General features: G+C 52.0%; 44 protein-coding genes (1 of these 44 running past the window's edge). 24 read left to right on the plus strand and 20 right to left on the minus strand.

The genetic code is table 11. From position 1 onward, the window contains the following. The 4 genes from P8N76_02025 to P8N76_02040 form a co-directional block, all read right to left on the minus strand. The coding region (locus tag P8N76_02025) for a class I SAM-dependent methyltransferase (GenBank protein ID MDG2380426.1) at window positions 1-732 on the minus strand (732 nt) is incomplete at its 3' end. A gap of 92 nt (window positions 733-824) precedes the next feature. Further along, on the minus strand, window positions 825-2,510 hold the full coding sequence (locus P8N76_02030; GenBank protein MDG2380427.1) for a PAS domain S-box protein: 1,686 nt from the start codon (window positions 2,508-2,510) through the stop codon (window positions 825-827). Window positions 2,511-2,798: 288 nt separating this feature from the next. After that, window positions 2,799-3,863, minus strand: coding sequence for an ABC transporter permease (locus tag P8N76_02035; GenBank protein MDG2380428.1), 1,065 nt, complete (start codon window positions 3,861-3,863; stop codon window positions 2,799-2,801). Continuing rightward, window positions 3,860-4,819, minus strand: coding sequence for an ABC transporter ATP-binding protein (locus P8N76_02040; protein ID MDG2380429.1), 960 nt, complete (start codon window positions 4,817-4,819; stop codon window positions 3,860-3,862). Before P8N76_02040 ends, P8N76_02035 begins: the two co-directional genes overlap by 4 nt. 254 nt (window positions 4,820-5,073) lie before the next feature. Between P8N76_02040 and P8N76_02045 the strand changes: the two genes are divergently transcribed. The 5 genes from P8N76_02045 (at window position 5,074) to P8N76_02065 (ending at window position 11,845) form a co-directional block, all read left to right on the plus strand. Next, window positions 5,074-5,601, plus strand: coding sequence for an SET domain-containing protein-lysine N-methyltransferase (locus tag P8N76_02045; protein ID MDG2380430.1), 528 nt, complete (start codon window positions 5,074-5,076; stop codon window positions 5,599-5,601). A 396-nt stretch (window positions 5,602-5,997) separates the two neighbouring features. After that, window positions 5,998-6,744 (plus strand): metallopeptidase, encoded by a 747-nt coding sequence (locus tag P8N76_02050; GenBank protein ID MDG2380431.1) that lies wholly within the window; start codon window positions 5,998-6,000, stop codon window positions 6,742-6,744. A 140-nt stretch (window positions 6,745-6,884) separates the two neighbouring features. Then, window positions 6,885-8,453, plus strand: a complete 1,569-nt coding sequence (locus P8N76_02055) for a hypothetical protein (GenBank protein MDG2380432.1) — start codon at window positions 6,885-6,887, stop codon at window positions 8,451-8,453. A 261-nt stretch (window positions 8,454-8,714) separates the two neighbouring features. Further along, window positions 8,715-10,037 carry an O-acetylhomoserine aminocarboxypropyltransferase/cysteine synthase gene (locus P8N76_02060; GenBank protein MDG2380433.1) on the plus strand — a complete coding sequence of 441 codons (1,323 nt, stop codon included), beginning with the start codon at window positions 8,715-8,717 and terminating at the stop codon, window positions 10,035-10,037. A gap of 44 nt (window positions 10,038-10,081) precedes the next feature. Continuing rightward, entirely contained in the window at window positions 10,082-11,845 is a 1,764-nt protein-coding gene (locus P8N76_02065; GenBank protein ID MDG2380434.1) for a homoserine O-acetyltransferase, read from the plus strand. Window positions 11,846-11,860: 15 nt separating this feature from the next. Here the strand turns inward: P8N76_02065 and P8N76_02070 are convergent, their stop codons facing one another. The 6 genes from P8N76_02070 to P8N76_02095 form a co-directional block, all read right to left on the minus strand. Further along, window positions 11,861-12,811 carry a sialate O-acetylesterase gene (locus tag P8N76_02070; GenBank protein MDG2380435.1) on the minus strand — a complete coding sequence of 317 codons (951 nt, stop codon included), beginning with the start codon at window positions 12,809-12,811 and terminating at the stop codon, window positions 11,861-11,863. 26 nt (window positions 12,812-12,837) lie between these two features. Next, on the minus strand, window positions 12,838-13,179 hold the full coding sequence (locus P8N76_02075) for a translation initiation factor (GenBank protein ID MDG2380436.1): 342 nt from the start codon (window positions 13,177-13,179) through the stop codon (window positions 12,838-12,840). Between the two features lie 16 nt (window positions 13,180-13,195). Further along, the gene (locus P8N76_02080; protein MDG2380437.1) at window positions 13,196-14,551 is read right to left on the minus strand and encodes a PQQ-binding-like beta-propeller repeat protein; all 1,356 of its coding nucleotides are present in this window, start codon (window positions 14,549-14,551) and stop codon (window positions 13,196-13,198) included. Between the two features lie 78 nt (window positions 14,552-14,629). Beyond that, a complete protein-coding gene (locus P8N76_02085; protein MDG2380438.1) occupies window positions 14,630-15,700 on the minus strand; it encodes a deoxyhypusine synthase family protein in 1,071 nt (356 codons plus the stop codon). A 42-nt stretch (window positions 15,701-15,742) separates the two neighbouring features. Then, complete coding sequence (locus P8N76_02090; protein ID MDG2380439.1) at window positions 15,743-16,303, minus strand: DJ-1/PfpI family protein; 561 nt, start codon at window positions 16,301-16,303, stop codon at window positions 15,743-15,745. Between the two features lie 452 nt (window positions 16,304-16,755). Continuing rightward, window positions 16,756-17,325: a DUF308 domain-containing protein gene (locus P8N76_02095; GenBank protein ID MDG2380440.1), complete on the minus strand. Its 570-nt coding sequence runs from the start codon at window positions 17,323-17,325 to the stop codon at window positions 16,756-16,758. Between the two features lie 199 nt (window positions 17,326-17,524). Between P8N76_02095 and P8N76_02100 the strand changes: the two genes are divergently transcribed. The 7 genes from P8N76_02100 to P8N76_02130 all read left to right on the plus strand — a co-directional run bounded on the left by P8N76_02100 (window position 17,525) and on the right by P8N76_02130 (window position 24,313). Then, complete coding sequence (locus tag P8N76_02100) at window positions 17,525-18,196, plus strand: methyltransferase domain-containing protein (GenBank protein MDG2380441.1); 672 nt, start codon at window positions 17,525-17,527, stop codon at window positions 18,194-18,196. Between the two features lie 61 nt (window positions 18,197-18,257). Then, window positions 18,258-18,638 carry an STAS domain-containing protein gene (locus P8N76_02105; GenBank protein ID MDG2380442.1) on the plus strand — a complete coding sequence of 127 codons (381 nt, stop codon included), beginning with the start codon at window positions 18,258-18,260 and terminating at the stop codon, window positions 18,636-18,638. Window positions 18,639-18,688: 50 nt separating this feature from the next. Continuing rightward, window positions 18,689-20,236, plus strand: a complete 1,548-nt coding sequence (locus P8N76_02110; protein ID MDG2380443.1) for a sugar ABC transporter ATP-binding protein — start codon at window positions 18,689-18,691, stop codon at window positions 20,234-20,236. Between the two features lie 12 nt (window positions 20,237-20,248). Continuing rightward, on the plus strand, window positions 20,249-21,238 hold the full coding sequence (locus P8N76_02115) for an ABC transporter permease (GenBank protein MDG2380444.1): 990 nt from the start codon (window positions 20,249-20,251) through the stop codon (window positions 21,236-21,238). Then, window positions 21,235-22,194: an ABC transporter permease gene (locus P8N76_02120; protein MDG2380445.1), complete on the plus strand. Its 960-nt coding sequence runs from the start codon at window positions 21,235-21,237 to the stop codon at window positions 22,192-22,194. The genes P8N76_02115 and P8N76_02120 overlap by 4 nt, the downstream gene beginning before the upstream one ends. Before the next feature lie 53 nt (window positions 22,195-22,247). Next, on the plus strand, window positions 22,248-23,252 hold the full coding sequence (locus tag P8N76_02125) for a substrate-binding domain-containing protein (GenBank protein ID MDG2380446.1): 1,005 nt from the start codon (window positions 22,248-22,250) through the stop codon (window positions 23,250-23,252). Window positions 23,253-23,482: 230 nt separating this feature from the next. Then, complete coding sequence (locus tag P8N76_02130) at window positions 23,483-24,313, plus strand: alpha/beta hydrolase-fold protein (GenBank protein ID MDG2380447.1); 831 nt, start codon at window positions 23,483-23,485, stop codon at window positions 24,311-24,313. Window positions 24,314-24,480: 167 nt separating this feature from the next. Here P8N76_02130 and P8N76_02135 read toward each other — a convergent pair whose 3' ends face one another. From P8N76_02135 to P8N76_02150, 4 genes are all read right to left on the minus strand, one after another. Further along, the gene (locus P8N76_02135; GenBank protein ID MDG2380448.1) at window positions 24,481-25,269 is read right to left on the minus strand and encodes a hypothetical protein; all 789 of its coding nucleotides are present in this window, start codon (window positions 25,267-25,269) and stop codon (window positions 24,481-24,483) included. Between the two features lie 90 nt (window positions 25,270-25,359). Further along, a complete protein-coding gene (locus P8N76_02140) occupies window positions 25,360-26,664 on the minus strand; it encodes a hypothetical protein (protein ID MDG2380449.1) in 1,305 nt (434 codons plus the stop codon). 77 nt (window positions 26,665-26,741) lie between these two features. Next, on the minus strand, window positions 26,742-29,795 hold the full coding sequence (locus tag P8N76_02145; GenBank protein MDG2380450.1) for a secretin N-terminal domain-containing protein: 3,054 nt from the start codon (window positions 29,793-29,795) through the stop codon (window positions 26,742-26,744). Between the two features lie 10 nt (window positions 29,796-29,805). Continuing rightward, on the minus strand, window positions 29,806-30,036 hold the full coding sequence (locus tag P8N76_02150; protein MDG2380451.1) for a hypothetical protein: 231 nt from the start codon (window positions 30,034-30,036) through the stop codon (window positions 29,806-29,808). Window positions 30,037-30,588: 552 nt separating this feature from the next. Between P8N76_02150 and P8N76_02155 the strand changes: the two genes are divergently transcribed. From P8N76_02155 to P8N76_02180, 6 genes are all read left to right on the plus strand, one after another. Then, entirely contained in the window at window positions 30,589-31,353 is a 765-nt protein-coding gene (locus P8N76_02155) for a sigma-70 family RNA polymerase sigma factor (GenBank protein ID MDG2380452.1), read from the plus strand. Window positions 31,354-31,381: 28 nt separating this feature from the next. Then, window positions 31,382-34,246: a protein kinase gene (locus P8N76_02160; protein ID MDG2380453.1), complete on the plus strand. Its 2,865-nt coding sequence runs from the start codon at window positions 31,382-31,384 to the stop codon at window positions 34,244-34,246. Between the two features lie 150 nt (window positions 34,247-34,396). After that, the gene (locus P8N76_02165) at window positions 34,397-35,956 is read left to right on the plus strand and encodes a sulfatase (GenBank protein MDG2380454.1); all 1,560 of its coding nucleotides are present in this window, start codon (window positions 34,397-34,399) and stop codon (window positions 35,954-35,956) included. Between the two features lie 116 nt (window positions 35,957-36,072). Then, on the plus strand, window positions 36,073-36,618 hold the full coding sequence (locus tag P8N76_02170) for a hypothetical protein (protein ID MDG2380455.1): 546 nt from the start codon (window positions 36,073-36,075) through the stop codon (window positions 36,616-36,618). 336 nt (window positions 36,619-36,954) lie between these two features. Then, a complete protein-coding gene (locus tag P8N76_02175) occupies window positions 36,955-37,314 on the plus strand; it encodes a hypothetical protein (protein ID MDG2380456.1) in 360 nt (119 codons plus the stop codon). A 213-nt stretch (window positions 37,315-37,527) separates the two neighbouring features. After that, entirely contained in the window at window positions 37,528-38,466 is a 939-nt protein-coding gene (locus tag P8N76_02180) for a hypothetical protein (protein ID MDG2380457.1), read from the plus strand. 64 nt (window positions 38,467-38,530) lie between these two features. Here the strand turns inward: P8N76_02180 and P8N76_02185 are convergent, their stop codons facing one another. Further along, complete coding sequence (locus P8N76_02185; protein ID MDG2380458.1) at window positions 38,531-40,837, minus strand: serine/threonine-protein kinase; 2,307 nt, start codon at window positions 40,835-40,837, stop codon at window positions 38,531-38,533. Here P8N76_02185 and P8N76_02190 point away from each other — a divergent pair. Next, window positions 40,836-41,513, plus strand: coding sequence for a sigma-70 family RNA polymerase sigma factor (locus tag P8N76_02190; GenBank protein ID MDG2380459.1), 678 nt, complete (start codon window positions 40,836-40,838; stop codon window positions 41,511-41,513). The two genes, P8N76_02185 and P8N76_02190, sit on opposite strands and share 2 nt — an antisense overlap. Before the next feature lie 15 nt (window positions 41,514-41,528). Here the strand turns inward: P8N76_02190 and P8N76_02195 are convergent, their stop codons facing one another. Both P8N76_02195 and P8N76_02200 read right to left on the minus strand, forming a co-directional pair. Beyond that, complete coding sequence (locus P8N76_02195) at window positions 41,529-42,557, minus strand: ThuA domain-containing protein (protein ID MDG2380460.1); 1,029 nt, start codon at window positions 42,555-42,557, stop codon at window positions 41,529-41,531. 137 nt (window positions 42,558-42,694) lie between these two features. Further along, window positions 42,695-43,954, minus strand: a complete 1,260-nt coding sequence (locus P8N76_02200) for an L-rhamnose isomerase (protein ID MDG2380461.1) — start codon at window positions 43,952-43,954, stop codon at window positions 42,695-42,697. A 233-nt stretch (window positions 43,955-44,187) separates the two neighbouring features. On the opposite strand from P8N76_02200, the gene P8N76_02205 reads away from it, so the two are divergent. Both P8N76_02205 and P8N76_02210 read left to right on the plus strand, forming a co-directional pair. After that, window positions 44,188-44,748: a hypothetical protein gene (locus P8N76_02205; protein ID MDG2380462.1), complete on the plus strand. Its 561-nt coding sequence runs from the start codon at window positions 44,188-44,190 to the stop codon at window positions 44,746-44,748. A gap of 182 nt (window positions 44,749-44,930) precedes the next feature. After that, the gene (locus P8N76_02210; protein MDG2380463.1) at window positions 44,931-46,652 is read left to right on the plus strand and encodes a serine protease; all 1,722 of its coding nucleotides are present in this window, start codon (window positions 44,931-44,933) and stop codon (window positions 46,650-46,652) included. Between the two features lie 100 nt (window positions 46,653-46,752). Here P8N76_02210 and P8N76_02215 read toward each other — a convergent pair whose 3' ends face one another. Next, window positions 46,753-47,694, minus strand: coding sequence for a PmoA family protein (locus P8N76_02215; GenBank protein ID MDG2380464.1), 942 nt, complete (start codon window positions 47,692-47,694; stop codon window positions 46,753-46,755). 381 nt (window positions 47,695-48,075) lie between these two features. Here P8N76_02215 and P8N76_02220 point away from each other — a divergent pair, with 381 nt between their 5' ends. Together P8N76_02220 and P8N76_02225 are read left to right on the plus strand one after the other, a co-directional pair. Next, window positions 48,076-49,308, plus strand: a complete 1,233-nt coding sequence (locus P8N76_02220; protein MDG2380465.1) for an efflux RND transporter periplasmic adaptor subunit — start codon at window positions 48,076-48,078, stop codon at window positions 49,306-49,308. Window positions 49,309-49,379: 71 nt separating this feature from the next. Continuing rightward, complete coding sequence (locus tag P8N76_02225; GenBank protein MDG2380466.1) at window positions 49,380-52,550, plus strand: efflux RND transporter permease subunit; 3,171 nt, start codon at window positions 49,380-49,382, stop codon at window positions 52,548-52,550. A gap of 51 nt (window positions 52,551-52,601) precedes the next feature. On the opposite strand, the gene P8N76_02230 is transcribed toward P8N76_02225, so the two are convergent. Then, on the minus strand, window positions 52,602-54,113 hold the full coding sequence (locus P8N76_02230) for a DUF1501 domain-containing protein (GenBank protein ID MDG2380467.1): 1,512 nt from the start codon (window positions 54,111-54,113) through the stop codon (window positions 52,602-52,604). 46 nt (window positions 54,114-54,159) lie between these two features. After that, window positions 54,160-57,210, minus strand: a complete 3,051-nt coding sequence (locus P8N76_02235) for a DUF1553 domain-containing protein (GenBank protein MDG2380468.1) — start codon at window positions 57,208-57,210, stop codon at window positions 54,160-54,162. Window positions 57,211-57,337: 127 nt separating this feature from the next. On the opposite strand from P8N76_02235, the gene P8N76_02240 reads away from it, so the two are divergent. Next, a protein-coding gene (locus P8N76_02240) for an SGNH/GDSL hydrolase family protein (GenBank protein MDG2380469.1) crosses the window boundary here: on the plus strand, window positions 57,338-57,671 show its 5' portion. It continues 377 nt past the right edge of the window; only the first 334 of its 711 coding nucleotides appear in the window; it begins with the start codon at window positions 57,338-57,340; its stop codon lies beyond the right edge, outside the window.

Consider the following 57,671-nt stretch of genomic DNA (forward strand, 5'->3'; position numbering starts at 1 on the left):
GAACTTCGCGAGGTAATCTTCTATCGTGTCAGGGTCGAATCCAAGAACAAGCAAACCATGCTTTTCCATACTTCGAGACAGCCTGCTGAGGCCCCTGTTGTCAAGATTCTCGCCTGTTATCAGATCTTCCGAAACATACGAAAATATAATCTTGCTTGCTGATCCAGCCTTCGGAACAAAACTCAAGATAGCGTCGTTGGCTTTGCCAGTGAGATAGGCCGAAACGCTTTCCCACACAAACAACGTGGTTGAAGACAGATCGCATCCTGCTTTCTGCAGTTCGGTTCTAATGTCTCGTATGTGAAAACCCACTGCGATATAGCTCACATGGTCGGGCAAACGCCCCAGAACCCGCTTGATCGTCTCCTTTTTTCTTTTGATCCCACCAGGATGGTCAACCTCGAAGTAGCGGATCTTCTCGATCCCTGGAAGGAAATAAGCCTTGGGATCCATTCCTGACCCAAGGTTGACAATGGCGTCGATCTCATCCGTTGCAAGGCACTCCTCAATGACCTCATCGTAGTATCGAAAACGGCAAAGCAAGTAGCCCAACATTCCCGAGTACAGAATTTCGCAAAAAGCGGTAACCGATATCTGCACGGGCGAAACGTGCCTGAGCTTGACGAAATACTTACTCCCGCCAGACAGAAACTTCTCAGAAATGGGATCGTTGTACAGACGCTGCTGCGGAGGATAGAGCAGCCCATTGCTCGCAATGCAGGCAGTCCACATCCCGTGCTTGTCGGATCCACGGCATCTCCATCAGGAGGGAAAGCTGCGTACCTGGCAGTCACCGGTGCAGACAACAAAAGGTCGCCCGAATGTCAATCGTTGAATTCGGCCTGCATATCTCGGCTCTTGATCTGCAACGAGAATCGCAAGCTGGCCCCGGAATCAACGCAGTCTGCGACAAGGTGGCCACCATGAGATTCGACAATTGACCGACTGATTGCAAGCCCCATCCCCATGCCGTTTTCTTTGCCCGAATTGAAAGCTCCAAAAATGAATCCCTCTTTGCCGACCGTTACGCCTGGGCCGTTGTCTCTGACCACGACTTCAATGCTGTGATCGTCAATTCGCCGTGTGCTCAAGGTGATCACTTTTTCATCAGAATAGAGTTCCTGCAATGCTTCCATCGCATTTCGGATCAAATTAACGGCTACCTGTTCGACCTGCAATGGGTCAATTTGGATTAATGGCAAGCCCCTGTCGAATTGTTCTACAAGCTCAATCTGAGATTGAAGTAAATCCGGTTCCAGTAGACTAACCGCTTTCTTAATCACATCATGAATGTCGCTTTCTTCCCGCTTCAGAAGCGTTTTTGTGATCAAAGATCTTACTCCGGCAACAATCTGCGCCGCACGGACAACCTGTTCACGAAGACTCGCTGCCATCTCTCGGATACGATCCATCATTGGTTCATCAGCCGAAGTCAGTTTTTCAATCACGAACGCATAGTTGGAAGCGGCTGACAATGGCTGATTCACCTCGTGCGCAATACTCGACGCCATCTGCCCCATTAAATTGGACTGCGCGGCTTGAGCAAACCCCTCACGACGTCGACGGAATTCCTCTTCCGCAGCCCGTCGGATGGTGATGTCTTGCACATAAACAACAAAGTATTGCTTACCTTCGAACTCAAACTGATTCATCGTCACTTCGACGGGCAATACAGAACCGTCTTTCCGACGATGAAAAGCCTCAATAATTTTGGGCTCACCACTCCGCATTGCCTCCACGCCAGTCGTCCAATAGTCCGAGTCAACCTTGAACAGAATGTCTTGCATCTCCAAGGTTAGCAATTCATCGTGCGAATACCCGGTCAAATCGCAAATCGCCTGATTTACGTAAGCAATTCTTCCGTTTGTTTCGGCCTTCAAGATCGGGGTGCTACTTTTGTCGACAGAAAATTGAGTAAACCGCAACTGTTGTTCGTCGCTTCGGCGTCGAATCGCAATGCTGGCCAGGTAGGCTGCACTTTGCAGCACACGAAGATGCTGCTCAGTCGGAACGCTAACACAAGTGTGGCTGATTGAAAACGTTCCCAAGACTTTATCATCTTCAGCCATGATAGGAATGGACCAACACGCTAACAGACTGTACTTCTCAATTACCTCGTGCAAGGACTGCCAATACTCACTCTTGCGCGTGTCGGCGACGATGACCGGTTTTTTTTCCAAAACGGCCGCTCCGCAGGAGCCGACGCGATCTCCAGGAACAATCGTCGCAAACATGGAGCGAATTTCGTCGCTTACACTCGGAGCCACCTTCAAATTCAAGACATCTGCCTTGGGGTCATAAAGCATCAGGCTGGTAAATGATTGGGGCACTAATTTCTCGACCAGGCAGCAAAGCTCCGTCAAAATCTCATTGATTTCGACCCCCAGTGCGACCTGGGCGAGAATATCATGCTGCAAAAGAAGAATGCGATGCACCACTTGCAGATCCGATTGGTCATCAAACGGTGCCTCTTGCATGTTAATCTGATCCTCTTCCATCAGTCTCGGCACAACAAAGGGGCTTCGATCGCCGCTCCGATTTCACTTTTTGGTGGCAAGCCAACTCGAAACAATGTGTTACAAATGGTTACAAAGGTCAAGGGTGAGCATTATGACATCGTCGATCCGTTCAAATCTATTGAAAAACTAGCGGCGATGGTCATTTTGCACGACTGTGAGCCCGAGCAGAAATAGGCACATTGCTCTCGGATTTCACTTCGCGCTAACAACCCAGGGTGAACCTGGAGCTCCCCACCGACTCGTGCAGATACAAACCACGGTGTCCTCTCGCTAATCGGGCTAATTCCAGCGAAAAAATCGCAGGGCAACGACAAAAGAGAGGATCGCCCAGCACCCGATCAAAGTCAGTTCCGTCGACAAATCGACCAACGACCTGCCCTCTAACATGGTGCCTCGAATCGCGTCAATCAGCGGCGTTAAAGGTAGCAGCTGAATCAGCGGTTGAGTCGCTTCTGGGAATCGTTCACGAGAGAAAAAAATACCAGAAACCATCCACATTGGTAGCGTTGCAAGATTCATCAAACCTGACATCGTTTCCATGGTTTTTGCACGAATTGCAATCAGTAATCCAATGCCAGAAAATTGGACACACCCCAACAGAATTAACAGCAACAGAGCGAGATAGCTACCCTGATTGACCACTCCAAAAATCAAATTCGAGCAGACCAGCAGCAAAAGGATTTGGGGGATGGTGAAGATCTGGCGACTAATCATGATCGCCGTGAGAAATTGTCCCCGTTTCATGGGTGTCGCCAGTAGCCGCTTGAGCAATTTCCGGATTCGCATATCGACAATGGCGAATCCAATTCCCCACACCCCCCCACTCATGATCCCCATACCAATTAAACCTGGAATTAAGAAATCAATGTAACGAGAGCCTGGCGCAGTGATCTCTTGATTGCTTGAGAGAACCACATCGTCCCGCCCAGCAGCTCGTTGCAAGACATCGTTAACAGAATTTCGAGCCAGCAGGCTTCCTGGCCGCGTTGGATCATACGCATAGCGATAGCGTGGTTCGCCCGTAGCTTCAACGGCGACAATCACGTCAGCCCGCCCAAACCGCAAACTATCATTTGCATCGTTAGCGTTTTCAATACGAATGCGAAAGCGATCATCCTGCTGAAGCGTTTCTAGAATCGCAGCCGCCTGATCGGTCTGTTGAATGACAACCGTGATTTGCTCGACGGGTTGAGTACGGAAGGCAACCCCCAACGCGAGCATTGTCAAAAGGGGAAATACATAGACCCAAAAAATAGCCGCCGGTTCTCGCAAAAACGTGCGAAGCCTAGCCAGAATCATTTGACAAATTGCCGAATGGCGGACTTCGCTATCTGGTTGCCTCATGAGAATTCGTCCTCAGCTGCCTTCAAGCTCCGACCAGCAACCTTCATAAATACATCTTCCAGACTGGCTTGACGAGTGGTCAAACTTGCAATTCCCAACCCATTTTCTTCCAATGTTTTCAATAAATTTGGAATCACCAAGTGTGGCTGTGCAACAGACAACTGATACCGTCCATCTTCATGCTTTGCCTCACTCACATCAGGCAGATTACGCCACAGATGATCTGGCAAGTCAGCCTGAACATCGGGTCGCAGCGTAAAATTGACGACATGCTCACCGCCGATACTGGCAATGAGTTCCTGCGGCGACCCCACTGTAATTACTTTTCCTCGATCGATGATCGCAATCCGATCGCAAAGGCGTTCTGCTTCGTCCATGTAGTGCGTTGTCAACAAGACCGTACGACCTTGTCGACGTGAGTCGGCAATTAGTCGCCAAACTTCACGGCGTGATTGAGGGTCGAGCCCTGCGGTTGGCTCGTCTAAGAACAACAACTGCGGTTCGCCGATTAAGGCAATAGCAAACGCTAGTCGTTGTTTTTGTCCCCCAGAAAGATTCTTGACCCAAGTCTTTGATTTGTCATCAAGCGACACCCAAGCAATGGCATCCTGAGGATGCATTCCAGCCCGATAAAAACTACGAAAGAGTGTCAACGTCTCCAGCACCGTTAGCTTCTCCGACAACTGGGTCTCTTGCAAAGAAACCCCAATTTTCTGTCGAATCTCACTCCCCTGATCCTGCCAACGCATTCCCAAAATCTGAACGTCACCACTGGTTGCTGGCAACAGGCCTTCCAAGATCTCGATCGTCGTCGTTTTCCCGGCACCATTTGGTCCCAGAACGCCGAAACATTCTCCCTGCTCTACCCGCAGATCCACACCCCTAACGGCCTCAACCGGGGGCTTCCCGGGGTAGGTCTTCTTTAAATTCGAACAGGTAATGGCCGCAGTCGTCATCGAGCACTCTTTCTGGACATTTTTTTACGGTCGGTTATGCCTCATCAGTCATTCGTTGTCTACCGGGTGATGGGCAGCTAACTGCAATCGATTCTGGCCATCTTCCATCGCACGTTGAAAGAATCCTACCTAGATGGTTCTTGACAAGACTCGCTTTGCCCGTTGAATTATTGGCATTCATGAACCTACCGCGATGTTCAGATCCTCGGTCATATTACCTGCATTGAACCTGCCTCTTGGAGACTCCACTCACGATGCCTTCGCTAGATAAGCAACGCCGCAAAAAACTTCAAAAGAAAATCGACCGAGAATACGATTATCGCACCTTCTGTGACCGGGATGTCTATGTCAACGCAACGGGACCAAGCGGCCGTGGATTATTTGCAAATCGCCAGTTTTTCCCTGGTGAACTGGTTGTCGAAGTCAAAGGCAAGCTGTTATTGCAAAAAGATTACGGAGCTTCGACTTATGTGATGGAGTTGAACCGAAAATGGTATCTTGAACCGGACATACCAGGTGCCTTCGCAAACCATTCTTGCAACCCGAATTGTGAGCTCATCGAATTGACAGATCATTCGATGGGCATTGTCTCGATTTGCAATATCGAGCCAAGAACCGAGATTTCCTATGACTATCAGTGGCCGGCACTGTCGTGGATTCCACGCTGCAATTGCGGAGCGCCAACCTGTCGCGGTTGGGTCGTTGCAGAAGACCAGGTCGCTAAAATGCGCCGGCTCTCCAAAAAGCGAAACGGAAGTAAAAACGGAAGTAAAAAGAAGTAGGCTCGCTGACAGCACCCGAGGTCAGTTCCCAGTAAGCGCCTCCCAAAAAACATCGATCGTTGTCAACCACAGCCAGGGGTGAAATGGCTCCTCTGCTCCACCCCCAATCTGTTCTCCGGCAAACCGAGCAGAAATCAGAAACAGCAGGAACGTGCATGCGTTGCGGCACATACTTGCCATCATTTCAGCTGCCTCTGCTGGGGCCAGCGTTCGAGAGCCATTCTATCCAGGGGGTGCCCGCAGCTTGTTCCATTATGTGACATCCGTGCGGTCGGATCCGGTTAACGTTAGAATTCAAAAAGGTAGCCCTGGAAAAAGCACAGTAAAATTACGTGCGTTTCTTCAGCTCCGTTGCCAACGACTCCCGGACCACCTAACCAACCGTAGGAACTGATCATGCGTCTGCTCTGGATTATCCCATTCACCATCGTCTACCTAACCACCTTCGCGGTATCAACCTTTGCTGAGGACGAGCAATCGCAGAGCGACGACCAGACCGTCTTTTATGATCCTGTTGAAAAGGACATCGAGGGTTGGACGATTGCGGTCGATCCGCGACTCCTTGAACCCGAGCACCAAAAAACTGCCAGCGAAGCATTTGCCGCTTTGGCGAATCACCTGCAGCGAGTGAAGTACATCATGCCAGCTGAACGCGTCAAACAGCTACAAAAGCTGCGCATTTGGCTAGAACTTGACAATTCAAAACTGACGAACATGCAATATCATCCCGATCGCGGCTGGCTGCTTGCCAACGGGCACGATCCTCGCCTCGTCAAGCACGTGCACATCCCTCAGGCAAAAGATCTTCTCAAACGAGGAACATGGGCCAAACATCCGTATGTCGTGCTTCACGAACTTGCCCATGCTTATCATGATCAAGTGTTAGGATTCGACGAACCGAAAATCGTTACCACCTTCGAAGATGCCAAGCAGGCGGGCATTTACGAGAAAGTCCTCCTCTACACCGGACGCAAGGTTCGTCACTACGGACTCAGTAATCACAAAGAGTATTTTGCGGAATCTACCGAAGCCTATCTCGGCGTCAACGATTTCTATCCTTTTGTGCGTGCAGAATTAAAAGAACATGACCCCCCGATGTATGAAGTCATGAAAGCAGTCTGGGGCCCAATCGACCGAGAGTGACGCGTATCGGTTGAAAATTGGCCATTTGACAAATCAGGCTTCAGACTTTCCGCAGCGTGACCGATGGAACGAAGCGACGAGGACTATTTAATCGATCAAAAACGCGTGACGGATAATCGCATTCTGGCAAGGATTCCAGCATGTCGACGACAAAAGTGCTACCGCCCACGGCTCGAGTGATTTTGGTACACGGCACCTTCGCTGCTCGCGATGGAAATGTTGGTGATAGCTGGTGGCAACATGGAAGTGCAACTTGGAATGGGCTGCAAAAACGTTTGCCGGCTGGTACGGATCTTGTCGAGCAGAGTCAAGTGTTCCACTGGTCGGGCGAGAACAGTGAACGTGCTCGGATCAAGGCCGGCCAAGATCTCCTCAAGCTATTTCGACAATTTGAAGAGGAAGGCATTGGCTACCACGTGATCGGTCACAGCCACGGCGGTTCCGTGATCTGGCACGCTTTACGTTCAGCTGAATTGCAAAACTACTGGTTGCCTCGGCTGCATAGTTGGGCAACTGTCGGTACGCCTTTCTTGCAACACCAGACTCGCAGCAGCTGGAGTTTGATCAATGCCATCAACATTGTCCTCGCTCTCGTGTTACTGAAGCCCGCCTATACAACCTTCAGACGACTCGTCCAATACTCCATTGCCGCAATCACTGGCGGCGACATCGAGATGCTGACCGACGCGAGTAACGATTCCGCCATCGTACAAATTATTCGAGCCCCTAGCCTGAAGATCTTGGAGCTACTCGGAGTACCCGTCAACTTGACGGGAGACAAAATGCAAGTTGGCAGCTTCGATCCATCCAGCGGCGATTCGTTCGTAAATCACTTGTTCATGACAACCGAAGGCATCACAATTCTGATCGTCGCGGTGATCTACATCTACGTATTGGTAAACCTTGCTTTCATGTTTCTCAATCCGGTGCTTGAATCACTGCGAATGCGATCTGAAAAACGACTCGAGCAAAGGTGTTCCCAGCGATTCGGCAAACGTTGGCTTGGCATTTGGTCTCCGGATGATGAAGCAATTAATGGACTGACCGCCACCCTTCGACTCTCCATGTCTTTTGTCTCCAGGATGGGGCCGCGAGAACGGGTTCTGTTCTCGGACGTCTTATTACTCATCTCGCAACCGTATTACTGGCTGATTTCGCCTATCTTCAATCGCTTCATTCGCCCCCTGTTGGATGATTTCATTAGGTCTTACATTGCGAAAACCGCGCAAGGAAACAATCGACCGGCGGCAGAAGTTGTCGGTGTTTCGCAGGTTCCTCTCTACAGATCTGCAGAGTCCACATTCCCCTCGATGCCCGCCTGGATGAACGCTCGAATCGTGGACTCTTCCAACCGTTACACGGTGCATTTGGCACCCAAGCTGAGACGACTCCTGTCTTCCACCTGCATTCTGACAGGCCTGGACGCCTTTGGACACGAATTATCAGGGCGGGAACTGGTTCACACCTCCTATTTCGAGCATTCCGAGGTCCAAGATTTACTCGCCATGCACATTGCTTGGTCCATCGACAATTTTTCACACGCGGTCAAAATCAACACAACAGACGAGCGGCTGATCGCTTGGTACCAGACATTTCGCATCGCATCGGGCGGCCAGATACCTTCGGATTGGTTGGTCTCAACAGAACAAAACAAATGTTCTGTCCCGATTCGACCTCGTCGTAGTATTCCACAACGCAGGGCTGCTTAGCAGCAAATCTGGAAATATTGATAACCTTTTTCTTGAGGCAGTACTCCCTTGAAATTGGCTTTCTAATTGAATCGAATTTTGGCGGGCGATTTGCCAAAGGAGAGCCACGCGTCCTATGTAGCGAAGCTGCCTGATACAGAACAGAGTCTTTTAAAGAGTACGTTGTCAGCAATCAGTGTATTACTAACTAGCAACAGCCTCAGTTATCATTGCGCGCAAACCATCATGGTGATGCGTTAGTAACCTCGCCGGAGTGAATTGATGACAGACCAAAACGAATCACAGGGCCTCGGAACACGATGCTTACATGCTGGACAACAACCCGACCCAACGACAAATGCCCGGGCCGTACCTATTTACGCGTCCACATCCTACGTTTTTGACAATACGGATCATGCGGCAGATCTATTTGCACTCAAAGAATTTGGCAATATCTACTCACGGATCATGAATCCCACAAACGACGTGCTCGAACAACGTTTGGTCGCACTCGACGGAGGCGCAGGGGCCTTAGGACTTGCTTCCGGACAGGCGGCAACCCACGCTGCGATTAATACCATTTGCCACGCGGGTCAAAACTTCATTTCCTCGAACAGTCTCTACGGCGGAACCTGGACACTGTTTACACAAACGTTTCCTAAACAGGGTATCGAAGTCCGCTTCTTCGACCCCAGTCACCCGGAACAGATCGAAAATCTTGTCGACGAAAACACTCGCTTGGTTTACATGGACAGCGTGGGTAATCCCAAAAATGACGTTCCGGATTACCGAAAAATCACGGAGCTTGCCCATCGGCATCGATTGCCCGTTTTTTGCGACAACACGACGATGACCCCTCTGCTGCTCCGCCCAATCGAACATGGTGTTGATGTGGTGATCTACTCAACCACCAAGTTTATTGGAGGTCATGGCACTCACATCGGAGGCGCTATTGTCGATAGCGGCAATTTCCCTTGGGCCGACAATCCCGACAAGTGGCCTGAATTTTGTGCACCGTCAGAATCCTATCACGGCGTGGTATTTGTCGAAGCTCTGAAACCGATGGGAAACATCTCTTTCATCATTCACGCGCGCACACATTGGTTACGAGATACGGGGGCGTGCATGAGCCCCTTCGGTGCCTTCTTGTTTCTACAAGGTCTAGAAACACTCCATTTGCGTATGCCCAGGCATTGCGAGAATGCGCTGAACGTCGCTCAATTCCTGGAACAACATGAGGCCGTTTCCTGGGTCAACTATCCCGGATTAGAAAGCCACAAGGATCATGTCAACGCCATGAATTATCTACCAGACGGTCAAGGCGCGATTCTCGGTTTCGGCGTCAAGGCAAACAACGCCAACGAGGCGAAAGAAATTGGCCGGCGCTTCATCGACCATTGCAAACTGTGCTCGCATCTTGCCAATATTGGTGATGCGAAAACGCTGGTCATCCATCCAGCTTCGACAACCCACCAGCAATTGACCGCCGAGGAACAAGTAGAAACAGGCGTCACACCCGACTACATTCGTGTCTCAGTGGGACTGGAGGATAGCGAAGACATCATCGCTGACCTGAATCAAGCGTTGCGCGCAGCCACGGCCTAATCAATTCCTGAAGTAAGGGAAATGCAACTGCATTTCAGCCCGCTATGCCGGCAGAATTCAGCAGCTCAGATGACCAGCGAACCAACCAAGCTTTGACTCAGCTGCAATCGATTTGTTTTGACAAACCGATGCGGCTGAAGTTAGGGGGCCAGTTGCCTTCGGTTACCTGTGCCTATGAGACCTTTGGCCAGCTTAACTCCGATCGATCCAACGCGGTTCTCGTCTGCCATGCGATTTCCGGAGACTCACATGTCACGCGTCATCACCCGGACGACCAGCCTGGCTGGTGGGAACAACTGGTTGGCCCCGGACGAGCGATCGATACGAATCGCTACTTCGTCATCTGCCCCAACGTGTTGGGAGGCTGTCGCGGCTCCACCGGTCCGGAATCAATCAACCCAGCAACTAACCGACCGTTTGGTCAGCAGTTTCCAATCATCACAATGGACGACATTGTCAATGTACAGACTCGATTAGTGAACCAGCTGGGAATCGATCGACTCGTAGGTGTCGTGGGCGGATCCTTGGGAGGGCATCAGGCAATCACCTGGGCGACGCGTTATCCGGAACGCATCGCAGCCTGCTGTGCTATCGCGACTTCCTCTCGACTATCTTCGCAGGCCTTAGCATTCGACGTGATCGGGCGAAATGCGATCAAGACGGACCCGATGTTTCAGGACGGTCAATACTATGGCAATGCCAAACAGCCTGACATCGGACTGGCAATCGCCCGCATGCTGGGCCATATCACCTATCTATCGGCAGATGGAATGGACGAGAAATTCGACGTCGATCGACACAACCCCCGCGAACTTGACACGCTGTTTGAAAATCGTTTTTCAGTCGGCTCCTACCTTGCCTACCAGGGTCACAAATTTGTAGAACGCTTTGATGCCAACAGCTACATCACACTGTCCATGGCCATGGATCTTGTCGATTTCGGCGACACGCTTGAACAACGGTGTGCCTCGTTGGCTTCATCAACTTGCCGTTGGTTGGTGGTTGGTTTTTCCAGTGACTGGCTCTTCCCACCCCAACAGTCCCGCCAAATCCTGCAAGCACTCAATACACTCCAAAAATCGGCCACCTATGCCATTGTGCCTTCGGATGCGGGACACGATGGTTTCTTGGTCGAATCCGACATCGATCGCTACTGCGATCTAGTTGCTGCAACGCTTGCCCCACCAACAAGGCTCACCAGCGATACGCCTCCCCAACGAGTAGATGACCAGCGGATTTTGGAACTCATTGAAGATGGGGAATCCGTCCTAGACCTCGGCTGTGGCAGCGGAGATTTACTCTGCGCACTTCGAGCTCGAGGGCACCATCGCCTGACTGGGGTAGAAGTCGATTTGGATTCAGTCACCAAGGCGGCGCGTCAAGGTTTAATCGTTCAACACGCGGACCTTGATGAAGGCGTGCTCGATTTTCCTAACGACAGTTTTGATACGGTTATTTTATCAGCCACGTTGCAAGCCGTTGCCAACATCGAAGAGCTATTGGACGAGATGTTGCGGGTAGGCTCACGCTGTATTCTAAGCTTCGCAAATTTCGCCTTTCGAGAATTGCGAGACATGTACACACGAGAAGGCAAGTCTCCCAAAGCAGATGGTCAGTACCGATACGATTGGTACGACACACCAAACCGCCGGTTTCCTTCCATCACCGACGTCCATGAGCTGCTACGAGCAAAGCGGGCAAAAGTCTTACGAGCGATCTATATGGACACCAAATCAGACGTACAGATATCGGACGACGACGACTTTAATTACAAGGCAGACACAGCCATTCTGGTCATTCATCGCTAACACCCAAGTCTCGCGCTACTTGGTCGCTTTGAGCAAATCGATCATCGCCAAACCCATGGCATCACCGATCAGGAAATAACTTTCTGCATTTCCAAACCAATGATGACCGTGTCCAACATTGGGTGATTCATTTGCAGGACGTGCGAAATCGGTCGTTTGCACAAACGCGACCGAACCCTTGAACTCGGGTCGCATGGCAGCTCGACGTTGGGCGTTTCGAATCGCAAGCATCTTCTCGCCGGCCTTCGGTCCACCGTTGCCAAGCTCACCAATCACAATCGGCAATTGTGGCACTTTGAGTTCTCGCCGCACGTCATGAATCAGGTGGACCAGATTCTGTTCATAGTCTTGGCGACCTTGATCATCGGACATATCGTTCCATCCTTGAAACCAAACAAATCCCGCAAGCTGCGATTGGCGAGGCAACTGCGGAAAGTCGATTTCTAAATCGCCTACCGCCTGTCGAATCTCCGACACCATTTGTTCAAAATAAGGACCCGTCTCACCAATCGCACTCGGCGGGCGAAAATCTTGATGCAAACTCTTACCACCCCAGGCGGTTTTGATGATCAAAACCGGATCCTTTCGGTACTCACCAATCACATGACCAAACTGGAACTCAGGTCCGATGTGGTGGTTCCCCGGATAGCCGGTAAAACCAATTGACAGGGGTCCGCGTTTAATACCATCCCGCACTTGGAAGGATACAAACACGTCATCCCGCACGACCCATTCGTTGTTTTCGTCTTTGACATGGGCATACCGATCTGGATCATCCGCTGCACGGATCACCTGATTTAACGTACCACGACCACCGTTGTAATACTTTGGATGATCTAAATCGACGACACCCTGCCCTTCCATATTGGATTGACCGGCCATCACGAAGATCTGTAGTGTTTCCGCAGTAGACCACGAGCCTATCAGGATACTGAAAAGCAGAGTCAGCGGTAAAAAACGCAACATAACGATCGTTTTCCTTTCCGAAACTATCACTTTACTCGGTAACCCAATTCCAGGAGTGATTTGCGAATACGATCCACATGATCTCCCTGAATTTCAAGCACGTCGTCTTTGACAGCGCCTCCCGCACCGCAAGTTTCTTTGAGTTTCGACAGCAGGGCCTTGAGATCAGTTCCATGGGATGACAAACCGTTGACCGTTGTCACCAGCTTACCGCGTTTTCTTTTTTCCATAAGTACGCGAGCGGTTTGTTCGGAGGGGTCGCGGTAAGTTTTAGGAGGCGGTGGACACTGACAGTCTGTTTCCAATTCGCCGCACCGCTCGCACTGAGGGGGCTGGTCGAATTGAGTGCCCTCAAATAGTCGCATCACTTTATTTACTCCAAACTTACTGGGATGACCTCGACAAACAATAAAGGTGTTTGCTGCCTCGCAAAAACAACTGTTCACCGACCAAAGCAGGCGAAGCATCACAACCTTCGTTGAGTCGATTTGTCGCCAGCACTTTGAGCTCGTTAGCGGGCTCGATCACCACCGCAGCACCGTCTCTTCCCACCACATAGAGGCGACCCGCTGCGGCCACCGGTGAGGCATACAATCGTCGCACTGCTGGCAACCGTGTCCGGCTCATCACTACCCGACCGGTGGAGGCGTCCACACAACTGAGAATCGGGTTATTTGACTGATTGAAATAGAGCATCTCTCCCAGTAACAAGGGAGAAGGCACATAGGGCGTTCCTCGGTCTCGCGACCAAGCCACCTGATCGGAATCAGAAATATCACCTCGCGAAGCCAAAGGCAAGGCAAACAATGATGATCCTCCATAGCCGCTCATGCAGAATACGGTTTCTTGCGTAGCTACGGGCGAGGGAGTCACATTTCCGACTTGGCCTCCACACTCCCAAAGAATCGAACCGTCTGCTAGATCGTAGCTTCGAACACGATTGCTGGCATTGGTAATAACTTGTGTTTTATTCTGATGTTGCAGGATGAGCGGCGTCGCCCATGCACTTGGTTCATCCCGATCCGCTCGCCAAACGGTGGCACCATTACGGGCATCCAACGCCATTAGGTACGATTGGTCCTCCTGATCGCGAACGATCACAACCCGATCACCATGCACAACCGGCGAGGCCCCTTCACCGAAACTCTTTCGCATCTTGACTGGTCCCAAGTCACGTTGCCACAGTAATCGACCGTCGAGGTCATAACAGTAGAAGCCGGCGGATCCGAACCAGATATAGAGGCGTTGACCGTCGGTGACCGGCGAAGCAGAGGCAAAATTATTGTCACCGTGATGACCTTCGTGCGGCACCATTTCCTTCGCGATACGCCGCCACAGTTCCTTTCCACTCGTCCGATCGAGACAAATTACAGCGAATTGGAAACGTGTGTTCGGATAGGTGATGCCGAACGGACGAGCGGGCTGATCAGCAGGCTTTGGCAGATCCGGAATGACTTTTCCGGTATCGATCGAAGTCAATAAGAAAATCTTGTCCTGCCAAATGATCGGCGTGGAACTTCCTCGGCCATCCAGAGGAACCTTCCATTGAACATTCTGATCCTCGCTCCATCGGATCGGCGGATTCGCCAGTCTGCTGACACCATTCGCCTCAGGGCCACGCCACTGAGGCCAGAAGGCTGCTTTTTCTTTAACCCAATCAACCGCAAAAACCGACTGGGTCACGGCCAATATTGCGACAACGATCAGAATTTGACGATCGAATTTGAACAACTGTGCCATCGATCTGCTTACTCCTCTGAAAAATCCGCTACCACCATCAAACCCGAGATTCAGGATGGCCAAACAAAGCTTAACGAGTCAGTCTCCCAATTCCTCGAAGATGGCCTTCATCAATAAAGGCCAGACGACTGTCGCATCGGCGTAGACTTCCGCATAGCGACCGCCCTGTTCGGTCGGAACGAACTTCCCCCAACTGACTCCTTCCGAATAAGTACAGCCCGAGAGGCCACCCCAGTGGACAGGTTCAGGGCAAATACGAACGCCATATTTAAAACGTCTGGCTGGTAAACAAGTTCCAAGTCGAGCGTTGGCCACATCGTAATAAGGCGACACTTGTTGTGCCCAATTCCGAGGAACGCCACCGCCAATGGTCAAAATCCCCAACTCTTCGCTTTGGGAAACAAAACGGGCATATTCCTGCAGATCCAAGAACGGGTTAAAACGAGGCACAGCAAGGAACACATCATTCGCCGTGGTGGGAGTCTCACCCTGCAGCGCGCCCCGCATGGCCCATGTCGCAACATCCAATCCAATTTCACTGTCCGTGAAGGCTGGAATAAAAACGGGAACATCCTTTTCCGAAGCGCTTCGCAGGATACCGCGTCCTTCCTTTAATTTGGCAAGTCGCTCTCCGATCGCTCGACAAAGTCGTGCGGATGACCAGACGCCATCCGTCGGATTCGACTCACTCATTACGGACCGAACTAGCGTTTCAATATTGTTCAAATTGGCTTCCATCTCTAGCGTATCGTAGATACGGTTGTAGCCCTGTTCAAACAACTTTTCGTCAGAATCACTCCTGTCATACCGATAATGCGTCAAGCCGATCGACTCTGTCAAACCGTGAGCAATCAGGGCACCTGTTGCAACAATCGCCTGGACCAAACCGCGGTCGATCAAATCACAAATGAGTTGCCCCTGCTTCGCCACAGTCATCGCACCCGAGAGTGTCAGGACAACCTGGCATTGCGATCGTTCGATCATCTCCAGCAAGATATCAAAGGCTTCACCAAGCTGTCGTCCGCCGAAAGCGGTCTTCCCCATGGCTCGCAATAGGTCGGTGAAATTGTGGACTTTCGACAGGTCAAGGCTCTCGAGAGGAACCAAGCCATCGTGACGGCCATCATGCAGTCGTCGCTCGGAGGACATCGGGTAGCTCAATCAAAATAAAGGATTTCGAGAATCTCGGCCCTAAGCTTCGCGTGCTTGCTCCAACAGCGCGATCCACGGCCCAACATAATGGCCGTTATCGTGAAACGTTCGGCCGCTAACAAGGTTACCATCGATGACACAAGCTTCGTCGACAAACTTTCCTCCGCACACTTCCAGATCGAAGCGACACTTGGGAACGGTAGCCATCCGCCGACCTTTCACACAATCTGCGTAGGCCGGTATTTCGACGCCGTGACAAACACTGGCGATCGGTTTGTTTGCGGCAAAGAAATGGCGCGTGATCTGTACGAGATCCTCATCATAGCGAATGTATTCCGGAGCTCGCCCTCCGGAGAAAAGGATTCCAGCATAATCCTCTGGCTGGACATCCTTGAAAGCAATGTCAGCATCGATCGTGTAGCCTTCCCATTCCTTGGTGATGGTCCAGCCCGATTTGACCTCGTGCAACACCATTTGATAGGTCCGTTGCTCCGGTGCGGCAACTACAGGCTGAAAGCCCGCCTCGATCAAACGGTAATAGGGATACATGGTATCAAGCGTTTCGGTCGCATCACCAACGACAATAAGAACTTGTTGCATTGCTGAATTTCCACTCAAAAAGGGAACGCATGATTCGCCGTGAACCTGATACGGAAAGCGAACACCTAAGTTTTACTAGCCCGCACCGCCCTAATCAAACTCGCCTTGGACGACGCGTTTCAAGTCGCGAACAGGACGCACGTCGCAAAACGTACAGTCCACGATTAGCGAACAATGAATTCTTCCCAAAAAGCATGCTGGCATTCAGATTAGGCAACAGCCAACGCCTGCCAATCAGACCATCCACGGGTAGCCAGAACAGCGAAGCCCGCATCGCGAGCGGCGCGGCAGATCGCCCGCTGTGACGGACAATTCATCAATACAAGAGCATCGCTGCCGACCCAGATTCTTCGGCAAGCGATCCATTCGGTCTAGCAGCGAGCGTGGCTCGAGGTGCACCCAGAACGAAACCCAGAACGAAACCCAGAACGAAACCTAGTGCGACAAAGTTTTCAGTGAGCGGCTTGATCGACTGAATTTGCAATGGATCGACCCGCGAAGCCAATCATCATCATCCAAGTCCCAAGGAACAAAAGTTTGATCCCCAGCAGAATGCCGATCGCAAACAGCCCTGTCCACGGCCAGTCTTGCCAGAGAAAGATTCCCAAGATCATCGAAACAATACCGCTCAGCACCATCCATCCCCAACTGGCCATGGGTCGGAGCTGGAAGCCCACGAAAACCTCTACGACACCCTCGACAATCAAATAAGCGATCAGAACAATCGTCAAGACTTCGAGACCAAAGATCGGCCGACCGATCATCATACCACCGCACACGACGGTCAACGTCCCCAGCACAAAAGCCAACAAACCCGATCCAAACGATCCCGCTTGAAAAGCGAATATGCACTGCCCCAGGCCACTGATCAGCAGCAGCGAGCCAACAACGATCACCACAGAGACACCGGCGACAAAGGGTGATCCAATCGCCAAAGCCCCCAAAATGATCGTGACGATCCCCAGACCGATCATCCAACCGGATCGTGCCTTGATCGCGTTGGCCAAAGGATGTTCTGACATTCGTATCCTCCTTGTCGAAAAAATGACTCTCTCAAAATGCTGACAACCCGCATCGTAGCCCCTCTGGAGTTCCTGGACAACATTAACAACTTTCCCGGATCGTGGTCGTCTACCAGCCAGCGGAGCTGACAAAGTGTAGAATCAGGCAGATGATTCCAGGCTGCGGCCGTAAATCTTTCGTTGTTTGGAAAGGGATCCAATGAATAACGAGACCAATGAGCATCACGAATCGAACGAAGCGTTTTACGATCGCATCAGCAACGCCTACGATCTCATCGCGGACTCCAGCGAACGAGAAGCCCGAATCACCGGCGAAAAGGCACTGGAACTGAAGGCGGGAGAACGCGTGCTGGAAATCGGATTCGGTACCGGAAACACGCTGATCGATTTGCTGGAGACGGTTGGAGATTCGGGACAAGTTACGGGCATCGACGTCTCGACCGGTATGCGAGATGTGGCGGAACGAAAGCTGAAACAACACCCGCTGGGAGATCACGTCCAGTTGACCGTTGGCGATGCCCGACAAATGCCTTTCGAGGATGAATCTTTTGATGCTGTCTTTACCAGCTTCACACTTGAATTGTTTCCCGAGGGCGACATTGAGGCCGTACTGTCGGAGGTGAAGCGAATCCTGGTCAAGGACGGCAGGCTGGGGGTTGTCTCGATGGCAGAGGTGAAAGAAGGTGACCATCCGAGCTTATTGGAAAAAGGTTACATCTGGATGCACCGCCATTTCCCTCATTTGGTCGATTGTCGACCGATTGATCCAGCCGCCTATGTGACACAAGCTGGTTTAAAACTACAACAACAGATCGACCTGAAGGTCTGGACGATGCCTGTGGCTGTTGTCGTCGCCAGCAAAGACTTTTAGGTCAGTCCACTAATCCATTTCATGCAGCTTACGAAGAAGACAGAAAGGGGATCTCTCCTCGATGGGCGAATTAGGTACGAGGTACATTGAGTCGTCGACTCAAGACGGCGTGTTGGTGATCAAAATATTGGCGACCGCGATGCGGGACACACAGGTCTGCTACGGAATCCGCGACCAAATGATCGAGGCCATTGATCCGGACCAAACACAGAATGTGATCATCGATCTCGAAAACTTGACATTTATTGGCAGTATTGGATTCCTAGGCTTCTTGGCAGTCCGTCGCAAGATCCCCAAATCGCGGATTATTGTTTGCAATCTCACCGACACGATTCGTGAAATGTTCTTGCTTTGCCGCTTGATCTCGGAAGATAATTCTGCCGATTCCCCGTTTGAAGTCAGGGCAACGCTCCAGGAATCCCTCGCCTGCTTCGGCGAATAAACAAAGATGCAAAAGCTTCGAAGACTACTCCAGCTGCCCGATTCGACACGATGATTCAACAACCCGCAACAATCGATGATTCACCCTTGTTGCACATCCATCAAATCAGCAAGTCCTATGCGGGCGTCAAAGCGTTGCAAAATGTGTCGTTGACCCTTCAACGCGGGGAAGTACACGCACTCTGCGGCGAAAATGGAGCTGGCAAGTCAACGCTGATCAAGATCTTGACCGGTGTGGTGACCGCGGATTCAGGTAGCATCCAAATCAACGACCGGATTCTCCCTCTCGGCGACGTCCGTGTTAGCGAATCAGAAGGCATTGCCGTGATGCACCAGGAGTCGACCGCATTCCCCGATTTGAATGCGATCGACAACATCTTTGTGGGTCGCGAACTTCGCAAATGCGGTGGAATGCTGCTCAATCGTCGAGAGATGCGGCTAGAAGCCAACCAGCTGTTGCAACAACTTGGCGAGACAATTGATTTAGCTGTGCCAGTCGGCAAGCTACGATTAGCCCAACGTCAAATGGTGGCCATGGCGCGCGCCATGTCGTGCCAATGCCAACTGTTCATCATGGACGAGCCCACTGCCTCCCTGTCTGCCCAAGAAACAGAAGTGATGTTGAACTTGATCGCTCAATTGCGCGACCAAGGTGTCACCATTATGTATGTGAGTCATCGTCTTGAGGAAGTTTATCAGATTGCCAACCGTGTCACCGTGTTACGAGACGGAGAAACAGTCACGACCCAGCCGATTGAGGACATCGATGAACAACAATTGATTCGCTTCATGGTCGGACGAGAAGCAGAGGATTTGACACAGTACCACTCGCAAGCGGCTGATCACCGACATGCGGGCGACGAGGCCTTACGAGTTGTTAACTTGTCGCGCGGCAGTGCCTTTCAGTCCATCTCCTTGACGGTGGCAAGCGGTGAAATCGTTGGCCTAGCTGGATTGGTGGGCTCGGGAAGAACGGAACTTGCTCGAGCAATCTTTGGCATCGATGTACCGGATTCAGGCTACGCGCTTGTCGGTGGAAAACGCTTAAAACCGGCTTCGGTGCGTGATTCCATGCGAATGGGCATCGCCATGGTGCCGGAAGATCGGCAACACGAGGGTCTCATCCTGCCGATGTCAATTGCCGACAATCTGTCTTTGGCCAACCTGAATGAACTGCGACGATTTGGTTTCATCCAGCGATCCGAAGAGCGACAACTCGTGGAACAACAAATCACCGACCTGGGGATCAAAGTCGCCACACCAGGATCCGCTGCCGAATCGTTGTCGGGTGGCAACCAGCAAAAGGTCGTCTTAGGCAAATGGCTTGCCACCAATCCTCAGGTTTTGATTTTGGATGAACCGACTCGAGGCATCGACGTGGCTGCCAAAGCACAAGTGCACCGCCTGATTCGGTCGTTGTCTGCGGCAGGAATGGCGACCTTACTTATCTCCTCAGAACTTACAGAACTGTTAAACGTCAGCGATCGAATTCTTGTGATGCATGAAGGTGCCCTGGCCGCAGAATTTGACGGACCGACGGCAACCCAAGAACAATTGCTTCAAAGTGCCTTACTCGGCACGAAAAACCAACCCGGCTAGCAAAGTTTTCCCATGCGACGAATTACGGCGTCTACGCGAACTTTACTTCAGCATCGCGAAATCGGATTGTTGCTGATGGTGGTCGCTGTCGCGAGCTTCGTAGGCGCCTTCGACTCGAATTTCTGGGCGGTTGGAAATCTCCGGGACCTGCTGGTACGTAGTGCGCCAACTGCCATTGTCGCTTGTGGGCTGATGCTCGTGATCGTTACCGCCGAAATCGATATCTCGGTCGGATCTTTAATGGCACTGACTGCCGCCGCAATGGGAATCATGATCTCAGAGAATCAGTGGGCTCTGTCGATGTGGGTTGGGATTCCCGCAACGTTACTACTTGGAACTAGTATCGGATTGACAACGGGACTTCTTGTCACAGTCGGACGAGTACCGTCAATCATCGTTACGCTCGGATTACTCACCGCATTACGAGGCGCAACCACACTATTGATGGGCGGTCAAAACATTGACGGTTTGCCTGCCTCTCTCTCGCAAATCACCAAGCAGGGCATCGTGGGAGTCCCTCTCAGCATCTGGGTCGCGGGCCTTGTAATCACGTCCACCGCTTTCCTCATTGCGTGGACGCCACTAGGGCGCAGAATTTTTGCTTTAGGTAGTAGCCGTTATGCAGCCCACATGTCAGGGCTTTCCGAACGCCGTTTAAAACTGTTCGTCTTCGCTTATACCGGATTCCTGACAGCCTTGGCCACCATCGTCGACGTGCCACGCTTGCCAAAGATTGAGTCTGGAATCGGCATGGAATTCGAATTACTGGTCGTCACCTGCGTTGTCGTTGGAGGCGTTTCCATCACCGGTGGAAAAGGAACTTTGAGAGGCGTGATCCTGGCAGTGATCTTAATGACCATGATTCGGCCCGTGCTGACCTTCATGGAGATCGGCGAAGAGGGGGAAAAGTGGACAAAGGCGATCCAAGGTGCGTTCATCGCCGTGGCGGTGATTGGCGATAGCCTGCTCCGATCGACGAAAAACACGGAGTCGCTCGAGTGACAGGTCAACGCATCGAATTTCGCTGGTGGCACGAAGTCGTCCTGCTCGGACTGCTTGTTGCCCTGCTGTTAATCGCCGAATCTCGAATACCCGGATTTGTTTCATTTCGCAGCCAACTTTTTCTGTCACGCCACTTGTGGGAATTTGCAATTCTGGCCACAGCAATGACCTTGATCATCATCTCCGGCGGCATTGATTTGTCGGTCGGTTCCGCGATGGGATTGTGCGCTGTCGCATTTGGCATCTGCTTTCAATTCAGTGGTAGTCTCTCCATTTCCGCCATCGTTTGCCTGCTGACAGGGCTCTTAGGCGGATTGTTCAATGGCGTATTGATTGCACACTTTCGATTACACCCCCTGATCGTGACCCTCGCAACATTTGCTGCGTTTCGTGGGATTGCAGAAGGAATTAGCCAAGGGCAATCCTACTCGCAATTTGGTGACGCATTTTCGCAGCTAGCGCGGGGAACATGGTTCTCAGTCCCCATCCCGGGATTCATCTTCGCGTTCCTGGCCTGTTCATCGGCCTTGCTCCTTGCGAAAACCCCCCCGGGGCGATTCCTGTATGCCATCGGACACAATCCTCAAGCCGCTCGCTTTTCTGGAGTCCCCGTGGGCCGAATCCGGGTTGGCCTGTACGCATGGTCTGGATTGCTGGCTGGCCTTGCAACCCTGATTTATGTTTCTCGTTTCGACACAGCGAAAGCCGATGCAGGCAAAGGGTTCGAACTTGACGTCATTACAGCAGTGGTCGTAGGTGGCACGAGCATCTTTGGCGGCCGTGGTACAATTATCGGTACTACCTTGGGGTTACTGTTAATCCATGAGACGCGATTGTTCGTCGGTCGTTACTGGCGAACCGATGAATTGAAATCGATTGTTGTTGGCTTGCTGTTAATTGCCTCGGTTTTGATTTATCGTCTGTTAACGAAAAGAGATGAAGTGAGCAAGCTATAATCGGCGAGAGCCCGCAGAAGGCCTTGCAACTGAATTAAACGGAGGCACGCATAATGAATCGAGTTCATCTAACGTTTGTCTTAATGGTCAGCCTTGTTGTTTTCGGCTGCAATCGTCAAACGGCTAATCAAACAGACGGAGCCAACGATAAGCTGACGGTGTGCATGCTGCCAAAGATCAAAGGAATCAGCTATTTCACGTCTTGTTACCAGGGCGCTCAAGAGGCTGCAGCAGAACTGGGAAACATCGATTTAATCTATGACGGACCGATCGACGGAGACCCCAAGAAACAGGCCGAACTAATTGAACAATGGATTGTTGATGGAGCCGACGTCATCTGCGTTGCCCCCAATGCCCCGGACGTGGTGGCCAACGCCATGAAAGAGGCTCGCGATGCGGGAATCCATGTCATCACCTGGGACGCTGATGGCACAACCGATTCACGTTCATTCTTCGTCAATCAAGCCACCCCCCAGGCGATTGGCCAAGGCCTAGTGAATACGATGATCGCGGACATCGGCGCCGACCAATCAGGCGATGTCGTGATCATCAGCTCCGATGCGACATCCGCCAACCAAAACTCCTGGATCAAAGCGATGGAACCCGCCTTAGCGAAGAGCAAGCTGAAACTGCAAACCATCAAATTCCCAGGTGAGAATGCGGGTAACGCATTGGCGGATGCTCAAGACGTCATCAAAGTTTACCCCAACTTGAAAGGCATCTTTGGAATCAGTTCTGTGTCATTTCCCGGAGCGGCCGAAGCAGTTCGACAAGCCGGAAAAACTGGCGAAATCAAAGTCACCGGACTCGCAGTACCAAGCGACATGCGATCCTTTGTCGACGATGGCACCGTGAATTCGATCGTCCTTTGGAACACTGTCGACCTTGGCTATCTGACCATGCACGTCGCCCAAGCAGTCGCTGAGGGGCGGCTTACCCCAGCAGAGACCACCTTGCAAGCAGGACGACTCGGTGAGATAAAAATCAAAGGTGACAACGTTCTGCTGGGAGACATCATGGTCTTCAACAAAGACAACATCAACGATTACGATTTTTAGCTCTGTCCCGCACAACTTAGCTCGGTTTTCAAACGACCCGCTGCCCTCATCCAAACGCAGGCTGGCGGAAGTTGAAAAACCAGCCTATTGGCAAAGTCCTGTGCAAGTTAACGAATTTTTTTCTCTCCGAGGGCCAAATGCGAACCCCAACTATTTCCGTGATCCTGATTGGCGTTGTCCTCGCCAACCTGCTTACGTTGACCGTGACCGCACAGGAACCAAGCGTCGAAATGCGTTACCCGCTCGGCCCAGACTCGCTCCAGCAAGACTCGGTTCCGCGAGGTACAGTCACGAACCATATTTGGCAAACGAGCAAGATTTTCCCTGGAACAATCCGTCGCTACCACGTTTATGTGCCGTCTCAGTACGACGGCAAAACGCCACTGGCGCTGATGGTCTTTCAGGATGGTCACACCTATTTGAAAGCAGACGGAGACTTTCGTGTCCCAACGGTATTTGACAATCTCATTCATCAGGGAGCCATTCCACCCATGGTTGGCGTCTTTGTTGACCCCGGACACACGAAGGAGGTCCTACCACCGAAGCCTGGATGGCGACCCCGTCCCGAAAACCGCAGCATCGAATATGACACCCTTTCTCCCGCTTATTCGGAGTTACTGCTGACGGAGATTCTGCCGGAAGTCGCGAAATCAGTGCGATTCACTGACGATCCTGCAGGTCGAGCGATCTGCGGGATCAGCAGCGGCGGGATCTGCGCTTTCACCGTTGCCTGGGAACGACCGGACCAGTTTCAAAAAGTGCTCAGCCATATCGGCAGCTTCGTCAACATCCGGGGAGGTCACAACTATCCCGCCTTAATCCGTAAAGAAGAAGTGCGTCCAGTGCGAATCTTCCTGCAGGACGGCAGCAACGACTTGGACAACGAACACGGCAACTGGCCATTGGGAAACAAGCAAATGGCAGCAGCACTCGCGTTTCGCGATTACGATGCAACCTTCGTTTACGGTTCCGGTGCCCACAATGGCAACCATGGTGGAGCAATTCTGCCAGACTCACTCAAATGGCTGTGGCGTGACTACAGACTTGAGAAGGCGGATTGAAAATTCCGGTTGCCTTCCATTCGATTTGTGTTCTTCAGCCACGACTGAATCAGAAAGCGGTGATCGGCAGCACGTCTGAGCAGCCGGCGCAAAAAACTCGGCGCAAAAAAACCGGCACCGCGAAAGCGTGCCGGTTTGGTTTATCAACGAGAACGTTTTTAAACTGACTAACGTCGTCGACGACGTCGACCGCCATTGTCCTCGTCGTCGTCCTCATCCGATTCTTCCGCGGCGGGTCGCCGGCGGCCACGATCTCTACGGCTACGTTCACCCCCTCGGTCGTCACCACCACGATTTCCGCCAAATGCGCCACGCGAGCTTCGCTCAGCTTCTTCAAACACAAACGCATCGCCCATCATACGTTCGATTTGGTTCTCACTGACGACTGCAGCCATAATTTTCCTTTGGGCGCCAAGACGGATTTCAGCGATCTGTTTGTTGGTTTCCTTCTCAATCTCTCGCCGTACCTCTTCTAGCTTTTCACGATCGTCATCATCAAGCTCAACACCGCCGGCAACCAATGCATCACGAGCCGATCCACGTCGAAGTTGAAATTGGAATTCCAATTCACCGAAACGATCTTTTTGTTTCGAATTCAAAATCTCCAAAACTTTGTCTCGATCAGAGTCTCGCACCTTTTGCAACTCTTCTCGCATGCGAGCGAAGGTTGCTTGCCGATCTTCACCGTCTCGACCAAAGTTACCAAAATTCCCTCCTGCAAACCTTTCGCGGAGACTGTTACGACGCTCTTCGTTGTACTCCTTCAACTCTTCAAGCTGGCTATCGGTAAGATTAAGTTCAGCTTGCACGTCTTCGCGCTGCAGAAGTTCGGCGGGTCCTGAACCGAACATGCCGCGTCCACCACGTCCTCGTTGTTGGGCCTGGGCAGTGGATACTGACATCGCCACCGTTGCGATGGTAATCGCTGCCAGAATCAACAGGTTTCGCTTAAACATCTGAGCATTCCTTATGTACTAAAGTTTCCGCCGAATCTCGACAGGCAATTACGGCGCGACAGCATGAGCGTGACGCCGACTAGACTCGCGTTACTCATCGGACTCCAAGATCTCAGCTTCTCGAGCGGTGATCAAGCCGTCTCCATTCGCGTCATAATCTTGGAAGTCAGAAATATCTCGTTCCTCAGCAGTGGAAGCAAACTCGCTCAAGGTGACTTGGCCATCGGCGTTATCATCCCGATCCTCCCACCAGTTCGGCAAGGCTTTGGGAAGCGAACGGCCCTCGGATCGGTAAGATTTCCGTCCTTTTAAGCGTTCCGAGCCATCGACTTTGTAGGAATCCTTAGCGGCTACCTCCTCTTTCTGATCACTATTGCGTCGAGAGTCACCGCGTCTCGATGTGTCACGACCTCGGGAACTACCGCCACTAAATTTTTGCTTGATGGCTTCGATTTCAACGGGCTTACTAAAATCGATCTGAAATCGATCTCCAAAGAATTTCGCTCGACGTTCATCGATTTCATCAGGATCGATGCGACCGTTTTGGTTTTTGTCCATGCGTGCAAGAAAGCTGGAGGGGTCCCAACCGCCGAAGCTTCCACGACTTCGCTCACCACCACGGCCCCGATCACCACCACGGCCTCGATCTTCACCGCCGCCCCGATCACTACTGCGGCCCCGATCACTACTGCGGCCCCGATCACTGCTGCGGCCCCGATCACTGCTGCGGCCCCGATCACTGCTGCGGCCCCGATCCTCGCCGTCACCACGGAAGCGTTTGGCAATTCGTTCAGCCATCTCGGCTTTGGTCAGCATGCCATCCTTATCTAAATCGGACTCGCGGGGATCGCTGCGCCATGGAACAGAAGACCATTCGCTATGATTGAGAATCCCATTTTTGTCTTTGTCGTAGCGACCCATTGTACGATCAACATACTCCAGGACTCGCCGGTCATATTTCTTTTCCAGATCAATGAGCTTTCCAGCCAGAGTCATGGGACTGACCCCAAAGCCCGCAATCTCTTCGTTTCCGAAGCGGGGAACCGTTGGAAATTCATCTTCTTCTTCTTTTTTCCGTGTCGGCGAGGAAGATTTCCCAGGCCGATTTTCCTGCCTTTTTCCGGCTCCGCCCAGCAAGCGTTGAATGGGAAGAGGTCGTCCGGTTTCGAGGCCCGCCTCGCGAGCCATCCTTTCAATGAAACCTTGAGCGCGGCCCTGAGCTTCATCCGGCTCAATCGTACCATTTCCATTGGCATCAATTCGTTCCAAGATCCGAGCACGAAAATCACCGCCACGATCACCGCCACGATCACCGCCACGTTGTGCAAAAGTTGGCATGGCAATCGTCGCGACAATCCCAACCACCAGGATCGCAAAGACCACAGACCTTCTCATCTCATGAACTCCTTCGCCATGTGTGAATTCGTTTCGCTTATCCGATTCGCTACCGTCCTCGGCCACGACCACCCTGTTCACGGCCCCCCCCCACGTTCAAAGCCTCCACGACTGCCACCCGATTCCCGTCCACTCCTACGTTCAAAGCCTCCGCGCCCACTGCTTTGGGCTTCCCGAATTCGATTGATGAAATCACTCGCACTGTTTCCACGGCTTTCACCACTTGAACGCGAACGTTCATTTCTTGAGCGACTCGAGCCCCGATTGGATTCGGAAGAAGATGACGTCGTTGAAGTTTCAACAAGATCACCTAACACGCCCACAAGAGTTTGCTGAACAACATACGGATCGGTTCGTTTCAGGTTAACAACTGCGATGCTTTCTGGAGGCTTTTCAGCAGCCCGGCGATCCAGTTCGCGCACCACGGTCTCGACTTCTTTCAACAGAGGACCGGGTGCGGAGACAACAATTGAGTTGCTTTCGGTATCAACTCCAATCGACATTTTCGGCTGATCACCGGTGGCCGCTTGTTGCGAATTTCCACCGCCGCCACGGCGGTCGTCACCCCCACCTCGTCTGCCAAAAAATCCGCCACCCGGGAAACCACCTCGTTGCTCTCGAGATTCACCTTCTCGGCGACGGTTTTCTTGGCCTGTCACAATTCGGTTCGCATAGACTTCACGTAATACTTTGGCGACTGCCTCAGCATCGGTATACAACACGGGAATAAACTGCGGCCTCGGGAAGGTCAAGACTTCTTCAGGCCCACTCTCGATATCAATCACCTGCAACAACTGCTTGACCATTCCGACCTGCTCGGGATCCCCATGGACAAAGAGAGCGTTGAGCCGTTTGTCAGCCACAATGTGGGGTAGGGTTGCGGCAAGTGCAGTGGTTTGCTGCTGCAGCACGCTGTTCACACTGGTTCCTGTCGTGGCGGTCGCTGTCATCGAAGGCGTAATCCCTGTCAAAATGCTCGTGACCAAGGTGCTGGCTGTTTCGGCCTCGATGTGCTTCAAGTAGAACAGATTAAATCGCGGACCCGCCGCAGCCGCCGAGGATGAAAAGGCCTCGACCAACGACTGAATGGCATTCAGTGCCTCAGTATCCTTCGAGCTGATCATCAGTCCATCGGGAGTTGCCGCAATCATGACCGGCGCAACCGATTCGGAACTATCCGCGGCCTGCTCTGTAGGCTGGCTAGCCTGCTCGGCCCCTGTCGCTTGAGCAAGCCCTGACTCGGGAAGATCTACCACCAGACGTGTCTCGAACAAGGAAGACTCTGGAGAGACGGCTTGTTCTGTTTTCTTGACCGGGTCGGATTCCGAATCTTGAGGTCGCCTTTTCTGAGGTCGATCCGATTCCCGTCGACCGGGCTCCATCTCCCGTGTCGGACGGCCTTGCCGCGAACGACGATCGCGAGGGCCATCGGAATGCAAACGCTGCAACTGCAGCAATCCTTGCTCCTGACTTGGGATCACAACTTTAATTTCGTTGCGACGTAGATTCGGCCAAATAGTACGAATTCTGTCGATTGCCATGGCAGCCGTTTCCGCTGACATGGGAATCATCCGTACATTGCCGGTCCGAGAAACTCGAGTTCTCCCAGCGAATCCACCCACCCTAGCTCGTTCACCAATGTCATCGAGCAACAAACGAATCTGTTCGATCTGGGCCTGCGACCCCCGCACAACCAGTTGTGGCGGAATTAGCGTTCCGTCCACGACCGGAGGTTTTTGCGTCGAGCTGAATAATTTTTCAACGAGCGTAATTGCTGCTGCCGGATCGGTGTATTGGAGCGGAATGACTTGGACCCGTTCTGGGTTTTGCTCCATCTCCGCAATCGTGGCTTGTATCGAACGATGTTGAGAAGGTGTAGCGAAGGCGATAATGCCGCCGGTACTCGAATCCACTTCCAAACGCAGCCCAGCATCACCAACAAACAGTGTCTGTAACACGCGCAATACCGATTCTGGATCGGCGGTCGCCACCTTGTGAGACATGAATTGAGACAGTTCTTCCGCCCCACCACTGGATTGAGTCGTGTTGGGTGAATCGATTTCACGCACGATCTGCTCAACCAATTGGATCTTTTCTTGCTCGCCAGTCGCAAAAACGGTACGGCCCAACGGATTGGCTGATATGCGGATCGAACCATCTTCCGATGCAAATTGTTCCTCTTCGATACCAAGCAACGGTCGCGCAACGGCCAGGATTTCGTCAGCCGAGGCAACCTTTAAGGGAAAGGCATGCAGTTTACCCTTTTCCTGTTCCGCAGCCGTTTTTTCCAGGGAAATCAAAATTTCCTGAATCGTCCGCAAATTACCCGCGGTTTCCGTTGCCAGAATCTGCTTGGCACCTGGCATTACAATAATGGAACCAACCGGACTTAGCAGTTGATTGATCTGCTTCTCAGCCTCTGCGGCATCTACCTTGTCGAGGTTAAAGCGAGTCTTCGTGATTTCGTATTCCCCTCGATCCTTCAAATCGGAGGATGACGTTTCGACCAATAAATCCCGAACGAGTTGAGCGTCAAGCTCATCTTCGAGATCAATCACCAACAACATTTTTCCTTTTCGAACCAGCGTATACCCTTTGATTAATAAGTAACCATTCACCAGATCGATCGCTTCTTTCGGCGTGAAGACCTGATCTTCGTCAATGTAATTGAAAGTACCAGAAGGAATCACATCACTCGAAAAGGACAAGTCCGACTCTTCCGCAAGCCACTGCAACACATCATCCCAGGAGGCATATCGAAAACTAAACTTTAACTCGCCGGCTTGACCGGTTGGCTCAAGTGGTTGTTCAGCCGCCTTGGTTTCAGCCGCCTTGGTTTCAGCCGCCTTGGTTTCAGCCGCCTTGGTTTCAGCCACCTTGGTTTCAGCCACCTTGGTTTCAGCCACCTTGGTTTCAGCCGCCTTGGTTTCAGCCACCTTGGTTTCAGCCACCTTGGTTTCAGCCACCTTGGTTTCAGCCACCTTGGTTTCAGCCACCTTGGTTTCAGCCACCTTGGTTTCAGCGCCCGACTCTTGGGCAAGCACAGGCTGAATTCCAATCAGTGCACTGAGGGCGCAGCAGATCAAAAGTCGGAACAGTTGACGATGGCTCATCGTAGCGAGGTGTGGCATCAGGAGAGGCTCAATCGAATAAAGTCAAAACGGATTCAAAATAAAGGAATTTCAGCGATTCACTGTAGGCAGTTTCGCGTGATTTAGCGAGCGGATCTCCTCCGCCGGACCAACCCGCAGCTTCTCGCTTGGTTTCGCAGTCAGCAACTGAATAGGGGGCGCTCAAAAAAGCAACTCGCATAGCCCGCATCCCTCTCATTTTGACGCCAATCAACAACAGCGCCGATTGGATTTTGCTCATCGCTAATCATTCTTTACAGGATTGACGTCTTTTTTTCCTATCGTGACGTCAAATCGGGATACCAACAGCTAACAAGAGCCTCCTGCTACTCCACTCTTATCTACGGTGAGAAACAAGACTGGCTGCTGAAATCAGCACGAAAGCCCGTAAAAGTGTGCTAAGTTGCCAGCAACCAGTCGAATTCGGTGGCAATCGGAAGGTTATCAATCGCTACTTTCTCCGCTGATTGAACCCAACATCTCTGAGGTGGTTTCGCGGATGGCAACTGTTTTCCGGGGAATGGGCCACCAGCCAGCAAAGATTCTCGCCAAGCAGCTACTTCCTAGCTAACGCGGATGGGTTGGGCCGATCTACCATGGGAAATCATTTTTTTTTATGAACTTTGTCGTCTGAAGCATGGCTGGGTAAAAGAAGCGAACGCGACTCGGGGAAAATGCTGGAATTCCAGCCATGGGTTGAGAATGATTAAAATATGGACTGACCAACCCTGGGAACCATCCAGCGATTCAACCCGCCGCGTCGATAGGAATCTGCGGTGTTGACTTTTCCAACATGGCAGGTCACGGTGAGACGTTGAAGATCGAATGGTCTTCAGAAATCGACAAATCCTTTTCCAACCCAACGGTAGTCGTCTTCTCCATTCTCACGTTTAACAAGGGACGCTCTTTGGCGATGACGGATTCGAATCATGAAGTCGACCGAATTCTACAAAGAGTTCGCGACGGCGATCGACAATCTTTAGCGTTGCTGTTTTCCCAGCATCGAGACCGATTGTGGAACATGGTCAATATTCGGATCGATCGACGGCTAAGAGGTCGAGTGGATCCGGACGATGTGTTGCAAGAAGCCTATTTAGACGCAGCGGACCGAGTCGACCAATTCATCGTCGATCATTCGGGATCATTTTTTGTCTGGTTGCGTTTGATCGTGAACCAAACGCTGGTGAACGTTCATCGTCGACATTTAGGCGCGAAGATGCGTGATGCGAAGCGAGATATTTCGATTCATGCAGGCCAACATCAACAAGCGGCATCAACGTCCCTGGCGTTACAACTGCTGGGACACTTGACCACGCCCAGCCAGGCGGCCGTTCGTGAAGAAACGGCTCGCAAACTGGAGGAAGTAATCGAAGGACTGGAGCCCATCGATCGCGAGGTACTTGTGTTACGTCACTTTGAACAATTAACCAACAGCGAGGTCGCCGAGACTCTAGAAATCCAACAGAAGGCTGCGAGCATTCGTTACATTCGTGCGTTAAAGCGATTGCGCGACAAGCTTTCTGAGGTTCCAGGCATGGCTACGGAGTGGTTATCCTAAAGCACCGAATCCTACCTAAACAAACGTCATGAACAAACGAACCGACAAACCTGCAAAGCCACAATCCGCCCCTAGCGAAATCACCGCAGAAAACCCGCATCGCGACCCGGTGGAGGAACTGGCAGCGGAATTCGTCGAACTTCGTCGCGATGGTGATCGAATAACGATCGATGATTTTGCGAAGGCACATCCCGATTTTGCAGAAGAAATTCGGGAGTTGTTTCCAGCAATTGTGGCGATGGAACGCTTAAATCGCCGAGTCCAACATGATTCGCGCCCGCTTGTATGCAAACAAGAAATCAATGTCGAACGGCTGGGTGATTTTCGAGTCATTGGAGAAATTGCCCGCGGTGGAATGGGCATCGTCTACGAAGCCGAACAGGTCAGCCTTGGTCGTCGAGTTGCTGTCAAAGTGCTGCCTAAGCAAGCCTTACGCGGCGAAAAAGATGTACAACGATTTCACCGAGAAGCTCAGACCTCTTCCAAGCTCCATCACACCAATATCGTTCCCGTATTCGGTGTTGGTGAGCAGGACGGCATGCATTACATCGTGATGCAGTGCATTCAGGGGGTCGGCCTGGACGAAATCATCTCCGAATTAAAACGGTTAATGCTTGGCTCCACCGGCACGCCAAGCCAGCAGGCCGATTTCGATGACGCACGATCCAGCTATGTGAAACGAAACGCGGCAGCTTTATTGAGCGAAAAACTTCGTCACGATTCGCTGACTTCCGACGATGGAGATACCGCCCCGGACTCCGGCATGGCGCAATCTCTCCTATCGACCAGCCGTGTCACCGACGGAGTGAGAAGCGATGAGTACAACAGGCCTAAGACGAGTGATCAACCAAAACCGCTATCGCCGATCACTGCTCGGATCAACGCAGATTACTGGAAGAACGTCGCATTGATCGGGGTGCAAGTATCCAACGCGCTGCAATATGCTCACACCCATCAAACGTTGCACCGAGATGTCAAACCGGGCAATTTACTACTCGATGGAGAAGGCGTTGTCTGGGTCGCTGACTTCGGCTTGGCCAAAGCAGTTGAACAAGACGATGTGACTTGGACCGGTGACATCGTCGGAACGCTCAGCTACATGGCACCTGAACGCTTTCACGGCGACTGCGACGAACGAAGCGACATTTACGGGTTGGGCCTTACGCTCTACGAGCTGCTCACTTTTGAGCGAGCTTTCGAGGGCAGTGATCGGGTCGCCTTGATGCACCGTGTGGCGCACGAAATACTCCCTTCACCACGCCGACGCAATCCTGGAATACCTCGCGATCTGGAAACCATTGTGATGAAAGCTGCGGCACGCGATCCGAACGATCGTTATCAGTCCGCAGGGGATCTTGCCACCGACTTACAATGTTTTATTGACGATCGCCCGATCAAAGCAAGACGAGTGAACGTCGCCGAACAACTCATACGATGGTGTCGTCGAAATCGAGCGGTCGCCAGCTTAACCGCCACCGTCGCCGCACTACTGGTGATCGTCTCGATCATCACGACTTCAGGGTATCTTCGTGAATCAGCACAACGTTACCGTGCGGAATCATCGGAGCGAATGGCCTTGGAGGCCTTGGACAACATTTACAGTCAGTTTGCTCCAGGCCCCCTGCAGCTACCAGCTCCTCAAACGACGGAGGCTGACACGCGAGACTTGATTGACGACGACGGTGAAAATGAAGAAGCTTTGATGGCGGTTCAAACTCAGTTACCGCTTTCCAAAGATGTGGCCAAACTCCTGGACAATCTGCTGTTGTTCTATGATCAACTTTCATCCCAAGCAGGAAACGATCAAAACGTCCTGTTCAAAACGATCAAAGCCCATCGACGAGTTGCCGATATCAAATCACGACTAGGCGAGTTCGAAGATGCCAAAGCCAGATACCAACGCGCAATAACGCGATCCAAGGCATTCAAGAACAACACCCAAGAAACAGCTATCGAATTTGCTCGCATCCACAACGGACTAGGCAGTGTCCTGGTCGCAACACGCGATCGGGAGCAAGCCGTCGAAGCGCACGAACAAGCGTTGGTTCTGCTGAACAATCAAGCAACATTCCCTGAATCAAAGTATGAATTAGCGCGGACTTTGTATCTGCTACACGAGTCACAACAACGTCCGTGGTGGCAACGCAAGCGAAACGACAACACAAACCTCGTGGCAATGCAACCTCTCGAGGAAGCCATCGTTTTGCTTGACAAACTCTTGCAAAATCAGCCCGATGTCTCTGAATATCGATTTCTATTGGCCAAGTGTTACCGAGCGGTTGCCGAGGCCAAGCGGAATGACGTGTCCGATGCCAACGGCCAAACGATTCAACAACTCGAAAGCCTCGTCCAACGTTATCCCGATATACCTGACTACCGATATGAATTAGCCGATGCCCATTCAGTAACGGATTCACACTCCCTTCGCTGGAACCGTGACTACTCCCCCAAACGACTAGCCCTGGCAAACAAACGAGTCGACCGGGCACTCGAAGTCGCCTCAAACATCGACGCTTCGCATCCGAACATTTTGCAATACGTTACTTTAGCCAGTCGGCTTCATTACACCATGGCCATTGTGAAGCACGCTCAAAACGAAAGAGAACAAGCGCGTCGGCATCTGGATGCGGCGATCGCGAGGCAGGAGCGTATCCTGCAAGCCCAACCCGACTCTTACATTAAAAAGATGTGGTTGGCCAATCTAAAAGTCGACCTGGCTCAGCTCTGGTCAGAACTTGACCGGCCTAATGCGGCCCGAAAAGAACTTGCTCGCATTACGAATATCCTGGGACCACCCGGGAGTGAAAAAAACCAGACTGACAGCGAATTCGTCAAACGATTCACTCATAAAATTCGAACACGAGCGGATGATCTTGCCGACTCATTACCGTGATCCACTTATTCGCGTCCAATCGGCATCACGAACCAACTATCAATCCAGCCTGCCAATCACCGGCGATTGGTGGCTCGAAACGAATCCACTCTACGATCAACTCGAAATCGCAGCACGCACAATTCATCGACATACGTGGAGATACAACGAGTGAAACTTTCAACCTGGAGATTCTATCCAACCACGTTGTTGCTCTGCGGCATCGCAATCTGCGACTTGTTCTGCGGCACGAAAGTCTCTGCAGAAAATCGTCCACCCAATATTCTGTTCGCCATTTCGGATGATCAATCCTGGATGCATGCGGGCGCCTATGGTGATCAGGCCACCGCAACCCCTGCTTTTGATCGGGTCGCCCAGGAAGGAGTACTCTTCCAGCACGCCTTTGCCGCAGCACCTTCCTGCGCACCATCACGGAGTGCTTTATTGTTGGGTCGAAACATCTGGGAAATTGGTGAGGCAGGCGTCCTATTTGGAGTATTGCGGCCCTCATCTCCAGCTTTCACACAACGATTGTGTGAAGCAGGTTACCAGTTGGCGTCCACCGGAAAAACGTGGGGTCCCGGACGCATCGTCGGTTGGCAGCAATCAAAGGGGCAACAACCGTCATCATTCGCATCGTCGAGTGAGGTGCTTTTTGGAAAAACGTACAATCAACAGCAACTGTCGCAGCCACAACCCGGAGTGAACCCAAACGACTATGCCGCCAACTTCGCCAAATTCCTGCAAGAACGCGACCCGTCCCAACCGTTTTTTTTCTGGTATGGCGCTACCGAACCTCACCAGCGCTACAACCAGGGAGCCTGGAAAAACGCCGGGAAACAGCTTCAGGATGCCCGCCTACCCGGCTGCCTTCCCGATCATCCGATTACCCGCGGCGAAATACTGGACTACGGATTAGAGATTGAACATTTTGATCGGCATCTGGGACGCATGCTCCAGATGCTGGAGGAGGCCGGCGAGCTGGACAACACACTCGTCGTTGTCACCAGCGATCACGGAAATCCGTTGCCGCGATCCAAATGCAATCTGTACGACAGCGGAACGCGCGTTCCCCTCGCCATCCGTCTTCCGGGCGTTATTCCATCTGGGCGGCAAGTAAACGATTTCGTCAACCTCATCGACTTGGCACCCACACTGCTCAACGCAGCGAAGGAAAAAGTCCCTGCCCAAATGAGTGGCAAAAGCCTCTGGTCGATCTTAACGTCGCATCAGTCAGGTCAAATCGATCCGCAACGAAATTTTGTAGTGACAGCCATGGAGCGACACATCATCAGCCGACGCGGATATGTCGGATACCCAATGCGATGCCTACGAACATCCGAATTCAGTTATATCCGCAACGCCGAACCTGATCGTTGGCCCGCTGGTGATCCCGATTACTTTTCAATCCACCAAGGTTTCTATGGTGATTGCGATCGAGGTGCATCCAAAAAGTTCATCCTGCAAAACGCAGAGCAACCCGCAGTAAAACCCTTTTTCCAGCGCGCGTTCGGTCGCCGACACGCTGAAGAACTTTACGACATGCGTCAGGATCCACACCAGTTAAAGAACCTGGCCGAGAACCCACAATTTGCCAGCACCAAGCTGAAACTCGCAACAAAACTTGATGAATACTTGCAGCAGCATGGCGATCCGCGGCAACGGGGTGAAGCACCGTGGGACCACTATCGATTCACGGACGAACGCGTCTACTCCAATGAAAGTCGATGAGTCGCATGGCGTTCCAAATTACCGTGTAACAACTCATCCACCTTTTCGCTGTCTATTCGGGTCGACGATTTCGCTCGACACCGACGCTACCCGTTTGCGAACAAAGGAGGACTGTTATGTTAGGCAAGTTGGCAACGGTGTGCTTATTCGCCACCACCCTGATCGGCAGCTGCATCATCACAGCAAATGCCGAAACAGGTCGTTTTTTCGGACATCGACGGAATATTAGACGAATCACCTTTTTTGAACCAACAGTTTCAGCCCAAGCAAAACGGCTCGCCACCGCGGCTGCTGGGTCGTCGTTAAAGTTATCGGGGGATTGCTTCGGCTCGGAATCAGGAAGTGCCTTTCTCGTCTTCGATAAAGTCACATTACCGGTTCCAATCGACGATTGGCAAGAAACCACCGTCACCGTCACACTACCCCCAATGTTCTTGCGTGACGCCATCGGGGTTCACATTGATGTGGTGACTCCCCAAGGAAACTTGGCGAAACGCAAATCACTGTTGATGACCCCTCCGACCGAAATCACCAACGGGGAACGGATCGCCGACTCATCGACCGACGGAAAAGACCAAGACCGTCGTGCGACAAATCACAGTTTTGACGCCCCTTTCACCCATGATACGTCGCTCGGACAATCGTTCCGTTCCCAGGACTAAAATGGCTTAGAAACTGCATTTTTCGCCGAAAAATAACGAATGATGCCCAACACTTGCTTCCCAGCAACCGGGTCGCTCTCGATCGAGAGCGACCCGGTTGCCATTGATCTTCTCAAGCTCTGAGAACATTAGGTCGAGACGCATATTTTTGCCACGAAGCATTTCAGCCTGCAACAAAGGGCTTTCCAGCTTTCGATCAGTGGCCAAATCGGGATTCTCTTTTCCCAAAGATCGAGCGTAACAAACCAGAAAGAAGTTCGCTTGCTTTAGTAGAGCCGGTTGAAAGAGTTTCAACCGCCGCGAAAAACAATGCCTTTGCTTCAAGGGAGACAAATCATGACCCGTTTCGCAAAAACCGCCCTGCTTACTCTACTCGTGCTCAGCATCTTCGCTGTTGCTGCGCCAGACAATGCGGAGGCCGGCCGGGGCTGGTACGGTCGCCGCGCCTACGTATCATCCTGTTACACCAGTTACCGACCCAGCTACGATTATTATTGTGCGCCACAAGTCTACCGATCGACCTATTTCCCGAGATATGATCACTGTGGTTTTGGTGGATACGACAACGGCTGCTACTTTAACTACGGCACTTACAGCGGTGCTGGATACCGCGGCTACAACCACTGCTACCCGACCAACTACTACGGTGGCTATGGCAACGGTGGCTATGGCAACGGTGGCTATGGTGGATGGTAATCGAGTTTTGTCTGTGTGCCTTTTTCAACAGAGCCGACTGAGGGTTTCCTCGGTCGGCTTTTTTTGTCGGCACAGGTTGATTCTTCGACTTTCACGCCGATTAAACCGCCCGGCCCGACTGTAACAGATGCCTCTGCTTTTCGCTCAAGAGTGAGGGAGGCATCTGAGCCGAAAACAATCCTCGCACTTCTACCTACATAAGGACCCACAGAAATGACTCGCCCAATAGTTACTCTGGCCGCTTTTTTCGTTCTTAGCTCATCAATCTTTGTGGTTGACGCGTCAGCCGGATGTGGTCGTGGACGTCATATCGGCTGCCGCATTCCTTCTCGACCCGTTGCCGTACGTCACCGACGGCCTCTCCGTCCCGTCGTGATCAAGACACCCGTTTTAATTCAGCAGCCTATTCGCCAACTACCTACGATCCCGGCGGGTTCCACCTTGACTGTACCCGGCAACTTTCTGGGCAACCAACCGGGCAGCGTGCTGATGGTTTTCAACAACGTCAAATTGCCAGTACAAATCATTGATTGGAAAAACCACGAAGTCACCATAAAGCTACCTCCCATGGCTATCCGAAAACCGGTTGTAATTCGTTTGGATATCGTCTTGCCGAATGGTAACTTAGGTTTGACACAGCGAGCCAATGTAACTCCGCCCGCAACCATTCTCTTACACTCCACGCGGCCGGCTTCGCCGTTGCCAACGATGCCTGCCATTCAATCCAGCACCGTTGCGGCACCAGAGATTGCTCCAGTAGACTCCCACTCGATAACACCGATCACCTCGAACACTCGGCCAGCCTTCGAAGTCGCACCGCAACTCTCACCCCAACTACCCGCAACGAATCCTCAAACTGCGGGTACACCGGCGGAACCGATTGTGTTACCGCTCCCAAACGCGACCGGCCCCCAGCCGGGTCTTAATTCAACACAGGGTCTCCCAGGTCAGCCCATCGTCCTACCACCGGTCACAGCTCAACCAGGCGCGGAAACACCGGGCGTCGTAGCTCCCTCAAGCCATGCTGACCCACTGGAAAACAATCCGATCTTAAACGAGCACCGTTCCCATGGCGCAACAGCCAACGAAGCGGCCCCCCAGGGAACTTCCGACAGCTTTTTTTCGATGGTCCGCAACTTATTGAATGACTAGCACCGACAGACAATCGTCGCTCAAATCACCAGGTCGCCCCTACCCGGGAAGGGGCGGCTCTATTTCAACCTTGGCCGATATCCTGTAGGGCCAGCAGGTCTTCATCGAGCACACGATGCAACCAGAACATCAGACCAAATCCAGCTAATCCAACAAGGCTGGCCGTAATCAAGAATTGACGGTCCTCCATCGCCTCTTGTCCGACGGATTGAGCGAAGAGCAAAATCAAAAGGATACCGAGCAACGGCACAAATGCGGTCAAGGTAAGATACAAGCGGTTCAAGCGTCGCAGCCACAACACGTCATTCTGTTGAGGTCCACGAATAATCTCGCCTCGAATCATGGCCGGAATAAACCAACGGATACAAAGAAGGGTTACCAGGAAAAAGGGATACGTTCCCGCCAAGATTCCGCACAAGGCGGATGAAAGTGCAAAGTGCACATACACTCCTGCCGAAACCCCACCGTTCAGACCTAGATGTAGGCTAATCGGATAGGCCAGACCGGCAATCAGCCAAAACGAGAGGGCCAGACAGGCCATAGAATGACCGAGGAACATCACGTTACTCCCACCCGCGCGAGGCCGCGGACTGGGGGGGTTCTTCAGTGCAAGGGCACAGCGGTAGGCTACGACAATTACGATACTGATACCCACAGAAAATGTGATTGCATTAATCAGGGTAGCAAGTAGCAGGAAGAAATCTTCCGCACCAGCCAATTGACTGATGATGCGTTGGCCATTGTAGAAAAAGTTGAATAACGCCGCGAACAGACTTGGCAACAAAGTTGCTAAGAGTACCGTCAGCGTCGGAAACAACAAGGGAATGCGGCTGCCCCAATGCTGAGGCGGTTGCAACAATCTCCAACAACGAGGGTTCAAACAAAGACGCAAGGCGTCTGCCAATTGGTTCGCTGATTGAAAGCGCCGCCCATCATCAGGTTCCAGGCAACGACGGAGTACATCACGCAACGATGAGGGACAATCCGCCGGCAGAGACTTGATTAACACCTCGAGCTCGACATCCCGGCGACGATCGAGCATGCATTGCAGCGAGGCTGCCCAGCCATTTGCCTGCTTCGTTTCATCCTGGAATGGCCGATGTCCTGTCATCAACTCCCATAGCACAATACCCAGCGAATAAATATCACTCGATTCGCGCACTCGATGGGCCGATCCACCGAGCGCCGGATGGCATGCCTCCAATTGCTCTGGCGACATATAGGCCATGGAACCACCGAACGTATCAGTCGGATCTTCGTCTTCGCGTCCAGCTTGGAAACTGATATTAAAGTCGGCCAACTTCGGCGATGCTTCTGAGGTCAGCAGGATATTAGCTGGCTTGATGTCACGGTGAAGCACTCCCTTTTCATGAGCATAGGCAAGGCCATCTGCTAAGCGACTACCAATCTCACAGATAGCTACTGACCACGTCGCTTGTCGCAAGGCCAGTCGAATCGCAGACCCTTCGGGCGGTGCCGTTCCTGCCGAAGACAGTCGGCGATCGACCGATTCTAGAATCACCGATCCGCACAATTCGGCACGGTCCAGTTCGCTCATTTGATCAACGATATCCTTCAGCGTTCCGCCCGCAACCAATTCCATGTAGAGCAAACGGATAGAGCTACCGCCACTACGTTGATCGAACACACGGACAATGTTGGAATGGTCCAGCTGAGCTAACGTTCGAGGTTCCGTCCCCGCACTCTGAGAAATCTTGAGTGCAACCAGTCGTTCCAACGATCGCTGTCGAGCGAGATAGACAGTCGCAAATGCTCCCTGTCCCAGGGTCATTAGCAGATCAAAATCATCAACCGTGTCACCTTCTTTGATTTGATCCAACCGTTTCGAAATCGGATCGACTCGATCCAGGGTTTCAGCCAACCCGTCGGTAAGCATGCCTTCCATTGAATGGTCTGTACCGCTCGGTCGATCCCCCGGAACCACCATTGTCCCTAACAAAGAGCCCAACTGCGCTGCTTGGGTTGGGAAGCGTTCAAGTACAGTCGCGACGTCCACGTGATCGCCAACCTGCATTCGTATCTGAATTTCCTCGCAGATCAAGTCAACTGGCAACTCATCAATCCGGCCTAATTCTGGCAAACTACGCAGATAGAACTCGAGATACTCGGGCGCACGTCGATCTTGCCAGCGATATTCCAAATCCACCTTGATCAATTCATGCAAAAGGAGACGACGTTCTTCGACCGGAACATCTTCAACAAATCGACCAATCTGAGGAAATACCGCATCTTCAGCTATGCAAGACCCCCAGGCCGCAGCCAACAAATCGACCTTTTCCTCCGTACGTTTCCAAAACAACTCATTCGACTGTTGATTCGCATTAGTGCGGTTAGAATACGAGTCGTTCATGTTTCAATCCGACGTTGGCCAACCTTTGAGTGAAGCCGAAAATCAGCCGCCAGGAGTCACCACGATGACCGGATCTGAACAAGTCATGCGAAAACGTTTAAAGGACGGCGATCGCGACGCACTGGTAGAGTACATTCAAAACAATCAACCGGCACTGCTCGCTTTCATCAACAAGCGAGTTGGCAAACACCTGCTCAAAAAAATCGAGCCTGACGATATTCTACAGGAAGTCAGCGTCGAAGCGCTACGCGCATTTGACAAGATCGAAATTGGGGATCGAGAGCCACTCAATTGGCTGTTTCACATCAGCGAGCGGAAAATCATCGACGCGCATCGCCGGTTTTTTTCCAGTCAAAAGCGAGATGCTTCTCGCGAAGTGGCGATCGGCGGCGAAGGGAGCCAAGCGGGAATCGGCTTGGGTAACCTCTTGGCTGCTAGCATGACGACACCCAGCCAAGCGTTCTCACGTGATCAAAAACAATTACGCATGCTCGCTGCGTTAGACACGCTCCCTGAAGAACAGCGAGAAGCACTTCGCTTGCGTTACTTGGTCGGCTTGCCGTCCAAAGAGATCGCCCAGAAGCTCGGCAAGTCCGATGGTGCGATTCGTGTCATGCTCTCTCGCGGCCTGAGTCGCCTACAGCAATTATTGTCAGACGAGACGCTCAGACCGTAAGGCAAACCAACCGCATCACTTTTCCTGGCCCGCTGGCAAAACCTTGCCAACCGCATGATCCGCAGGCAAAATGCCTCGACGGTAATTCCCGAAGCCATACATCGTGGGATCAAAGTCATCGACATAGGTCACATCTGCCTTCGCGGGAACCTCCATATCCAATCCCCAAAAGATCGAATTCAAAATCATGCGGCGGAGTCCCTCGCTTTGCAGATCGGTCGCAGCCCCCAAGGTGGTGCAAAATATTTTATTTTTGGTACCGCTATCTTGTTGATGCAACCGCGTCCAAGCAACGGGCATCGGAGGGCCATTGACATCTTGTTGCTTACCGTCCGAGCGTCGCTTCTTAACGTATTTGGCAGGTGGATCGGACGGTTTCATACCTGACAACACTTCGCCACGCAACAAAATCTTTGCGTCTGCTGGCGGATAGGCTTCGTAAACGTCCGAATCGCCAAACACCTCATCCACGCCTCTTAAGATCGGATCATTCTCCGCACCCGGCTCAACGATACCAAGGGTGGCTTCGCGCTTGTGGCCACCCCAATGGCTGACCCAATCCTCTCCGAGAACCTGTTTGCCGAAGCGATTGTAGGACTGAAAATCAGTATCACGATCGTTTCGATATTGAAATGCGTGCGTACTTGTTCTCAAACCAATGACAGGAACACCGCGTTTAAACGCCGCGTCAAAATGCTTCATCTGTTCATCGGGCCAATTACGAAAACGCAGTAAAATCACAATCGCATCGGCAGAATCCAAAAGTTCCGCACCCGACAAACTGGCCTGATTTGTCGGATCAATAACTCCCTCCTCATTGACCGAAAAAAGCACGGTTGTCTTAAAACCATGTCGCTCGCTCAGGATCTTGGCCAGCATCGGCAGACCCTCTTCCGAACGATACTCTTCATCGCCCGCAACGAGAACAATGTGCTTACCCTTCCCAGGCCCTTCTTGGCCATCATAAGAAATCCAGTCTTTCGCCGAAGCGGCTGCAGCGCTCGCTAAGATAATGATCATGCCAACACTAGTGATGCGAATCACGGTTTTCCCTTTCGTATCACGCCAACCGGCGTTCGAGTTCAGGTGACCATTCAGGCCAGGATTTGATTTTCAATGGGGAAGAGCTTACGTGATCTTACCGTACCCAACCCCTAATTTGGAGTCCTAGGAAAAATTGATCAGAAAGTCCGTTGACTCAGGACTCGCTGTTCATACTCGCGTACATTCGCCAACCACGCCGTGCTAACGGGCACATCTGCACGCTCGCAATAGTAGTCCCAGACAGCGCCACTTGGCAATGTCTTCAGCTCTTCAAGCCAAGCCAGACGACCGGTCAAATCTCCATCGACTTCCATTTGTCTGAGTAATTGAATCGGTTCCAGCAGTGCGAGCAAAAGCGCTTTCAATGCATTGCGAGTTCCAATCACCCACGCCGCCACGCGATTGATACTGGCATCGAAAAAGTCCAATCCGATGTGCGTCCGTTCGAGATACCGACCCCGCACTATTTCCTGGGCGATTGCTAACAACTCATCACTCATCGTCACCACATGATCGCTGTCCCATCGCACACCGCGACTGACATGCAACATCAACCGATCGACGTAACCGAATACCGAAGATATTTTGTCGGAAATCAGTTCCGTTGGGTGAAAATGACCCGCGTCCAAACAGAGTACTTTGTTTCGAGTAATCGCATATCCCAGATAGAACTCATGAGACCCAACAACGTAGCTTTCAGACCCAAGTCCAAATAGTTTGCATTCGACCGCATCCAGATGGTGTCGTGGGTCAAGTGGTTCCGCAAACAAATCGTCGAGTGCGGAAATTAATCGGGAGCGAGGCCCGAGGCGATCGATAGGTTGATCCTTCGAACCGTCAGGAATCCAAACATTCGTCACGCAGGGTGTTCCTGTGGCCTGCCCCATCGCAGCTCCAATGCGTCGAGCTCGACGACCGTGTTCCAGCCAAAACTCCCTGATGGATGGATCCGGATGCGACAGCGTTGCCCCACTCGCTGCCAAGGGGTGCGCAAAATAGGTGGGGTTAAAGTCAAGTCCGAGGCGTTGCTGCTGCGCCCACTCAAGCCAACCTTGAAAGTGCTGAACTTCAATTTCATCACGATCAACGACTTGGCCACCAAATTCCCCATAGCTGGCGTGAAGATTGAGACGATGAGAGCCGGGAATTAACGAAAAGGCGGTCACGAGGTCCGATCGGAGTTCATCGACATCGCGCGCGCGCCCCAAATAGTTACCGGTAACCGCTAGGCCACCACCCAACGCGTGCGACTTCGTCTCAAATCCTTGAACATCATCGCCTTGCCAACAGTGAACCGAAATCGAGACGCGAGCCAGATGATCAAGAGCCGACGCCACATCAACCCCGATCTCCTGGTAGCGTTCGCAGGCCAATTCGTAGGCCCGTTCAATGTTCATCTGAAAACCTCTCGCGTCAAAACGGAACGAAAATCGAGTCAGATCGGGCTCAACCGCTCCCTTGCGTCGATTTGCAAGCCAGGGCCGAATAGCCAGAAAACAAGCTGGAAGTATAACGGTTTTTCAAATTATTTCTCTGCCGTTGTAACATCCGACAAGTTACTTCGCTGAATATTCCATGGAGTCACACCATTTCAGCAAAGCAAACATTTTTCGACCAAGGAGACTTAATCATGGCCCGCAAAATCATTGCACTTTCCACCCTTTTCGCCCTCACTTTCGCTATTTTCGCAGCTGACGCGTCAGCCGGCTGTGGCGGTCGTCGCCGTAGCTACCACCATCACCACAATTACGTCCGCCCGATAAGGTTCGTTCAGCCCATCCTGCACCATCATGTGACTCCCCCACAAGTTGCGATTGCACCCCCCATCGTTGCTCCAGAGCCTCAATTTCCCGTAGTCCCTTCCGGATCGACAATCACGATCCCCGCCAACTTCCTTGGCAATCAACCCGGCAGCGTCTTGATGGTCTTCAACAACATCAAACTACCGGTGAGAATCAACAATTGGACCATGACAGGAGTGACCGTCACTCTGCCACCAATGGCGATCAAAGAAGCGGTTTTAATTCGCCTAGATGTGTTATTGCCGCAGGGTCAGTTAGGACGCACACAGAAGATTCGTGTCACAGCGCCCGCACCCGTGGTATTACACCCAACGGCTCCGATTTCACCGTTGCCAACCAACCCTGCTCTCCAGGCACAAAATCAAGCCGCAGCAATTTTGGGTGGCTAATCAACGGGTCAACGTGACGACCTAATTCGCACCGCTTAGCCAGCCGGAATCCGAAAGGATTCCGGTTTTTTTTTCACCGATGAGATCTGGAGAAACGCCCCCGAGGCGTAACATCGGGGGCTCCTTTTCGCTCTTGATCCTATGGCTTCCCTCTCCATCTCTCAATCAAGGAGTGCACACCGATGTTCACCTCCCCCACCCTCGCATCCCCGCAGCGGAACATTATCTTGGCCATGTTGCTCGTCATGACCACTTCGACGGCTGCCATCGCCAACAGTCAGGTTTACCAACAATTGCTTAAGTCTTCGGCAATGATCGTTGCCGGCGACCGTTTTGGCAGCGGCGCGTTAGTGGACGCAGAACATCGACTGGTTTTCACCAACTATCACGTTGTGGGTGAAATGGACGACGTCCGGGTAGTCTTTCCACAGCATCAGAACGGCAAACTCCGAGCGGATCGACACGGCAGCATTCGCGAGCTTGACAGCATCAGCTTCGCGGGCAAGGTGGTAGCTCGTGACCTTCGCCGCGATCTCGTCTTAATCGAAGTTGAATCCATTCCAGCCGGCACCGTCGAGATTCCACTCGCCGCAGAGAGTGTTTCGCCGGGAGAGCGCGTACATTCGATAGGGAATCCAAGCGCAAGCAGCGCCATGTGGGTCTATACATCCGGGACGGTTCGGCAGGTCTATCATAAGCAGTATCAATTGGATGATTCTCAACAAGTGGATGCGCAAGTTGTTGAAACCCAAGCTCCCATCAACCAAGGTGACAGCGGAGGTCCGGTCGTAAACAACAACAATGAATTGGTTGCAATCGTGTCCGCCACCTCGAATGACAGCAGCTTGGTCAGTGTTTGCATTAACGTGAACGAACTCAAATCGTTGCTGAACGGCGAAAACAGCACGATTGATCTCCCGGTCAAGAGCATGCTGGACGAACTCAATCTGAATTACGAACTCAAATCGACTGGAGATTTCACTGTCGATGTGCCCGCAAATGACGGCGACTTTGTTCGCGTTGAGATCGATGCCGAGACGCACCTGTTCGACGGGCGTAGGATTCGCCAAATCCGTGCGCTCCTCAAGAGTTTTGAAAACGATATGCCTGCTTCGCTGCTGAGCGATTTAATGATCGACAACAGTCAACGCAAGTTCGGCAACTGGGAAGTCTGGCCGCTCAAAGACGAACAACGCGTTTATTTTCGAGTCGATCTTGATCGGGATACCAATATCGACAACGTGAAATCGATGATACGGGGCGTGGCGTTGGTGACACAAGCGATGCGCAACCAACTCACCACCGCCAACCAAAAAGCACAATCGGATACAAGGCCCGCGGAACTCATGGGAACCTGGGTCGCTAGTCGATTGAATTCGAGCGGTACCAAAGTCGCCTACGCCGTATCGCTGAACCGAGACGGATCCTACCACTGGTATGTAAGTGACGGTGGTGACAAGCCACTCCTAGAAGATCGTGGCAAGTTCAGCATCAACGACCAAACAGTGACGTTCAAGAACGAGCAAGAAGCGTTCTCAGCCAAGCTCAGAATCGTCAATCAAAATCAGATTGCGTACGAATCGAAAAGTCTTCAGTTCACGATGAACCGTTATGTCGGTCCTGCAACCGCTCCAGATTTGAGCGGCCGATGGGCGACGATCATCCAAGTGGCCAATGGCAATTCGGTCAGCTACACACTCGAATTAAAAGCGGAAACATTGACCTGGACCATCCAGTCGGAAAACCAGGATCCGATTATCATCTCGGGGCCCTATCAACTCGAAGGCGACAAACTAACCTATTCGACAGACGGCAACTCATTCGTCGCCGACGTGTCGCTCCAAGACAGTGAGACGCTGATTTACAAAGACCCGACCAACTCACTCTTCCTGAAGCGAACTTAGAGGCAAACCAATCGGCGCAAACAACTGTAGTCGCATCCAGGAAGCGACCACCGTTCCGCCGTCGGCAACACCACCCCGCAAAGAAGGTCAGGAAGAAAGGTTATTTCGATAGCTTCGAGTAACGCTCAAACGCTTCGGCCACTTTCCCCGACTTCACATCTCCGGGATGTAACAACACACGATAGTAAAACGTCATCGACTCACCCGGCTCTAGCGTATGAGCAGCATCGATCGAGTTATCACCCTTGAAGTGATGTTCTCCGAATACATTGGCGGCAAAGAGACCATAGGTGCGAACGTGCCAGTAGGTCGGGTAACGAAAGCTTTGGGGATGATTTAGGATTGCAACTCCGACAACTTCATCCTCAACCGGACCATAATAGTCAACCCAAGCAGCGGGTTTGCCCCAGGCACCCTTGTCTTCTTGACCTTCGCTGTTAACAATTTTCCCACCCTCGCCTCGCTCGACTCGCATCGATCCGGCAACACGGACACCAAACGAACCTTCTTTCGTGTCCCCAAACGTCACGGGCTTGTCGGTAGCCGTCAGCTTGATGTCAAAATCAATATATTTTGAATCCCCTTCGACACCGAAGGTCAGTTTACGAACATCATGACAGATCACTTCACCGTGTCGATCAATCCAGTCATTTTTCGTTTCGATAACCGCCGTCTCACCACCTTTGACGGTTGAGAATTCGCGATGAGCGATCGTACCACATTGGTCACGACCCTCCGCCCAGAAGTCAGAATCATTGACCTCGCCATGAGTGAACCAAAACGAACGGTGATGAACGTGGTCTTCCTTTTCGTCGGCCGTCGCTTCGCGCATTGGAAAGCCGCGTGTTACGGACTTTCCCTTCGGTCCGATCACAGGCCACAAGATCGGTTTCGCGCCTGACTTGACTAGATATTCGGTAAACATTTCACCGTCGAGATTGACGGTAACCTTTTCGGGATGTTGTTCCACCGTGAACCGATCGGCGAACGTTGTTGAAACCAAGAGTGCCACAACAAGAACGGCTGCTCCGTAGCGCATCATTGAATAACTCCTCTGCTGGGAAGCCTAAGTTTTACTGTTTATGAAAACGTGTTGAGTTTAGCAACCTTTGCAGCCCAATGTGAAAAATTCGAGCTATACGGAGCCCAGTTTTTTCGCCAAAAAACAAATCTCCGCCTCAAATTGTAGGCTCCAACGGGTCGCCAAAATAGGGCTTTCGACCTCCTCTCACTCGTCGGCGAATGAAACCAAGCCGTTCGGGCAAACTGTGCGGCCAAAATCAAGAAAGGTTAACCCGATCAGCAACCTGCAACTGGCTTCAATTGTAGATTCGAGCTGTTATGATACGTAAGCAAGTCCACCGCCCGTTCGTGGACGAGTTTTTACAGTTGAACGCTACCCCCAGATTTTCATCTCTCCTCTATGGCCGTCAAACCCTCCATCTGCGCTGTCCTGTTAATCATTCTTGCCGGGACAAGTTGTTATCGGGATGAGACGGCCGACAATTCGGGTTCGACAGAGGCAAGCAAGGAGCCGTTAATTTTCACCGCCGAAATCGAACAGGTTTCTCAGCGCAGTTGGCCCATCGTCGTTCGCTCTCAAGGCAGTCTAATTGCCGACGAAGTATCAACCATCGGAGCCAAAGTTTCGGGTCGAGTTGCGATCACTTCCGTGGATCTTGGTTCTCGAGTCAAGAAGAACGAGGAACTTGTCCACTTGGAGCTAACAGATTTTGAGCTCCAGGTTCAGCAGGCTGAAGCTGAATTAGCAGAGGCTTGCGCGAAAGTCGGTTTGCAGCCAAACGACCCAATGGAGAAACTCGATCCACAAGCAGTACCGACGGTGATGGTTGCCAAGGCGATTTGGGACGAAGCCCAAGAAGCGCTAGCTCGCATGAAGCGACTTCAGACCTCCCGAGCCATCTCGGCATCAGAATTTAATAAACAAGAATCAGCCGAGCGAGTCGCAGACGCGAATTATCAATCGGCGTTACAAAGCGTCGACGAACAGCTAGCCATCATTCGAGTCCGTCGTGCGGCACTGGCAATGACTCGCCAAAATCGAGAGGACGCCATCATCCGCGCACCTTTTGATGGTGTCGTGCAGCGACGTCATGTATCCGCCGGAGCCATTGTCCGCGGAGGTGATCCGCTCGTAACACTGGTTCGAACAAATCCTTTACGATTTCGCGGCCGAGTGCCAGAACTCAAAGCAAACTCCGTGCAACTCGGCCAGTCGCTAAGAATCTCTGTGGCGGGAGTCCGCGAACTCATTCACTCCGTTGTCAAACGCACGAGCCCCAGCCTGGATGAATCAAATCGATCGTTGATGATTGAGGGCGACCTGGATAATACCGACGGCAAGCTTCGTTCTGGCCTGTTTGCAGAAGCAGATATTGTTGTCGACTCAGAGGCGACAACCGTTGCCGTACCAGCTTCCGCCGTCGGTGAGTTTGCTGGGGTCAATCGCGTCTGGGTGGTCACGGAGGGAATCGCTGCTCAACAACAGGTGAAGATCGGACGTCGGTCCGACAAACAGTTGGAGATTCTGACGGGACTCCGTACTAATCAGTGGATTGTCACCGACTTTAACCAAGGATTGGCGGGGCGCGTCGAAACGCCCAAAACCCACCAACTGACTGTAACTCACCCCTAGCGTATTGGATTGTGCCGCACCGGTTGCCGATGCCACGCACTTCGCCCTATGCCAATTGAGGACCGAATTCCTTGCAGTGGCTTGCTGAAATCTGCGTTCGACGGCCCGTATTTGCGGTGATGTTGGTGGCAGCTCTGGTGGTTGCCGGAATCATTGCCTACACCCAAATGGGCGTGGCACGATATCCCAACATCGACATGCCAGCGCTGTTCATCTACACGCGCCACCCGGGTGCGTCTCCCAGCGAAATCGAATCGGAGATCTCCCAGCCCCTCGAAGATGCTGTGGCAACCGTCGAAGGCGTCGACGAACTGCGTTCGATTTCGTTCGAGGGAGCATCCATTGTCATCCTCAATCTGGATCTCAACCGCAATGTTGACTTAGCCGCTCAGGATGCTCGTGACGCGATTGGTCGTGACATTGACGAATTGCCGTTTGGAACGGAACCGCCACAGATCGGCAAACGAGATCTCGATTCATCCCCTGTCATGACGATCGCGATTTCCGGCCCGCGTGACGGCCGGGAACTCTATGTCTTGGCTGATCGTTATGTCAAACAAGTCATCGAATCTGCCGAAGGCGTGGGTGAAGTCACCATTCGCGGCGCGATGGATCGGGCCGTGCAAGTGCGAATTGATGCACGGCGACTGGCCGCATATGGCCTGTCGATCGTCGAAGTACGTGAAGCGCTCGCTCGGCAAAACACCGAAATTCCCGGTGGACTCATGCAAACGCCAACTCAGGAATTCACGCTTCGCACTATGGGACGAGTCGACAAAGCTCGTGATTTCAACGATTTAGTCGTGGCCACTATTGATGGCCACCCCATTCGACTGAGTGACCTGGGCGAAGCCATCGACGGACAGAAGGAATTGAGGAATAAAGCAAGACTCAATGACGTGCCTGCTGTTGTACTCTTTGTGCAACGTCAGTCCGGTGCGAATACGGTCGACGTGATTCAAGAAGTCAAAACGCGGCTGGAGCGATCGCGTGAATTGCTACCACCCGACGTGAGCGTCTCGGTGCTACAAGATCAGTCAGGCTACATTGTTGCCGCGATGCACGAAGTGCAAAAGCATCTCATTTCCGGTAGCGTCTTGGCCAGCTTAGTCGTCCTGCTTTTCATGCGTTCATGGCAATCAGCACTGATTGCAGCGATTGCGATCCCCACTTCCATCATCGCCACCTTCGCAATCATGCGACCGTTAGGATTTACGCTGAACAACGTCACAATGCTTGCGCTTGTCCTGATGGTCGGTGTTGTAATTGATGATGCAGTAATCGTCCTGGAAAACGTCTTTCGTTACATTGAAGAGGAAGGTCTGAACCCGTTTGAAGCAGCCATTCGTGGCACACGCGAAATCGGACTGGCGGTTTTAGCGACAACGTTTTCCCTAGTCATTGTCTTTTTGCCCGTGTCGTTCCTTGACAGCGTCACAGGGAGATTGCTGTTCCAGTTCGGTATCACCGCAACAATCGCCGTCTTGATTTCCATGCTGATCAGCTTTTCACTGACGCCGATGATGTGCAGTCGACTGCTGCGCCAACGTCACTCCGACTCCCCCATTCCTCAATCGCGCAGTGGTATCTATCAATATATCGAGTCGGGATATCTCATCTGTCTGCGTTGGGCCATGCAACATCGCTGGCTGGTGGCTTGCATTTCGCTAATTACGATCGCCGCCAACTACCCGCTTTATCATCTCGTCAAACAAGATTACATCCCTTCCAACGTTGACGAGTCAGAGTTTGAAATCCGGTTGACGGCCGATGAAGGCACGGGCATGCAATCAATGGACAAGGCCACCTTGGCCATTGAAAACCAATTGAAAAATATTGATGGTATTGAATACATGCTGACCTCCGTTGGCGGTCGTGGCGCAGTCAATCGATCCGAAATATTTATCCGACTGGTTGATATCTCAAATCGTTCTTTTTCAATTCCGCGTTTGGTACGCGACACCTTGCGGGGCAACCCGCGTGCGGCCTGGGAAGGTAACTTCAGCCAGCAAGAGAAAATGCAAGAGGTTCGCGACATCCTCAATCAGTTTCCGGATTTGCGTGGTTCCGTACGCAACCTGACGTCATTTCGACAAGGACCTCCCGTTGATATCGATTTTTCAATCACTGGACCGAGCTTGGATGGACTTCATGACTACGGAAACCGATTACTGACTGAAGCCAAAACCATCCCAGGTATCGTCGATGCAGATCTGACACTGAAGATGAACAAACCTGAACTCCTGGTGCACATCAATCGTGAACGGGCAGCCGCCTTGGGGGTCGATGTTCAAGAAATTGCTGAGACATTAAGAATCTGTGTGGGGGGGGACGAGCATGTATCAAGATACCGCGATGACCTGGCCGACGACGCCTATGATGTCGAATTGAGACTGGTTGGAATTGACCGTAGTAACACCGATGCCATTTCACAACTTTATGTGCGAACGAAAAACAGCACCACTCAACAGAACACGATTCAACAGGCGGGGAGTCAACATACTCGACTAGATAATGTCGTCAACTTTGAATACGGCGAAGCCGCATCACGGATCGATCGACTCGATCATGAACGCATGGTTGCCATCCGGGCGAATATCGCACCCGGATTTGCGTTGAAGGATCGGATTGAAGCACTTAACGAAGCGGTGGAAAGAGTGAATCTACCGGAGGGTTACAACACCTCAGTTCGAGGTCGTGGTCGCGAACTGGAGCGAACCTTGAATGAATTCGGCTGGACCTTTCTGATGTCATTCATTTTCATGTACATCGTCTTGGCCGCTCAGTTCGAACATTTTATCCATCCGATTACCATCCTGATCTCACTGCCACTGGCCGTACCATTTGGCCTCTTTAGTCTGTGGATGGGCGGTGAAACACTTAACCTTTATTCTGCGCTGGGAATTCTCGTCTTGTTCGGCGTCGTCAAGAAAGCATCAATTTTGCAGGTCGACCACACCAATCAACTAAGAGAACAAGGGATGCCACGTGACGCCGCCATCATGTTGGCAAATCGCGATCGGTTGCGGCCTATCTTGATGACCACATTCTCCTTTGTCGCTGGCATGTTCCCGTTGCTGATTGGCGTTGGTCCCGGTGCCGAAGAACGTCGCTCGATTGCCGTTCTCGCCGTGGGTGGACAGACTTTGTCGCTCTTGCTGACACTACTCGCCATCCCCGTGACTTACTCGTTGCTGGATGACCTCTGGGCGGGACGCTTCAAACAACAAAGCGACGAATGAGCCATCCAGGGACCGATTGCTCCCGTCGAAATCGAAGCGACTCATTTCCAGCTAGGCTTGAATCGCCTTGAGTACACGACCATGAACATCGGTTAAACGTCGGTCGATTCCATCGTGCCGGACGGTCAGGCGAGTGTGATCAACTCCCAATAAATCGAGAATAGTCGCATGTACGTCGTAGACCTGAACTGGATTAGTGCGATCCAGAGGCTTGTATCCCCATTGATCACTCTCACCGTAAGTCACTCCACCCTTGACCCCCCCACCGGCCAACCAATTTGTGAACACGTACGGATTGTGATCTCTCCCCGTCTCGCTTTGAGAAGAAGGTAAACGACCAAATTCGGTAGTCCAAAGGATAATCGTATCCTCCAACATGCCACGTTGCTTCAGGTCTTTGATTAAAGCCGCAGCACCTCGGGACATCCCCAACGCAAGCGGACCATGATCGCGTTCAATGTTTTCATGCGAATCCCAGTTCCGACGAGGGAACGAGTTATCATTGCCTGACCAGATCTGCACAAACCTGACCCCGCGTTCCAGTAAACGTCTGGCGGTGAGACATTTCCGACCAAAGTAATCGGTTTCCTCGATTTCATTAATCTCTGCACCGAACTTGGATCGGCCGTGATCAAGCCCATACATTTTCAGGATATGGGCAGGTTCGCGACTAATATCTAATACTTCGGGGGCCGCCAACTGCATGCGCGCGGCGAGTTCATAGCTGCGAATTCGAGCATCGAGGCGCGAGTCGCTGTCACGTTGACTGGCGTGTCGCTGGTTAAAACGTTCCAGCACGGTTCGTGTCGCAAGTTCGCTGCTGGGTGTCACATAGTCGTTTTCCGGGGGAAACAAATCACGAATCGGATAGGGTGTCCCTGGCCGGATCAAGGTGCCCTGATGCTGGGCCGGCAGGAATGCAGAACTCCAGTTTTTTGTACCATTCGAAGAAAACCCTCGTCGATCCGGCATGACGACAAAGGTCGGCAAGTTCTCATTGAGGCTGCCCAAGGCGTAACTGATCCAATTGCCCATGCCCGGAAATCCCGGACGCTGAAACCCCGTGGCCTGAAGATAAGTCGCCTGACTGTGTACACCCGTTTTACCAACCACCGAGTGCAAGAATGCCATGTCGTCGACGCACTCTCCGAGTGGAGCCACTATCTGGCTCAACTGTTTTCCCGACTCACCGTAGGGCTTGAATTTCCAGGGGGATTTGAGCCAAGGGCCCAAACCGTTTTGAAAAGCTTCGATCGGCTCACCAAAGTCAGACTGCTCACCATGATGCTTTTCCAATGCTGGCTTGTAATCAAACGTATCAAGATGACTCGCAGCGCCACCCATAAACAGCTGAACCACTCGCTTGGCTTTGGCCGGATGGTTCAACGCAGTCAGCCCCGCACCCTGACCGGGCAACGGTTGGGACTCGGCATAAAGTTGGTCCTGAGACAACAAGGCTGCGAGTGCAAGGCCGCCAAATCCGTGAGCTGCCTGCGAGATCACTTGCCGACGTGATAACTTGTCTAAAATCTCCGGATCGACCAAGTGCGAATCTGATTTCATATTTATTTCACCTCGGATGACCGTCACTACGTTCCGGCCCAGGATTTCAGTCCACAAACAGAAACTCATTCAAGTTAAAAATCACCCGGCAAACATTCGCCAAGCCATGCTCGGTTGCTAACTGAGTGAGCGAATCACGCTCGTTTTCCTCTGGATCACGATTCAACGCTAACTGGTAAGCTAAATCCACTTGCGCAGGAATGGTTGATCTTTTTCGAGCAAGTCGATCGGAAAAATCCTTTGACATCTGCACCATGAACTTGTTGTTCATTAAGGTCAGCGCCTGGATTGCCGTGATGGTTGTGTCCCGCTTGGCAACTGATTGTGAGGGATCAGCACAATCGAGCGTCTGCATGAAAGGCTGCTGCTGCGATCGCACGAGAAAACGATACACGGAGCGGCGATGAGTTCCAGGATCACTAGGATCGTGTTTGTGATACTCGTAGTGCGGTGAGTGCTCGGGACGTTCGAGCACAAAATCGCGAAATCCGGGCCCGTACATATCCAGCCTCAGCTTTCCGCTCACCGAAAGCACAGAATCTCGAACCACTTCTGCTTCCAGCGATCTTCGATTCATTCGCCAGAGGAAACGATTACCCGCATCACGGTTCTCATACTCAGGAATACTCCGAGTACTCTGGCGATAGACGCTACTGGTGACAATCAGCCGATGCAGCTCCTTCCAACTCTGCCCCTGATCACGGAACCAGACAGCCATCCAGTCCAATAATTTGGGATGGGTCGGCAACTGCCCCATCCGTCCAAAGTCATTGGGTGAATCGACGATGCCTCGACCAAAATGATAAAGCCAGACCCGATTAACGATTGATCGCCAGGTAAGTGGATTGTCATGGCGAACAACCCAATCAGCAAGCGCAACACGTCTTTCGCCCTCGGAATGGTCCGGCTCCAGCGAAAACCGCCAATTGTCTTCAGCTCGAATCGGAATCGTTCCGGGACCGACCGACTGGCCCGGCTGTGTGACTTCTCCCCGTATCAGCAAATGAATGTTGCGAGGCTTCCCACCGAGATGCCCACGGCCTCGAAACGCACCACTTCCCGTGTGGACCGTGCCAACATAGATACGTTGCTGCTCAGGCAAAGCTTTCAACTGTTGCTGATTGGTGGCAATCATTTCCCCAGCAGTCAGGAGTTGTTCGGAGAGTTCAACGTCCTTCACACGATCGAGCAACTGTTGGCGATCTTGTATCAGCGAAGCCAATTGACTCGTCACATCCTTATCCGATCCAACACCACGGTAGAAGCCGTCGACGAGATTAGCGCGTCGCCACCTGGCCGGAGCTTCGATCGAATCGAAAGCAGAGACTTGAGCTTTTGCGGCGATGTTGGTGCGATCCGAGCCCAACACCATCATTTCGCCCAAAGCCAAAATGTAGTCATTTTTCCGCAACGCTAATTTCGTGGCAGTAAATCGGATGTATTGGGCATCGATGGAGGCAAAGCGAAACAACTGCGGATCCGTACCCGGGTTGGCAAGATCCCTGCCTGTCTGATCGACCAACGTCACCACGTCCTGTTTGAACTCGGGATCATTAGTCGCTTGAATACGAAACCGAAGCGGAAAGCCAAAGCCCGCACCAATCCCGTTGAAGTCGTCATGGCTGCCGACAACAATCACCTGTTCGAAGCTTTTCGCCTGCCCCAAGTCAACTTGGACCCATTTCACTTCATCAGCTTTCGCCGCAATCTGACTGTGATACCCAAATTCAGCGCGAGAATCTTTGGCCTGTGCTGCTCGCAACTCAGCGATGGCTTCATCGAACCGCTTGAGTTCACCACCGGCGCGAGTATGGAGTTCCTTATTCAACGCATCCATACGCTGTTGGAGCGTTTTTTGTTGCAGCATGAGCTCCCGACGTTTTGCTGCAATTTTCGGATCGCGATCATAGGTGCGATCGGCTCGATCTAAGGCTGCAAATACTGCCTGCAGACTGTAGTATTGCTCCTGAGTTACCGGATCAAATTTATGATTGTGACAGCGAGCACATTGCACGGTTGAACTCAGAAAGGTGCTCATCGTTGATGAGACCATATCGTCACGATCCAGGTTCCTTGCGACCTGGCCATCGATCTTCTCCTCCGGGACCTCTGCATGACCGATGAAATCCCAAGGGCCTGCAGAAATAAATCCTGTTGCCTCGATTCCATCACGCAAATCGGGCCAAAGCACATCACCAGCTAATTGCTCACGAACGAAACGGGTGTAGGGTTTATCTTCATTGAAACTGCGGATCACATAGTCTCGATACGGCCAGGAGTTGGCTCTCAACTTATCTTTATCGTAGCCGTGGGTATCCCCATAATGCACGACATCCAACCAGTGACGAGCCCACCTTTCACCGTAGCGCGGCGACTCCAATAACTCGTCTACCACGTGCTGGTAAGCACCAGGTCGATCATCTTTCATAAATCGGTCAACCGCTTCAGGCGAAGGCGGCAAACCAATCAGGTCAAAATAGAGACGACGAATTAGCGTCCTTCGATCGGCCTCGGGCGCTGGCAACATCGATTCCTGACGTAAAGCCTGGTAGATAAATGCATCGATGGACGTCCTCGCCCAGCTTTGGCCAGCCGCATCAAGCTCTGGCACGGCTGGTTGCTGCAGAGACTGCAAAGACCACCAATCAAAATCGGTAACGCTTGATTCACGAATAGTGAACTCATCCGGCCATTCGGCTCCAGATTCAATCCACGCTCGCAACGACGCGATTTGCTCTTTATTAAGCGCATCCGCATCTTTCGGCATCTCCGGGTTTTCGCCACGGATCATTTCCAGCAGCAGACTTGAAGCCGGATCATCAACGTTGATAGCAGCGCCACTGTCACCACCCTTACGCAGACTTGTTACGGTAGCGAGTGAAAGGCCACCCTTTGCATCTTGATCGTTGTGGCAGCTCAGACAATGGCTCGCTAGAATTGGCACGACCTGCTCTTCAAACACCCTCGGATTGGCCAGCGCTGTAGCCGCAGGAAGCCAAATCGCCACGAACAGAACAAGCAACTGCTTCGTCATCAATCGCCCCGTCGTATAACATGAGGTAAAAAAGTAACAAACGCCTGCCGCATTGCCCTTCATTGTAACCTCATTGAGGTCTCGTTAAAAATGCGGCCCGCTCGCCAAGCACAGGAAGCTTACCGAAGCGACTGTTATGATAGGCTTCTTATTCACCCGTTGGACCCACTAATCAATAAAAGGGGGGGAAATGCGTCACAGATTGACCTTTCTTTTTGTCTTGATGACTTGTTTCGCCTGGCGAATGACGGCTCACGCTCAAAATCAACGACTGCGTCCCGAATTCCGACCGATTGTTGATAACGCGGAATTACCACGGGTCTTGCTTCTGGGAGACTCGATATCAATCGGCTACACGCTGGGTGTCCGGGAACAAATGCGAGGTCACGCAAACGTCCATCGGGCGGCCGAAAATTGCGGACCCACAACCCGCGGGCTAAAACAACTGGACAAGTGGCTAGGCGAAAAACAATGGGACGTGATCCACTTTAATTTTGGACTTCATGACCTAAAATACATGAACA

This window comes from Pirellulaceae bacterium (genome assembly GCA_029243025.1).
GTDB lineage: Bacteria > Planctomycetota > Planctomycetia > Pirellulales > Pirellulaceae.

Coding starts and splice junctions, on each gene's coding strand:
- P8N76_02035 (MDG2380428.1), bottom strand. CDS start 3,863: ATGAGGCAACCAGATAGCGAAGTCCGCCATTCGGCAATTTGTCAAATG.
- P8N76_02040 (MDG2380429.1), bottom strand. CDS start 4,819: ATGACGACTGCGGCCATTACCTGTTCGAATTTAAAGAAGACCTACCCC.
- P8N76_02045 (MDG2380430.1), top strand. CDS start 5,074: ATGCCTTCGCTAGATAAGCAACGCCGCAAAAAACTTCAAAAGAAAATC.
- P8N76_02050 (MDG2380431.1), top strand. CDS start 5,998: ATGCGTCTGCTCTGGATTATCCCATTCACCATCGTCTACCTAACCACC.
- P8N76_02055 (MDG2380432.1), top strand. CDS start 6,885: ATGTCGACGACAAAAGTGCTACCGCCCACGGCTCGAGTGATTTTGGTA.
- P8N76_02060 (MDG2380433.1), top strand. CDS start 8,715: ATGACAGACCAAAACGAATCACAGGGCCTCGGAACACGATGCTTACAT.
- P8N76_02065 (MDG2380434.1), top strand. CDS start 10,082: ATGCCGGCAGAATTCAGCAGCTCAGATGACCAGCGAACCAACCAAGCT.
- P8N76_02070 (MDG2380435.1), bottom strand. CDS start 12,811: ATGTTGCGTTTTTTACCGCTGACTCTGCTTTTCAGTATCCTGATAGGC.
- P8N76_02080 (MDG2380437.1), bottom strand. CDS start 14,551: ATGGCACAGTTGTTCAAATTCGATCGTCAAATTCTGATCGTTGTCGCA.
- P8N76_02085 (MDG2380438.1), bottom strand. CDS start 15,700: ATGTCCTCCGAGCGACGACTGCATGATGGCCGTCACGATGGCTTGGTT.
- P8N76_02090 (MDG2380439.1), bottom strand. CDS start 16,303: ATGCAACAAGTTCTTATTGTCGTTGGTGATGCGACCGAAACGCTTGAT.
- P8N76_02095 (MDG2380440.1), bottom strand. CDS start 17,325: ATGTCAGAACATCCTTTGGCCAACGCGATCAAGGCACGATCCGGTTGG.
- P8N76_02100 (MDG2380441.1), top strand. CDS start 17,525: ATGAATAACGAGACCAATGAGCATCACGAATCGAACGAAGCGTTTTAC.
- P8N76_02105 (MDG2380442.1), top strand. CDS start 18,258: ATGGGCGAATTAGGTACGAGGTACATTGAGTCGTCGACTCAAGACGGC.
- P8N76_02110 (MDG2380443.1), top strand. CDS start 18,689: ATGATTCAACAACCCGCAACAATCGATGATTCACCCTTGTTGCACATC.
- P8N76_02115 (MDG2380444.1), top strand. CDS start 20,249: ATGCGACGAATTACGGCGTCTACGCGAACTTTACTTCAGCATCGCGAA.
- P8N76_02125 (MDG2380446.1), top strand. CDS start 22,248: ATGAATCGAGTTCATCTAACGTTTGTCTTAATGGTCAGCCTTGTTGTT.
- P8N76_02130 (MDG2380447.1), top strand. CDS start 23,483: ATGCGTTACCCGCTCGGCCCAGACTCGCTCCAGCAAGACTCGGTTCCG.
- P8N76_02135 (MDG2380448.1), bottom strand. CDS start 25,269: ATGTTTAAGCGAAACCTGTTGATTCTGGCAGCGATTACCATCGCAACG.
- P8N76_02140 (MDG2380449.1), bottom strand. CDS start 26,664: ATGAGAAGGTCTGTGGTCTTTGCGATCCTGGTGGTTGGGATTGTCGCG.
- P8N76_02145 (MDG2380450.1), bottom strand. CDS start 29,795: ATGCCACACCTCGCTACGATGAGCCATCGTCAACTGTTCCGACTTTTG.
- P8N76_02150 (MDG2380451.1), bottom strand. CDS start 30,036: ATGAGCAAAATCCAATCGGCGCTGTTGTTGATTGGCGTCAAAATGAGA.
- P8N76_02155 (MDG2380452.1), top strand. CDS start 30,589: ATGGCAGGTCACGGTGAGACGTTGAAGATCGAATGGTCTTCAGAAATC.
- P8N76_02160 (MDG2380453.1), top strand. CDS start 31,382: ATGAACAAACGAACCGACAAACCTGCAAAGCCACAATCCGCCCCTAGC.
- P8N76_02170 (MDG2380455.1), top strand. CDS start 36,073: ATGTTAGGCAAGTTGGCAACGGTGTGCTTATTCGCCACCACCCTGATC.
- P8N76_02175 (MDG2380456.1), top strand. CDS start 36,955: ATGACCCGTTTCGCAAAAACCGCCCTGCTTACTCTACTCGTGCTCAGC.
- P8N76_02180 (MDG2380457.1), top strand. CDS start 37,528: ATGACTCGCCCAATAGTTACTCTGGCCGCTTTTTTCGTTCTTAGCTCA.
- P8N76_02190 (MDG2380459.1), top strand. CDS start 40,836: ATGTTTCAATCCGACGTTGGCCAACCTTTGAGTGAAGCCGAAAATCAG.
- P8N76_02185 (MDG2380458.1), bottom strand. CDS start 40,837: ATGAACGACTCGTATTCTAACCGCACTAATGCGAATCAACAGTCGAAT.
- P8N76_02200 (MDG2380461.1), bottom strand. CDS start 43,954: ATGAACATTGAACGGGCCTACGAATTGGCCTGCGAACGCTACCAGGAG.
- P8N76_02205 (MDG2380462.1), top strand. CDS start 44,188: ATGGCCCGCAAAATCATTGCACTTTCCACCCTTTTCGCCCTCACTTTC.
- P8N76_02210 (MDG2380463.1), top strand. CDS start 44,931: ATGTTCACCTCCCCCACCCTCGCATCCCCGCAGCGGAACATTATCTTG.
- P8N76_02215 (MDG2380464.1), bottom strand. CDS start 47,694: ATGATGCGCTACGGAGCAGCCGTTCTTGTTGTGGCACTCTTGGTTTCA.
- P8N76_02220 (MDG2380465.1), top strand. CDS start 48,076: ATGGCCGTCAAACCCTCCATCTGCGCTGTCCTGTTAATCATTCTTGCC.
- P8N76_02230 (MDG2380467.1), bottom strand. CDS start 54,113: ATGAAATCAGATTCGCACTTGGTCGATCCGGAGATTTTAGACAAGTTA.
- P8N76_02235 (MDG2380468.1), bottom strand. CDS start 57,210: ATGAAGGGCAATGCGGCAGGCGTTTGTTACTTTTTTACCTCATGTTAT.